Raw genomic sequence first — 57,671 nt, forward strand, 5'->3', positions numbered from 1 at the left:
GAATTTCTTTGTCAGACATAGTGATCAGCATCTATATTTTATATCCAGTCCATGGTGATAAAAACCATCATAAACTAGACATTTTTATTGGTGAGAATATAGACACTTTAAATGGGTTCTAACACAATCACTGCTCCAAAACACAGAATAATGTTAAACATTTGGACTGAACATTAAAATATCCGCAAGGCGAACTGCATGAATCTGCAGCGGCAGAACAGCATAGAGACCATAAGCGCGATAGATGGCGTCATTCGCTCCTGCCATTCTGTACGCGCATTTTGATATACATCTGTAAATAAAGAAACCCAGACAGAGATCCTTCGTGTTGCCCGCCGTTCGCTATCTGGCACCAATAGGCCGCCATGGAAAGCTTATGTCGTGCAGGGCACGCATGATGTACTGGTTGAAAAAGCCTGCACAGCGCAATCGGCTTTATTTTTAAATCCCCAATTGGCAAAAATTATTAGGAAACCTTTCCCTGCTATCCTGCACAATGGTTTTCCTCCTGCCTCGACCGGTACCGCGAAAATGGCAGAAGAGATACAGCCTGCTGCAAATTCAAAAGGATGAAAAAGAAAAAAAATGGTGCTGCAGCAGCTGAGAAATTGCAAATTGTTTGATGCGCCCGTCAGCCTGTTCTTTGGATGCATATCAATCTTTAAATATATTCAAAGATAGATTACTTGGCTGCCATGTTTACCGTCATTTTTGTTTGATAAATTGCCAACAGCACAATAGCCATAAAAATTAGCATCACCCAAGCCATATTCAGCAGCGGGCTCCACAGCATAAAATTCAAAACCAAGCCGCCCAAAAGCCCGCAGGCAAACTGCATGCTGCCCATCACGGCACTGGCGGTGCCTGCGCGGGCGCCCTGCTGCGACATTGCCAAGGCCATTGCATTTGGCCCAGTAAAGCCAATGCCTGACACGGTCAGAAACATGCCGGCCATCACCATGGCAAGCGGCGCATGCGCCATCAGGCCGCCTGCCAGCAAAATGCACACCCCCAGCAGCTGAATATAAGCGCCCATTTTCAAGCGCTGCATGACCGCTGTTTTGGCAATTAAATGCTTATTGAAAGTCGAAAACAGCATAATGCCAAAAGCATTCGTGCCAAAAGCATAAGCAAATTGCTGCTGCGTCAAGCCATAGCTGTCCATCAGCACTGCAGCCGATGAGCTGATATAGCAGAACAACAGCCCGCCCGAGAAACAGCCGATCATCATCGGCCAGCGGAAGCTGGCATCTTTAAAAATCGTGATATACAGCAGCACCACTTGATGAAAACTCAGCTTTAGGCGTTTGGATGCAGGCAATGATTCCTGAAAAAAGAAATGCACGCAAAACAGGCACACCACGCCCATCATGCTTAACGCAGCAAATACCGCATGCCAGCTGAAGAATTCCAAAATCAAAGAGCCGACTGCGGGCGCAATAATCGGCGCAATCCCCATCACAATCATCATGCTGGAAAAGGCCTGCGCAGAAGCATGCATATCCAAACGGTCGCGGATGGCCGCTCGGGCAATCACAACCCCGACACAGCCGCCTAAGGCCTGCAGCACCCGCGCTGCAATCAGGCTCCATTCATCCTGCACCATCAAGCACAGCAGGCTGGCCGCAGTATATAGGCACAGGCCAAAATACAGCGGCAATTTGCGCCCAATCCGGTCACTGACAGGCCCATAAATGAGCTGACCAATGGCTAGGCCAAGGAAATAAGCAGGCAATGTATTGGCGATCATTTGCGTGCTGACGCCAAAATCATGCGCCATTTGCGGCAGCGCCGGCAAATACATATCAATCGACAGCGGGCCAAGCGAAGTCAGCAGCGCCAGCAGCATGATCCATGCGCTGGAATACTGCGTTTTGCTGTGTTGGGTCTGCATAGCGATATTTCTTTTCTAAATGCTGAGAATGCAGACAAGTTTACACAGGTCATAGTATTATTTCTGCATATTCAAAGTGAAAATTCACGCAATTCAGAATTTCATACAGCTGCTCAGCGGCCACAGCGAAGGATAAAAATTGAACTCTTGGCTATCCCGGCTTAAACAAGCGACCTACAACACCACGTTCATGTACAACATCCGCATGATTATCGCGTTTACAGGCACAGCTTTTGTTCCCTATTTTATGGGAGAGCAGCTGTATACCATTCCGCTGACGTTAGGGGTTGTCGCTGCCGGCCTAAGCGATATTGATGACCGTTTCTCCGTGCGCATCATGAATTTGATCTATACCTATATTGGCTTCTTTGTCACTGCGGTATCCATCTATTTGCTGTTCCCTTATCCGATACTGTTTGCCATTGGCTTAATCGTCTCCTGCATTGCCCTGATTCTGCTGGGCTCTCTCGGCCGGCGCTATGCCACGATTTCCTATGGCTGCCTGGTGATTTCTGTATACTCCATGCTCGGCGTCAGCCTTTTTGACGGCTGGTACATGCAGGCCGGCCTCTTAGTGATTGGCGCAGCCTGGTACGGCCTTATTTCCACCATCAGCTTTTTGCTATTTCCGGTGCGCCAGGTGCAGGACAAATTGGCGCAGTGCTATTCGGCTTTAGCAGATTTTCTGTTCGCCAAATCCAATCTGTTTGATGTGGATATGACCCCCGACAGCTATCAGCAAAGCATGATTGAATTGTCTTTGGAAAATGGCAAATTGATCACCATCTTCAATGACATGAAAACCGCGCTGCTGACCCGTCTAAAAGGCGACCGCGGCCAGCGCGATACCCGCCGCAGCCTGCAGTATTATTTTGTGGCGCAGGATATCCATGAACGGGCGGATTCTGCGCATATTGATTATCAAAAACTGTCCAAAATTTTTGAACACAGCGATATTCTGTTCCGCTTCCAGCGTATTTTATCCATACAGGCCAAGGCCTGCAAAGACCTGAGCATCAGCATTCATCAGCGCAAGCCCTATCACCATAACAAGCGCTTCAAGCATGCTTTTCAAAACCTCAAGCTTTCTTTAGAAAAGCTGCGCGCTGAGCAGCAATATGATCAGGTGTGGGTCAACTCACTCTTCTCACTGTACCAAAATTTAAAAGCGGTCGATTCACAGCTGCGCAATGTAGAAACAGAGCGCCATATGAATTTTGATAAAGCCAAGCATATTGAAAACCAGCTGAAAGATGACGACCTGAAAGGCTGGGATGATATCGTCATCCGCATCAAACAGCATTTAACTCCAGAGTCGGTGCTGTTCCGCCATGCGGTGCGCGTCTCGATCGTGCTGTTTATCGGCTATATCTTTGTGCAGCTGACCAATATTCAATACGGCTACTGGATTCTGCTGACCGCGCTTTTTGTCAGCCAGCCGAACTTTAACGCCACCAAGCGCCGCCTGCATTTGCGGATCATCGGCACCTTGGTCGGGATTATTTTAGGCTATGCCATTTTGTACTTCATCCCTTCCGTGGAAGGCCAGCTGCTGCTGCTGATTCTGAGCGGGGTGCTGTTTTTCGAACTGCGAAGCAAGCAATATGCGCAAGCCACCGCCTTTATCACCATTTTGGCGCTGATCAACTTCAATTTAGATGGCATGGGCTTTGCCGCTGCCATGCCGCGCATGATTGACACCTTGATTGGCTGCGCGCTGGCTTGGTTTGGCGTCAGCTTTATTTTTCCCGACTGGAAATTCCGCCGTTTACCCCGCACCATCAAACGCTCATTGCAGGCGCAATGCGACTATTTGGCCGAAGTGGTTGAACAGTACAAGCATGGCCGCAACAATGGCTTGAATTACCGTGTGGTGCGCCGCGCCGCGCACAATACCGATGCCGATGTCGCTTCACTTATTTCCACCCTGGCCACCGAACCGGATTTTGACCCTGCGCAAAAAACGCAGGCTTTCGAATTCCTCTGCCTGAATCATACCTTTATCAGCTATATTGCAGCCTTGGGCGCGCACCGGGAAAAAATTCAGGATCAGGAAGTGCTGTATTTGCTGGATAAAGCGCTGGATGACATTCAAGGCGCGCTGCTGCGCGATGAAGTGCCGGATCTGACCGCAACCAATATGCTGCAAGCCATCCGCCAGCGCTTATCGCAAAATAGTGACGATGACCAAAAATCATTGATTATTTTGCAGCAGCTGTCGCTGATGTTCAGCATTCTGGATCAAATCAGCCATTTAAAGCAGAATTTAAGCCATGATCATGACCAGCAGGCGACGGAATTGGGTTCATTATAATTTGGCTGATTTTGGAACAATATACTCACTGAATTGGTGTAAATAATGCTAAACTTTTTGCAGTTTGAAATTTGTTAGTTGAATCATGACCGCGAAAAACCTATACGCTTACACCCTGCAGCCAGTGGCTTATGAAATTTCTGAAGAAGAGCAGCGCAATGCCCAGCTGGTGCTGTCCCGCAGCAACTATAAAATCGGCACCAAAGCCTGGCTGATTATGGGCGCCATTATTGCCCTTTCACTGCTGGGCATTCTGTTCATCAAAAACTATTCTACCGTGTTCTGCTGGGTGGCTATTGTCTGCGTGGTGATCTATTTTCTTGCGCGCAAATTCGGCATCGAATGGTATGTCAAGCGCAAGCTGAAAGAAACGCCTGTTCAGGAAATTAAAGGCATCCGCCTTGGCGTGCAGCCGCACGGCATTTCCATGCAGCAGCAAATGGGCATGCAGATGGGCAACATGACTGTCGGCTGGAAAGACATTTACGAATGGTACAGCACGCCAGAATTCATTTTGATTAACTTCAAAATCAAAGGCCAGCAAGGCGCATACATTCTGCCAAAACGCTTGGACAGCAAGAACTTCCCTTTTGCGACAATCCGCAAGCATTTGACTGAAACTGTCGGCGAGCCAAAATCAGTTTAATCGGCTGACGCTGTCTTATCCGATATTAAAAGCCTCCAGCCTTGGAGGCTTTTTTTACACCCCAGCGCCACTCTAATTAATAATGAGAATGAGAATAAATATTGCTTTTAGATACATACTCTCTACGCAATCTCAGGTTATAATGCGCACCATCTTGCCATCCATCTAAACATCAAAAGCCATGTTTAAAAAAACGCTCTTCCAAATTCACTGGTTTTTCGGAATCAGCGCAGGTTTAATCCTCTCCCTTATGGGCGTTACCGGCGCAATTTATTCCTATGAACAGCCGATTCAAAAATGGCTGAATCCTGAAAGCTATACAGTTCAAGCTGAAGCAAAAGAAAAATTAACCCCTGCCCAAATCTATCAGCACTTTCAGCAGACTGATCCAAGCATCAAAATCAACAGCATCACCATCGCCCACGCGCCAACCGAGTCGTCTTCCATCAATATCGTGAAAGAAGGCGCGCGCAAGGGCTACAACATGATGATCAACCCTTATACCGCTGCTGTGCTGCCGGAAGTGAAAGGGCGGGAATTTTTCCAGTTTGTGCAGCAGCTGCACCGCAACTTAACCGTCGGTGAGTTTGGCAAGCAGCTGACGGGCGCATCAACGCTCATCCTCATCTATTTTATTTTGAGCGGTTTATACTTACGCTGGCCGAAAAAGCATTCATTGAAACAATGGCTGATGATCAAACCGCAATTAAAAGGCCGTAACTTCCTGTGGGATTTGCACGCGGTGGTTGGCACTTGGGTGGTTATTTTTTACCTATTGCTCGCCTTTACCGGTCTGTATTGGTCATACGGCTGGTGGCGCGACGGCATGTATAGCGTTTTAGGCGTTGACCGGCCGCAGCCGGAAATGCAAGCCGAAGGCGGCAAAGGCCGTGCCGGCCATGAAGGCGCTCAGCGCAGCGCAGCGCCTCCTGCGGAAAATCAAGCACGCGGCGCAGAAAAAGCAGAAGGCAAAACTAAAAAAGGTTTAAGCCCGGAACAGATCAATACCGCCTTGACGCAAAGCTGGACAGGCTTTAATGCGCAAATTGGCCGCGAATATTCAAGCGCAACCTTCAATATTCCGAAAAAAGCCAATGGCGAGCTGGAGATTCAATTTGTCGATGCTGTGCCGCAGCATGAACGCGCGCGCAACAAAGCAAGCTATGACTACACTGCATCCGGCATTAAGAAGCTGGAACTGTACGAAGACAAAAAGCTGAATGAAAAAATCATGAGCAGCATGCTGCCAGTACACCGCGGCAGCTTCTTCGGCCCCGTGTATCAATTTGCAGTGATGCTGGCCGCCTTGATTATGCCGCTGTTCTTTGTCACTGGCTGGATGCTGTACCTGAAGCGCCGCAAGCAAAAACGCCTGACGCAGCAGGCGCGCAACAGCCTCAGCCCAATCGCGGCGGATCCAAACACACAGCCTTGGCTGATTGTATATGCCTCACAAACCGGCCTTTCTGAGCAGCTGGCTTGGCGCACGGCAACCAGCCTGCAGGAAGCGCGCCAGCCGGTCAGCGTAAAATCTGTGCAACAGCTGACTGCAAGCGATTTAAACACAGCCACACAGCTGCTGTTTGTCGCCAGCACTTATGGCACAGGCGAAGCGCCTGACTTGGCTTCAGTGTTTGAGAAAAAATTGATGGCGCAGCCGATCAGCCTCAGCCATCTAAAATTTGCGGTACTGGCCTTAGGCTCTCAGGAATATCCAGACACCTACTGCGCTTTTGGCCACCGCATTCAGGCCTGGCTTGAAAGCAATGGCGCCGCTGCATGGTTTGATGTGATTGAAGTCAATAATGGCAATCCGGCAGCCATTCAGCAATGGAACAGCTCATTGGCCCAAGTGTCCAAACTGGATCTGCAAGCCATGAATATCGACAAGACATTCGATGCATGGACATTAACACAGCGCAGCCTGCTGAATCCGAATAGCTTTGGCGCGCCTGCGTTTAATTTAGAATTTACCGCCGATCATGATGTGAACTGGCAAGCCGGTGACATTGCCGAAATTCAGCCGGGCAACAGTGCTGCGCGCATTGAGGCATTCCTGAGCAAATACAGCATCAATGCGCAGGCGCAGCTTAAATCTACCGATCAAACTATTACAGAGATGCTCTGGAACCGTGATTTAACAGCAGAGATTGAACCTTTTGCCAATCTGGATCATTTGCTGGAGCAGCTGCCGATCCTGCCTTCCCGCGAATATTCGATCGCCAGCATTCCAGAACAGCAAGTTTTGCGTTTAGTGGTTCGCCAGCAGTCCAATGCTCAAGGACAGCTCGGCTTAGGTTCAGGCTGGCTGACTCAGCATGCAGCGGTCAGCAGCAGCATTGCCCTGCGCATCCGCACCAATGAATCGTTCCATTTGATTGCGGATAACCGTCCGGTTATCCTCATCGGCAACGGCACAGGCATTGCCGGCTTAATGAGCCTGCTCAGTGCGCGCATCCGCTCAAGCTATACGGACAATTGGCTGATTTTCGGCGAACGCCAGCGTGAACACGACTTCTTTTTCCAAAGCACGGTTGAAGCCTGGCAAAGCACCGGCATGCTGAAACGCTTGGATTTGGCCTTCTCCCGCGACCAAGCAGAAAAAGTCTATGTGCATCATAAACTGCGTGAACAGGCTGCTGAACTCCAAGCCTGGATCAGCCAAGGCGCCGCTATTTATGTCTGCGGCAGCATTAACGGCATGGCCAGCGATGTGCATCAAGCCTTAGTTGATATTTTAGGTGAATCAGCCATAGAACAGCTGAAACAGGACGGCCGCTACCGCCGCGATGTTTATTAAGCCCCAAAACACACAATGCGGTCTTGCTGAATTGCTTGTCCTAGTGTTCAGCACGACAGCAAATAAAAAAAACCGAGCGCTGCCGCTCGGTTTTTTTATACGCCAATATTCAGTAGACTGCTCAATCGTTTTACTCCACACCAGAATGCAAATGAAAAAAGCACTGCTCTTGATAATCGGCCTCTTCCTGATTACGGACAGCATTTGGCTGCTGAGCTTCGGCAAAATCCATTTTGGCATTGCCCTGCCGTTGCTCATCGGCAGCATTTTTATACTGCTGGCGCTATTTTGGCGCCCGATACAGCACGCGATTCAAACTCACCGCTGGCTGAGATACAGCTGGCGGGCGGCTTGGGGGATATTTGGGCTGTGGCTGCTGAGCCTGGCGGCCTTCTTTGGCTACATGCAGTTGCAGACCGCACAGCTGCAAGATGCACCGCAGGTCAAAGCCATCATGGTATTGGGCGGCGGCATCAATAAAGATCAGCCGACACCGGCTGTGAAACAGCGCTTGGATACCGCAGCTGAAGCGGCGGCGCATTATCCTCATGTCCCGCTGATCATGACCGGCGGTGTCGGTTTTAATGACACGCTGTCAGAAGCGCAAGTCATGGCTCAATACTTAATCAATACGCATCAAATTGATGCGCAAAGAATTTATCAGGAAGCCAAAAGCACCAGTACAGAAGAAAATTTCCGAAACTGCAAGGCGCTGCTGCTGCAACTGCATATTCCGCTGGATCAGCCGATTGCCGTAGTGACCAATGATTTTCATCTGGCGCGCGCACTGGCGATTGGCAAACGGCAGGGTTACCAGCATTTATATGGGATCAGTGCGCCAACCCCGCTGTATATGCGCTACAACAATTGGCTGAGAGAATATTTTGCCTATGGCAGCGGCTGGCTCTTGAATGAATACTGAGCATGACAGCCACTTGAGGCCATGCACAGCGGCTTAATGCAGGCGTATGCTGCGCGGCAGCGGGATATTCATCTCTTTAAAAACTTCAGGCTTTTGCGCATACACTTGGTATAAATAATTTTTAATGTCGAGCAGCATCTTTTCCGGCGCCACCAGAATATTCTGCCCTTCCGGCGTTAAATCCAAAGAAATCGCTGTATCCTGCTCGCGCAGAAATGGAATGACTTTTTCAATGAAATCTTTCAGGCTGATGTCCTGAGTTTCGTAATTCGCCCAATTATCTTTAATTAACAGTTTAGCCAGGCTTTTATTTTTCCATACGGCAAATGCTTTTTGACCTGTTGGCGTTGCGCATAAGGCCCAGCCATCCTGATACAGCGCAATTAAACCGGATTGCGCAACCAGAGCTTCAATAAATTGCTTATAAATGTCTTGCGGACTGAAAGTTGTTGTTTGAGATTTAGCCGCCGCCTTGCGCTGATATGGATTTCTCATAGTTAAAATACAGCTGTTAAAATTATTATAGTCTGCAAATTTTATGAAAAAATAAGAAATTAGGCAAGCTTTTGAAACAGAAGATATGGTGGGCGCTGACGGGATCGAACCGCCGACATTCTGCTTGTAAGGCAGACGCTCTACCAACTGAGCTAAGCGCCCTGAGGAATAAAAACAACGCTGTTGTTTTTATGACGCAAGACAAACGGAGTGCGCAGTCTTGGTATTTGAAACATCTTAAATCTCAGGAATTTAAGACATCTTAAGATAAATGGCGCAGCGGACGGGACTCGAACCCGCGACCCCCGGCGTGACAGGCCGGTATTCTAACCAACTGAACTACCGCTGCATCACGTCGCTTCACTAAAGAAGCACACTTTATATCTTAAAAGATATGGTGGGCGCTGACGGGATCGAACCGCCGACATTCTGCTTGTAAGGCAGACGCTCTACCAACTGAGCTAAGCGCCCTTTAAGGGTTTGTTGCATGTATTCTTTGAAATGGCGCAGCGGACGGGACTCGAACCCGCGACCCCCGGCGTGACAGGCCGGTATTCTAACCAACTGAACTACCGCTGCATCACAAAGAATTGGTGGGCGCTGACGGGATCGAACCGCCGACATTCTGCTTGTAAGGCAGACGCTCTACCAACTGAGCTAAGCGCCCTCAAAAGACCGATCATATAAATGGCGCAGCGGACGGGACTCGAACCCGCGACCCCCGGCGTGACAGGCCGGTATTCTAACCAACTGAACTACCGCTGCATTTACACAATGTCGCTATTGTGGTTCAAACGAATATTAAGATTTAAAGTGGCGCAGCGGACGGGACTCGAACCCGCGACCCCCGGCGTGACAGGCCGGTATTCTAACCAACTGAACTACCGCTGCACTCAAAATCTTAACGCTGAAAAAGCTTGGTGGGCGCTGACGGGATCGAACCGCCGACATTCTGCTTGTAAGGCAGACGCTCTACCAACTGAGCTAAGCGCCCTTTCTAAACGTCTTCATCGTTTGATGAGGTGCATTATAGAGAATCTTTACCGAGTGTCAAACGCTTTTCTGCGAGTTTTCCACTTTTTGAGCCCGAGTGATTAAAAAATAGGTGATATGCTGTAAAAAACTGCATTTTTGTATAATTTTTAAATGCATAACTCATTTTTACAGCTGCTCGGCCAAAGTTTTTCATTCACGCAGCAGGTGATTTTTCATCTCTATCTTGACGGTTTGCCTATTTTAGCTCCAATTCAAAGCCAAATTGAAAAAATATTATCATCATCATGTAACCGTCATGTCTTTTTAGGCTGTTAGCTTGAATCAAAAAAACTTCAAACTTTTTATGCAGCCTGTTCATCGGCAGGCAATTCCACATGAAAACCATCGCATATACTGCTGTTTTTATTCAGTGATATGCACCAGTGCTCCCTCTGGAACCAGATCAAACAGTTCTGCAATATCACTGTTCCGCATACGGATGCAGCCATGCGACATCGGAATGCCCATCGGTTCAGCATCCGGCGTGCCGTGTATATAAATGTACCGTTTATAGGTATCACAGCCCTCGCCCAGATTAAAATCCGGCTCCAAACCGCGGAGCCACAATATGCGCGATAAAATCCAATCCCGCTCCGGATGCTGCGCCGCCAAATCAGCGCTGTAAATTTCACCAGTCGGCTGGCGCGCAATAAACACGGAATTGAGCGGCAAGCTGCCGCCAAACTTCTCTGCAACAGTATGCCATCCGCGCGGTGTCTTTCCGCTGTTCTCGGCTTCACCTATGCCATTTTTTCCCGTAGAAATCACATAAAACTTATTAAGCTTATTTAAGCTTAACGTTTGGCGCTTCAAATCAATCGTAATATCGGCTTGATCCGGTGCATGCTCTGTCATTCTTTTTTCTCCGTTTTTCTGCCGTCAAAATTTCACCCGCAGGCTGATTTCAGGATTCAGGGCCATGACTTGGTTCAGGACGCATCCATAGCCATACAGATACAATCAGCATCGTGAGGTCAGTAAAAACTTTCACCAAAATAGGCGCATTGGTAAACAGCATTATCATGCCGCTGATCAGCATCATCACGCTGGCAATCCATTTTGCCTTGCGCGGCACTGTGCCGTTTTCACGCCAAGCCCGCAGTGTGGAGCCGTATTTAGGATGATTCAGCAGCCATTCATCCATTTGCGGCCAGCCTCTGGAGGCCGCCCAAGCGGCTAATATCAGAAAAACCGTTGTTGGCATGCCCGGCAACAGCGCGCCTATAAAACCCAGTATGACAAAAATCACCACAAGGCTTCGCCAAAACAACGTCTTCATACCACAGCCCGAATTTCAGAATTAGGGTAGTATAAAGTGTTTTTGCACATTATCCGCGGTTATTCTGCACTTTGTTATTTTGAACTTTTTGGGCGGCGCATGCACCTGCATTATTTAGATCTTGAGTTTGACGAACGCTGGCTGGCGCTGTCGCATCCCTTTGTACGCCAGCTGGCGTTCTGCATTGGCAGCCCCAACATTCTGCAAAGCCTGCCCGCTGAGCTGCCCATTACCCATGCCTTTCACCTGCACGAAAACAGCGTCTGGCGTGAGCACTTAACACGCTATTGGCCGCGCCTGCAGCATTTGGATCAGCATCCTGATGAATTGATCCATTTTTTGCAAAAATTAAAAAGCACCCGCCTCGGTTTGCGCTTCGAAATGTTTCTCTGGTTTTGGCTGCTGGACCAGCAATATCATCCTTATGAACTGCTTGGGCACAGCATCCAGAAAATTGACGGCGCACGTACCTTAGGCGAACTGGACTTTCTGCTGCGCAATCATGAAAGCGGCGAAATTGAACACTGGGAAGCCGCGCTGAAATACTATTTGGCGGAACGGGATTTTTCCCTGCCCTTTTGGTATGGACTTAACCGCAGCGACACCCTAAGCCGGAAACTGCATCATTTCACACAGCAGCAGTTTCAATTTTCCGATGCGCTGGATTACGGCATTCAGCGGCGCTTCTGCGTGCTCAAAGGCCAATTGTATGTGCCTGAAAATACGGCCGAACAGCCGCTGCCGCTCTGGGTCAACCCAGCGCGCAGGATTGGAATATGGGGGCATCATATTGCGCCAGCTGCACAGCAGTTTTATCGGGTGCAGCGTCATGAATGGATTTGCGTCCATGCATCTGCCAGCAGCGCCGCCGCAAAATGGTGGACGGATGGGCTGTATAAATCGCTTCAGGCGGAACATTATTATATGTACCGCCAGCCCAGCCTGCTGACTTATCCATACAGATGATCAGGCGGAATCAAGTATCTTACATTTGATTACATAAGCACTATAAAAACTGCATATAGTTTAATCAGCTCATTTTTTAATCTAAATCTCACATCAGAATAATTTTATTATTCAGAACAATGGAGATGATGATGAAAAAAATTCTAGCAGCTTCACTGATTGTGGCTTTTGCTTTAACCGGCTGCAATACATTCAAAGGCTTTGGCAAAGACGTTTCTAAAGCAGGCGATGCGGTCACCAATACTGCTGAAAAAACAGAAAACAAAATGTAATTTCTCCCGCGCATTAAAAACCTTATCGGCCGATAGGGTTTTTTTACGTTTAAATTTTCCTTTATTTTGCTGATTCACCTATTATATTCTGACATTTTAGAAGACTTTTAGATTCAGCATGACTTCATCCGCGACCCTCGATCTCAGCCTGGAGCTGTTACGCCAGCCCTCAGTTACCCCTGTCGACCATACTTGCCAAACCATTATGGCAGACCGTTTGGAAAAAGCAGGCTTCTCTATTGAGCATATGCGTTTTGAAGATGTTGATAATCTATGGGCGCGCCGCGGCACTGAATCACCGGTGTTCTGTTTTGCCGGCCATACCGATGTCGTGCCGACCGGCAGTTTGGAGGCTTGGGGTTCAGATCCGTTTGCGCCGGAAATCCGTGACGGCAAACTCTATGGCCGCGGCAGCGCGGATATGAAAACCGCTTTGGCCGCCATGGTGATCGCATCTGAACGCTTTACCGATAAACATCCCAAGCATAAAGGCTCAATTGCGTTCCTGATTACCTCAGATGAAGAAGGCCCGTCCATTAACGGCACAGTCAAAGTTGTTGAAACATTAGAAGCCCGCAATGAAAAAATGACCTGGTGCCTGGTCGGCGAACCGTCCAGCACCAATACGCTGGGCGACATTGTGAAAAATGGCCGCCGCGGTTCGCTCAATGCCAAATTAACCGTAAAAGGCAAACAGGGCCATGTGGCCTATCCGCATCTGGCCGTCAATCCAATTCATACGGCATCAAAAGCCATTGCTGAACTGTGTGAGACTGTTTGGGACAATGGCAATGAATATTTCCCTGCAACCTCATTCCAGATTTCCAACATCAACTCAGGCACTGGGGCAACCAATGTCGTTCCAGGCGCCATGACATCATTGTTTAATTTCCGCTATTCAACGGAAGTGACGGCTGATGAACTCAAAGCGCGCACGCTGGAAATTTTAGACCGCCACCATGTTGATTATGATATTGAATGGACGCTGTCTGGCTTGCCCTTCCTGACACCGGTCGGTGAGCTGGTGAATGCGGCCAAAACGGCCATTTTAAATGTGACTGGGGTGGAAACTGAATTATCAACCAGCGGCGGTACTTCCGACGGCCGCTTTATTGCGCCAACAGGCGCGCAAGTGCTGGAATTAGGCGTATTGAATGCCACCATCCACCAAGTGAATGAACACGTCAATGTCGCCGATTTAGAGCCGTTATCTGAAATCTATGAGCAGATTTTAGAAGGCTTGCTGGCGTACTAAAAAGATCGCCGAATAAAAAAGGAACTCCTCGGAGTTCCTTTTTTTTTTCAGCATGATGTAATGCTGAAACGCATTGCAAGCTCAGAGGCCAAGAGAAGACTGAATATAAGTCAAATTCGGCACCTGATAGACCTGATCATTCATGCGTACATATTGGAAAATGGCCGGATCAGACAGCACCTGTTCTTCGTCTACAATTTCAGAAATACGCAGGCGGATAGACTTCGGCATTTCATTGCACATCAAAGCAAAACGCTGATGCACATCTTCACCTTCAAGCACCAGCGCTACGCCATTCTTTTGTGCAGGCTCATTAACAGCATAAACAGGCAGCTTCAATTCATGCCATTGCACACTGGACACTTGCGTGTCACTATCCAGCGCTGACAAAACGATGTTCTGCGGCAGCAGCATCGGCTCTTTGCCATGGCAATCAATAATATATGCATCAATAAATCCGGTTGAAACCGTAATTAAATGCTGCAACTCTTGCTGGCTAATCTCATTGGATACAGCTGACTGACTCATCGATTACCCCTGTTTCTCTGCAATTAAACTTTCAATATTGGCAAGCAGTTCCGCTTCCTGGAACGGTTTGCCCATATAGTGCGTTACGCCTAAGCTGAATGCGCGCTCGCGGTGTTTTTCGCCGGTACGCGATGTAATCATGATAATCGGCAAGTCCTGATGAATGTCATGGTGACGCACGAGGTTCGTCACCTCAAAGCCATCCATACGCGGCATTTCAATATCCAGCAGCATCAGATCCGGTCTTACGTTCTCCAGCTGCTCCATGGCATCGACACCGTCTTTTGCTGTAACCACATCAAACCCTTGGCGTTCCAGCAGGCGCGACGTAACTTTACGTACAGTCACAGAGTCATCGACAATCATCACTAAGCGGCGCGCATTGCCATGACGTGAAAGATCACGCTGGTCTTTATTGTTCGAAACACGCTGCGTGGTTTGAATTTGGCGGGCAATGTTCTGTCCATCCAAAATCAAGCAGACTTGGCCATCCCCCAGAATGGTTGCGCCGGCAATGGCGCCAACATTCGAGAATTGCTGGCCAATCGGTTTCACCACAATCTGCGCACGCGAACCGATCAGCTGATCGACCAGCAATGCAATGGTCTGGCCGCTGTTGCCTTTAATCAGCAGCACTGGCAATGAGTGCGCGACTTGGCCCAAACGCGGTGCAGGCTGATTCGAGACAAATTCAGACAAATAGCGCAGCTTATAGTGCGTATTGTCAATTTTGAAAGTATCGGCTCTGCTGCTGAAATAATCTTCCAGCGCTGAAGGCGCAATACGGACAATACGGTCAATTTGCGCCAAGGAAATCGCAAACTGCTGATCACCGGCTTTCACCATCAAGGCATCGCTGACCGCCACAGTGGTCGGCACACGGATGGTAAAGGTTGTGCCCTTGCCCAGTTCCGATTCCACCATAACATGGCCGCCCAGCGCCTTGATTTCACTTTGCACCACATCCAGACCGACACCGCGTCCAGAAATTTGCGTAACCGATTGCGCAGTACTGAAGCCCGGATGGAAAATCAGCTGCAGGATTTCCTGCTTTTCCATCACTTGATTGGCTTTGATCAAGCCTTGGCTCAAGGCCTTGGCTTTAATCTTCTCTTCGTCAATGCCTTTACCGTCATCACTGAAGGAAACCAAGACATCTGTGCCTTGACGGCTGATGTTCAAGACAATATTGCCGACAGCAGGCTTATTCTGCTCTAAACGGTCGCCGGCATCTTCCAGGCCATGGTCAATCGCATTTCGGAGCATATGCTCAAAAGGCGTCACCAAACGTTCCAGAATCGTACGGTCCAGCTCGCCTTCGGTATTCTGCACAATCAATTCTGCAGGACGGTTTAACGTAGATGAAGTTTGACGCACAATACGCTGCAAACGCGGCAGCATCCGTGAAAACGGCACCAAACGGGTACGCATCAAGCTTTCCTGAATTTCAGCCTGAATACGTGATTGCTGCAGCAGCAGGCCTTCCGTATCACGGATTTTTTCAGACAGCGTGCTCTTGAAATCGACCAAATCCGACGCAGATTCCGCAAGTGATTTGGAGAGCTGATTCAATGATGAATATTGGTCCATCTCCAGCGGGTCAAAATCAGCATAGCGTGAGTGGTCTGAGCCGTGTTTAGCAATAATCTGAGATTCAAGTTCACCGTCCATTCGGCGCAGCTGATCCGCTAAACGCTTAATAGCCAATTCCATTTCATTCAAGGTATTGCCCAGCTGGCCCAGATCCATCTCAATACGCGAACGGTTAATGGAGTTTTCACCCGCCAAGTCAATCATTTTCTCAACAAGATCTGCCGAAATACGGATCATCTCATTGCTGTTGTCTGACTTGAGCGTATCTGTCCATTCACCCTGCATCGAAGGCGGCTCGACGCCATCCCCCTGAATGAATTCAAAGCCGCGCACTGCCGGCGTTTGCGCAGAACGGCTGAAGTTGTCCGGCAGCTGCGCTGTGACGTTGGAAAATTCAATCGAATCCAGACTGAACTTAATGCTGTCAAAATTGCTGTAATCTTTTTCAAAGATTGCCTGCTTTAACCAGCTGACGGTGGTTTGCAGCAAATTATCGTAGGCATTTGAACTGAAATGATGAACCGCAAATTGTTCAAAGGTGGTTTCCAGCTGATAAGCAATCGCCGCAACAGGCTCATTCTCCACCATGCGCGCGCCGCCTTTAATACTGTGGGCTGCACGCTGCAATTGAAGCAAGATGCTACGGTCGCTGCGCTGTTCAAACCATTGCGTTAAAAGCGCTTCGGTATGGATTAAAACTTCTTCAGCTTCTTCCAAGAAGGTTTCTTCAACCACTGAACGCAGCGCGGCATCTTCATCAGAAAGCGCTGATGAAGCAGGCTCAGCAATCGGCTGTTCTGCTGCCGCCACCTCACCCAAAGCGTCTTCAGCAGCACCTTCAACCGCCTCAGGTTTTCGCTCTTCTGCAATTTTTGCTTCTTCTGCTGGTACAGATAGTTCTTCTTCAACCGCTTCAGCTTGCGCTGCTTCAGACACTGGCGCAGTTTCTGCAGCAGCGGCAATTGCACTGCCGCCAGCAATCGATTGAATATTTTGAACAATATCAATTACTGCATCCCCAGGATAATCGACACCCTGATCACGGATAGTTTGAATACGGTCAGAAACATCATCCTGAACTAAGCGGATAATTCGAATTAATACCGGGTTAACCGCAATTTGATTGCGGATAATGCGTTCATAGACGGATTCAAGCTCATGCGCAATCAAACCGATATGCGATGCAGAAATCATGTTTGCGCCGCCCTTCAGGGTGTGCAAATAACGCATCAAGTTGTTCAAGGCGCCAATATTGCTTTGATCTTGCGTCCAAGTACTCAAATCAGCATCAATGCCTGCCAGCAATTCCTCAGCTTCTTCCAGGAAAATCGCCAGCAAGTCTTCATCAAAGTCCGTATTGGCCTGCTCCGCATTCTGCGTGCGTGCAGAGGCAATACGCTGGCTGAGCTGCGCATAATCCACGCCAGCCGATGCTGCTAAAATAATGGCAGCTGGCTCTGATTGTGCCGGCACCGCCGCCGCTTCGATATCCTGCTGTACAAATGCAGTGAGTTCATGCAGCAGCTTTTGCGCTTCCGCACCCAGCACAACACGCTGGCCTGCAGCCAATGTATCGAATAAATGAATAAATTCTTGATGCGCTTGGGCAAACAGCTCAAAAGCATAGTTCAGATTCAGCAGTTCCGGTTTTTCCACCAGCACGTCATAGCCGCACTTTAATTCTTGGGTGAAATCATGAATGCCTGCAGATGCGCGGTTGTCCGTATGCTCTAAAAGCAGCTGCGACTGTGCGCTTAAAGTACGCAGATAATCGGGGAATTCCGCTTGCGCGCGGCTGTCAAATTCAAATTCGGCATCCAGCAGCTGATCAATATTCAACTCAATCAGCTTAGACACCAAGCCTTGCGGATTTAAATCTTCGCTGATTTCTTCAGCGGCAAAGCCGTAATCATTCCAAGCGGTATTGAATGTCTCATAAATTGCATCCAGCTGATGGCTGGCGCCCTGACGCATGGTCAGCAGATAATCCCGCACAAATTCAGCATACTGAATCAGCAAAGCGGTTTCTTTAGAAGTCGAAACAATGTCTTCTTGCAGCAGCGTCTTGAACAGATTCTCAACTTTTGAGCTGGCCTCAAAAATCTGATCAATTTGCGCCATGGATGAACTGCCGCGCAAAGTATGCAGCGCGCGGATCAGGCCATTGTAATCTTGATGTTTTTCATTTTCAGTTTTCAGAAACTGATCAATGGCATGCAGATGCTCTTCTGCTTCTTCAATAAAGATCGCCACTGTTTCTTCAATATAGCTGTCATCACTTGCAGCCGGAGCCTCAGTGCCTGCCGGATCAGCAATGGCCGCTTCTGCGCCTGCCGGTTCATCAGCCAATTCCAGACCGGTTACAGCCTGTTCTGAATTCAGCGTATCCGCCAGCGCCAGCAATTCCTGCAATGCAGGTTCAGGGCTTAAGCCTTGCTGCAGCTGCTGTCCAAGCATCACCAGCGGACGCAAATCAACATCCAGCTCTGCCACTGTTTTAAACCGCGGGTAAAGTTTATATTGATAAACATTTAAAACCGTTTGGGCAAATTTCTGGATCACTGGCGTCAGCGTAATGCTGCCTGAAAGGACACGGTTCAGCGTGTCTTCTACAACCCATGCCGTTTCACCGGCAGATTTAGCCCCCACCATGCGGCCAGACCCTTTTAAGGTATGGAAATGACGGCGAATCGTAGTCAGCGTTTCTTGATTGTTCGGTTCTTCTAGCCAACCCGTAAATAAAGAATTTAATTCAGCAAAGATCTCTTCTATTTCTTCAACAAAAATTTCTAAAATTTCTGCATCTTGATCTAGATAGCTATCTTCCGGAAGCGTAGTCGTTTCTACTAAATTTTTTAATATTTCTTTCATAGCTCAGGCTTCTTACGTTTTGCCACCAAGCAGGGTGCTCAAACTTAATTGTAACCATCACACGAGACCCGGCTTATTCTATGCAGAGTTCATCTTGATGAGGCATTATCTGTGTTTTGTGATGCGCCTTGCTCTGAAGCAAGGCGCATCCCCCTAAGCCTTTGACTTATTCTGGAAGTTTAAAGTCAGATACAGATTCACGTAATGATTCGGCCATGTTTGCCAATTCAGATACCGAACGTGCAGTATCAAAGGTTGCACTGGTGGTTTGCGAGGTAATTTCCTGTACAACGTTCATCGTTGTCGCAATATGGCCTGCAGATGCAGACTGCAGTTTCGCGGCATCAGAAATGTTCGCAATCAGTTTCGCCAAGTTGCCCGATACGTTCTGAATTTCATCCAGCGCGACACCGGCATCCTTAGACAAGTTCGCACCGCGTACAACTTCCGAGGTGGTTTGTTCCATGGAAATAACCGCTTCGTTGGTATCGGTCTGAATGGTTTTTACCAAGCCTTCGATCTGTTTGGTTGCAGACGCTGAACGTTCCGCAAGACGCTGTACCTCATCCGCTACCACGGCGAAACCGCGGCCTGCTTCACCCGCCATAGACGCCTGAATTGCAGCGTTCAAGGCCAAGATGTTCGTCTGGTCGGCAATATCGTTAATCAAGGCAACGATGTTACCAATCTCTTGAGAAGATTCACCCAAACGCTTAATACGTTTCGATGTTTCCTGGATCTGTTCACGAATCGTGTCCATACCCTCAATTGAGCGGTTTACAACTTGCGCGCCGTTTGCAGCGATTTGTACTGAACGTTCCGCTACCTCTGCTGACTCTTCTGCGTTGGCAGATACTTGGTCAATTGACACCGCCATTTCGTTAATTGCGGCAGATGCGCCTGCAATTTCCTGCGCCTGATGTTCAGATGCTTCGGCTAACTGGTTGGTAATGCCCTGCGTATTTGCCGTATATTGCGCAACTTCCTGCGATGTTTCTGTAATACGCGATACAAGGTCACGCAGCTGGTCAATCGCGAAGTTGATGGAGTCGGCAATCGCACCCGTGAAGTCTTCAGATACGGTTGCATATGAACGCAAGTCACCGTCCGCTAAGTCCGCAATCTCATCCAGCAGTCGCAAAATCGCATTTTGGTTACGGTCATATTCATCCTGCAGGCGGGTTACGCGCTGCTTATCTGATTGGCCGCGCAGTGCAAGCAAACGGAATACGCAGATCAAGAAGCCGACCAAGCACAGCAATAAGAACAGCGCTGGAATCGCAATCGCCAAGTTTGAACCGCTTGAAAGCTTGTTCAAATTGGTCAGCAGTTCATCTGACTGTGCAAAAATAGAAGCAGATGCTTGACGCACTTTAACGATTTGCGTTGAGTTTTTCAGAATGATGGCTGATGCTGATTTCAATACATCATCATATTCAGATTTGATGCCAGTCAGAGACTCGCGCAATGCCGGATCAGAAAGGCGCTCCACACCTAATTCCGCGCTGCCGTTCAGCTGCGCATTCAAGTATGAACCGAAAGTTTCAGTATCGGCACTGAAGTCATCCGCTGATTCACGTGAGCTTTCGTTGCCGGTTAAGACTGAACTGATTGAACGCAAGATACGTTCCGCAATGAACACCTGGTTCTTGGCAATCACAACCTGGTTCGACGGCATATCCTGACGCGCCATCTGGTCAACCATCAAGTTGTATTCAGCCTGAATACCTGGAATGGTTTCACCAATCGCAATGTTCGTATCATACAGTTTGTTAATGATTTTTTGCTGTGATGAAATCAAGGTAATGCTGTCAGAAACTTGCTTCCACTGCGCTTCTACAGATTTCAGCGCCTGAGTTGAAGCATGCGTATCTTTTACTACTTCTAAATTTTCAGCAAAAGATTTTTGAGATTCTGTCAGTTTTTTAATGGACTCAGGCGTACCGGAAGCGGTTGCTTCTGTGGCTTGACGTGAAATTGTTTGCGACAGCAGACGCAATTCACCCAAGCTTCGCGTCAATTCATTGTTGCGCGGCACACTATAGAATAGGTAAAGCAAAATGAAAATTGCGACAAATAGACAGAAGGCTGCGCCTAGAATGAGCGGCTTAGACTTTTCACTATCACCAAATACACGCGATAACTGTTCTGTTTGTGATTGAAACTTGGCTATTAAAGCATTTCCGCCTTTACGGCCAGCGCTTTCGCCTGTATTTTTCTTCTTAAGTTTAAAGCCCATGCAGCTTCTCCCCGTTTCAGCCTACCTGTTTAGGTGCGACAATTAATTTATAAATTTTATTGATGCGTTCATATATTTAGGATTTTGCATCAAGCTGCTGAATAAGAAGACATGCCACTGCTGATTGTGCTGGTGGAAATAGCCTTTGCAATATTCCTGTAGATTGCTGTCTAATTCAGTGCCTGCAGAAAAGTAACTTTTCTTATTAAAATGCTGGATCCCCAAAACCTGATCGACGACTAAACCGACATAATGGTCATTATGACTGATGCACAAAACTTTTTGAGTCGGTGAGTAACTGCTTCTTTGCCCCGTAATGTACTGCGCCAAATCAGACACAGACAATAAGCGTCCCCGGATATTCGCCAGCCCCTGCACCCAAGACTGCGTATTCGGCACTGGGGTGCATTTAGGCGGATAAATCACTTCAGATACTTCACCCAAAGGGGCAACAAAATATTGCCCCATCATCTCAAAAGCAATGCCTGACCATCGGTTTACTTCGTTTTCAGTCGAAACGTAGTTTTTATTGCCACGTTTTGCAATTCGAAGTAATTCGATAAATCCATTCGCTGCCATAGAGCTTTACCCTGCATTGAGGTGGTGCTTAATCACATCAATTAATTGCTGTTCATCAACAGGCTTAGTCAGATAATCAGATGCGCCTTGGCGTTTGCCCCATACGCGGTCTGTTGCCTGATCTTTAGTGCTGACAATAACGATAGGAATGTGCTTTGTCGTCGCGCCACGTGAAATTTGGCGGGTTGCCTGAAAACCGTTTACGCCTGGCATAACCACATCCATCAGCACTAAATCTGGCAATTCCGCTTCCGCCATAGTGACACCATCTGCACCGTTTGAAGCTTCAATCACTTCAAAGCCGTGCTTGCTCAGTATTTCTTTAAAACGGAAAGTTTCTGTCGGTGAATCGTCCACGATTAGAATACGCGCCATTCCATTCCCCTAAAATAAATCTTAATTATACAGTTACGTGATTACGGATAGCATTCAGCAATTCATCCTTGCTGAATGGTTTTGTCAAATATTCATCTGAACCCACGACACGTCCTTTTGCCTGGTCAAACAAGCCGTCTTTACTTGAAAGCATGACGACTGGAATATTTTGATAATTTTGCGAGTTTTTAATTAATGCGCAGGTTTGGTAACCGTCAAGGCGCGGCATCATGATGTCCACAAAAACAATATCAGGGTTTGCTTCAGCAATTTTTGACAATGCTTCAAAACCGTCTACTGCTGTGACAACTTCACACCCTTCACGCTGCAGCAACGTTTCTGCTGTACGGCGGATGGTCTTTGAATCATCAATCACCATGACTTTTAAATTTTGGAATTTTTCGTCCATTTTAATGACCCTACCATTTATATGTGCTTGCCAATTTTATCAGCAGCTATATTTTTACAAGTTATTAACATTTTTAACATATGTTTACTTGCATTTTCAATGAACAATTTCTGCTCGAATGCACAGTAAGCCCCAATAACAACAACCTATTCACACTTTCAGATGACTGGAAAATTTTTTTTATCTGAGAATAGTTTTTAATTCTAGCGATTAGGACTAATATAACATTTTATTACTTTAAAATAAGTAATTTAGTCAACTTTAAACTGGGGAGTCCAATGTTGAGTCAGTTTCTGACAAAAACTTACTTTCATTGAATATAAAAGCATGTCTAAAAAAATAATTTTAATCGCCTGCTTATTATCAAATGCTGTCTTTGCAGCAGCCCCGGCTCAGCAGTCTAAAGCAGCCTGGTACCGCTATTATGACAGCAGAGGCGTTGCGAACATCAGCACCAATGTCACCCCCAATCACATCCGCTACGGATATGAAGCGCTTGATCAGAATATGCAAGTAATTAAACGTAATCAGCCTTACAATGTCGAAGCAGACATGAAGCAAGCGCCGCAGCGCGCAGCTCAAGCCCAACTTCACGATTCCGACAGCAAGCTGAAACGCGCCTACGGCACCAGCAATACCGCAATGCTGAAAAAGAAAGATGCGCTGCAGCAAATCAACAAACAGCTGGTCTTTCAGCAAGAACAGTTAAAACAGCTGCAGAATGACCGTATTTTATTTATCCGTCAGGAACGTGAGCATTTCCGCAAAGGCGAAGCTGTGCCTGCGCAATTAAAAACGACACTCTCGAATAATCAAAAAAACATTGTGGCGAAAAAAGAATCCATTCAATCTTTACAAACAAGCTATCGAAATACGGCAGCAGAATACGACAGAATTATTGCGCGTTTAAAAGCTATGGAATAACGCTATAGAAGATTCAAGCGCTATGGTTGACAGCTGAATACAAAGGACGATTATGCAATCTCTTGCCCGATTTTACGGAAAAAACCCTGCCCAGCTTTTTAAAATCAGCCTGCTTTGCCTTAGCGCCACGCTTGCCGCATGCCAAAAAGAAAACACCGCACAGCCTGCGGAAAGCGTAAAAAAAATTGAACTCATTCAGCAAGATTTAACCTCAGTAAAGCATGGCGAATCCATCAGCAAAACAGACTTTACCGGCACGATCCGTGCAGTCAATCAAAGCAGCATTCAAGCGCAAGTGACGGCCACAGCAACATCCGTCAGCGCCCAAGTTGGCCAATCGGTCACGAAAGGCCAAGTGCTGGTACGCTTGAACAATCAGGACAATGCCGCCCGTTTAGCGCAATCGCAAGCTAATTTAGCTTCAGCGCAAGCGCAGGCCAATCAGGCCAAACTGATGATGCAGCGCAAGCAGCGCCTGCTGAATCAAGGCTTTATTTCTCAAGTTGAATTTGAACAAAGCCGAGTTGACTATCAAGCGCAGCTGGAAAATGTCAATGTGCAGCAATCCAGTGTAGATATTGCCCGTAAAGCCGATCAGGACGGTACGATTTACAGCCCGATCAGCGGCGTGATCACCAAACGCCAAGTCGAACCTGGGCAAACCGTTGCAGCCGGCGCCACCCTGTTTGAAATTGTCGATCCAAACCATTTGGAAATTCAAGCGCAGCTGCCAAGCGATATGCAGTCGGCCTTGAAAATCGGCCAAAACATTGAATACCGCATTCAGGGCAACCCCAATACGCTGACCGCCTCACTTTCACGGATCTCCCCTATTGCCGACCCGGCCAGCCGCCAAATTGAATTTTTTGCGCAGCCTTCTGAACGTATTAATTCTTTGAGCATCGGCGCTTTTGTTGAGGGATCTATTTTAGCTTCCAATGCCATTTCCGGTCAGATTATTCCGCTCGATACCATTCAAAACATAGACAGCAAACCGTATGTCTGGGTGGTGCGCAATCAAAAAATCCTCCGCGTGAACCTGAACATTTTAGAACAGCGCTACAGTGACAATAGCGCTGTAGTGCAAGGACTGCAGAACAGCGACCTGATCAGCCGCGTTAAATTTACTGAAGACGATATTCAGCGCCCTGTCAGCATCAATCGAGAATAAATAAAAAAAGCAGGATAGCGGTTATGTGGTTTACCCGAATTAGCGTCAAGTACCCCGTTTTCACCATCATGATGATGTTCTGCCTCATGGTGCTGGGCTTGGCGTCCTGGCAGCGCATGGGGGTTGAAGAATTTCCGGACGTCGACTTTCCATTCGTGGTCATCTACACCAGCTATCCTGGCGCATCACCTGAATCGGTTGAATCTGAAATTACCAAAAAAATGGAAGATCAGATCAATACCATTTCCGGTTTAAAACAGGTCATTTCTCAGTCCAGTGAAGGGCTGTCGACGATTATTGCTGAATTTAATCTGGATGTCCCCTCCTCGGTCGCTGCGCAGGATATCCGCGACAAGATTGCGCCCGTCAGCGCGCAATTCCGCGATGAAGTTGAAGATCCTATTGTCGAGCGCTATGATCCGACCGCCAGCCCCGTGATGTCAATTGTGTTCGAATCCCAAACCATGGATTTGCGCGATTTAAGCTCCTATTTAGAGCAGCGCATTGTGCCGCAGCTTCGCACGGTTTCCGGTGTCGGCACGGTCAACCTGCTGGGGGATGCGCAGCGCCAGATCCGCATTCAAGTCGATCCGCAAAAACTGCAGAGCTTCGGCATCGGCATTGATCAGGTGTTAAACACCTTAAAAGCTGAAAATATTGAGGTGCCCGGCGGAACGCTGAAGCAGCCGGCATCTGAACTGGTCGTTGAAATCAAATCGCGCGTCATTCATCCGCAAGCCTTTGGCGACTTGGTGATTGCCAATAAAAATGGTGCGCCGATTTTCTTAAAGCAAGTGGCACACATTGCAGACAGCCAAGCTGAAATGGAGTCCAGCGCTTACTTGAATGGCAAAACCGCTGTTGCCATGGACATTCTGCGCAGTTCAGACTCCAACGTGATTGAAGTCACCGACAATACCCGCAAGATGCTGGAGGAAATCAGCACCCAGCTGCCGCAAGGCACCACGGCAGAAATCGTGGTGGATTCCTCTAAAGGCATCCGCGGCAGCATTCAAGATGTTGCCCGCACCATCATTGAAGGCGCTGTGCTGGCCATTTTGATTGTCCTGCTGTTTTTAGGCTCTTTCCGTTCGACGGCCATTACTGGCATGACCTTGCCGATTGCGCTGCTGGGCACCTTGACCTTCATTTGGGCTTTCGGCTTTACCATCAATATGATGACCCTGCTGGCGCTGTCACTGAGTATTGGCCTGCTGATTGATGATGCCATCGTGGTGCGGGAAAATATCGTGCGCCATGCCGATATGGGCAAAGACCATGTGACCGCAGCTCTGGACGGCACCAAGGAAATTAGCCTTGCGGTCTTGGCGACGACCCTGACGATTGTGGCTGTCTTTTTGCCGGTGGCTTTTATGGGCGGCATTATCGGCCGTTTCTTCTATCAATTTGGCGTCACCGTCAGCGCCGCTGTGCTGATTTCCATGTTTGTCAGCTTTACCCTTGATCCGATGCTTTCCGCACATTGGGCCGAAAAGAAAAACCCGAATAAAAAGCCCGGTGCAGTCAAAAGGGTCCTGAACTGGATTTCAGACAAGCTGGATAATTTAAGCCATCACTACGAAAAACTGCTGAAGCTGGCGCTGCGCTTTCGCTTTATCACGCTTTTAATTGCGGTAGCATCCCTTTTTGGCGCATTGGGCCTATCCAAATTGATTGGCACTGAGTTTGTCCCTGTGCCGGATAAGGGTGAAATCCGCATCAAATTTGAAACCCCAGTCGATGCTACTTTGGAATACTCACAAGCCAAGCTGAGACAGGTCGATGCGATTATCCGTCAAAACCCGCAAGTCCGAGCCACATACGGCGCGATTAACAGCGTTTCTGACCGCGGCAAAAACCATGTCAGCATCCGCATTACCGTGACGCCGCGGACTGAGCGCAAAGAAACACTGACCGATTTGAACAATGAATTTCGCCGCCGCTTGCAGTCAGTTGCCGGCATCACCATCACCTCTGTCGCGTCTGCAGATGAAACCGTGTCCGGCGGGCAAAAACCGGTGATGATTTCCATCAAAGGACCAGACTTAAATGAACTGCAGAAAATCTCTGACCGTTTTATGGCGGAAGTATCCAAAGTCAACGGCATTGTCGATTTGGAAAGTTCGCTTAAAGAACCGAAACCGACTCTGGGCGTCCACATCAACCGTGTGCTGGCCAGCGATTTAGGACTGTCCGTAAATCAGATTGCCAATGTGGTGCGCCCGCTGATTGCCGGTGACAACATCACCACATGGAAAGATGAACAAGGGGAAACTTACGATGTCAATTTGCGCCTGAATGAAGACCGCCGCCGGCTGCCGAGCGATGTGCAGAACATGTATATCACTTCGCAAAAAACCGATGCCAGCAGTTTGCCGATTTTAGTGCCGCTGGCGTCTGTGGCCAGCTTTCAAGAAACGCTGGGCGCTTCGCAAATCAACCGCCGCGACCTGGCCCGGGAAGTTTTGGTTGAAGCCAATACGGCGGGCCGCCCTGCGGGCGATATTGGCGCGGACATTAAAAAGATTGAAGACCATTTTGATTTGCCGCCAGGCTACCGCTTTGCCACGCAAGGCGCCAATAAAGACATGGCGGAATCTGCAGGCTATGCGCTGACGGCGATCACCCTCTCCATCGTCTTTATTTATATTGTGCTCGGCTCGCAGTTCAACAGCTTTATTCATCCCGCAGCCATTATGGCCTCTTTGCCGCTGTCACTGATTGGTGTTTTTTTGGCGCTATTCCTGTTTAATTCCACCATGAACTTATTCTCCATTATCGGGATTATCATGCTGATGGGCTTGGTGACCAAAAATGCGATTCTATTGATTGATTTTATTAAAAAATCAATGGATAAAGGCAGCTCCCGATATGATGCGATCATCACTGCCGGCAAAACGCGGCTGCGCCCGATTCTTATGACCACCAGCGCGATGGTGATGGGCATGGTGCCGCTGGCCTTAGGCCTTGGTGAAGGCGGTGAGCAAAGCGCGCCCATGGCGCATGCCGTGATTGGCGGAGTGATTACCTCTACCCTGCTGACGCTGGTGGTGGTTCCGGTAATCTTCACCTATTTAGATGACTTTAAAAATTTCATGATGCGTCAGCTAAAAAAAGTCATCTCGTGAATTTTCATGCTGAACTTTTAGCGCTCTTTTCATGGCAAAATGCCGATGAGGCGACATTCAGAAATGCGCGCCTCATTTTTATTGTATAATCTCTGCTTTAACGCTTAATTTTTTAGGACAGTTTCCATGCGCGCGAGTCGCTTTTTATTTGCAACGTTGAGAGAAACCCCAAACGATGCTGAAGTTATTTCACATCAGCTGATGCTTCGTGCTGGGATGATTCGTAAATTGGCTTCAGGTTTATACACTTGGCTGCCGATGGGCGTTCGCGTATTAAATAAAGTGGAAGCGATTGTGCGTGAAGAAATGGACCGCGCCGGCTCACTGCAAGTCTTGATGCCGGTGACTCAGCCAGCGTCTCTTTGGGAAGAATCTGGCCGCTATGTACAGTATGGCCCTGAACTTTTACGTTTCAAAGACCGCCACAGCAATGACTTTGTGCTAGGGCCTACACACGAAGAAGTGATCACTGACCTTGCGCGCAATGAATTAAAAAGCTACAAGCAATTGCCTGCAAACTTCTACCAAGTGCAAACCAAATTCCGCGATGAAATCCGTCCGCGTTTTGGCGTGATGCGTTCACGCGAATTCATCATGAAAGATGCCTATTCTTTCCATGTGGATCAAGCATCACTGCAAGAAACCTATGACAATATGTATGAAGCATATTGCAAAATTTTCACCCGTCTTGGTCTGAACTTCCGTCCAGTGCAAGCGGATACAGGCTCAATCGGCGGTTCGGGTTCGCATGAATTCCACGTTTTAGCCTCTAGCGGTGAAGACGATATTGCTTTCTCAACTGAGTCAGATTATGCAGCCAATGTCGAAATGGCTGAAGCTGTTCTTGTGGGTGAACGTACTGCTCCTGCTAAAGCTTTGGAAATTATCGATACACCAAATCAAAAAACCATTGCTGATGTTTCAGAATTTTTAAAATCAGATCCTGCTCAATCTGTTAAAGCTTTGCTGGTGCAAGGCGTAGCTGAAGAAGGCAAAGCCGCTCCAGTGGTTGCTTTATTCCTTCGCGGTGATCACGAGCTGAATGAAATTAAAGCTGAAAAGCATCCTTTAATTGCAGCTCCGCTGGCTTTTGCGACTGAAGCGCAATTGGCTAAACTTGGCTTAACCGCTGGTTTCTGCGGTCCGCAAGGCTTAGTTGAAAAAGGCATCACAGTAATTGTTGACCGTGCTGCTTCTGTGCTGTCTGACTTTGTGGCAGGCGCAAACCAAGTCGATAAACATGCGGTTGGCGTAAACTGGGAACGTGATGCACAATTCACTGAAGTTTATGACCTGCGCAATGTCGTTGAAGGTGATCCATCTCCAGACGGTAAAGGCACACTGCAAATCAAACGCGGTATTGAAGTTGGCCACATTTTCCAATTGGGTCAAAAATACTCTGAAGCTTTGGGCTGCAAAGTCCTCGGCAAAGACGGCAAACCGCTGGTTGTAACCATGGGCTGCTACGGTATTGGTGTGACGCGTGTGGTCGCTTCTGCAATTGAACAGAACTTTGATGATAAAGGCATCATCTGGCCGGAAGCGATTGCTCCGTTTGAAGTTGCAATTGTGCCAATGAATGCGCATAAATCTCCGCGCACTTTAGAAGCCGCCGAAGCGCTATATGCTGAATTGCAAGCTGCAGGTTATGACGTGATTTTAGATGACCGTGATGAGCGCCCTGGGGTTAAATTCTCTGACTTAGAAATTACCGGTATTCCGCACCGCATTGTGATTGGTGAAAAAGGCCTGGACGCAGGTACTTTTGAATATAAAGGCCGCCGCGATGCTGAATCTGTGAATATTTCTAAAGAAGAATTGCTGGCTAAAATTGCAAAATAAGTTTGAATTAAGATCAAAAAATCCCGCTTAGTGCGGGATTTTTTATACTGATCCATTTAGCAGAATTTGAGACCGCCGAAGCAATTTGGAGTGACATATTGATTATTTAAAATTTGAGAACTTAAAGAAATTGTCGCAGGCAGAGCCGTCGTATATGTATTTAAGTCAATATTCAACACTTTAGTGACTGGTGTATTTAACAACGTACCTAATGATTCTGATGTGCTTGTTTGTATTCTATTTTTTTCATCCAACAAAAAATCTGATACTAAGTTGGCTACTTGCGGTAAAACAGCAGAAATATCAACCTCTTCTTTTGCCTGCAAATATCCGAGTTGGATCGGATTATTAAATGACATCCACCATCCTTTCAGTGCCGTATCCTCTGCTTCGGTTCCCGCCCACTTTACAGTATCACTTTGCAGTGATAAATAACCACCAGTACCAGTCAAAGGAATATTATGCACCATACTTAACGATTGCAAGAAAGCAATCTCCATATTTAAGTTTTGAATTTTTGAACCCTCGCCCATTTTAAAAATAGCTTTTTTTGCCAACCCTAAAATTGGATCAAAAGTCACTAAAAGCTGATCATTCGCAAATTGCGCTTTTTGCTCTGGAGTCATATTCGAGCTTCCAGCCAATGGGATAGATTCAATATTTGCAGTGATTCCGGTCACTTTTGCAACAGTCATGCGGGAACCTGAAATTGTCGTTTCCGGCATATTAAATTTTACGTTAATGCTAGGTACTGTAATCCCTTTATTATCAGAACTTGTCGAGTCACTCTTGAATTGGCGCGGAAATTCCATCCCTAAAATTGATGCAGTTAAATTACCTTTAATTTCTTCAGTCGTACTATCACCAAAGGTACTTTTCTTGGTATTCACATCACCTTGAGTCGCTGCCATTTTCATATATCCGGAGAATGACTGAATACCGTCGCTTGGATTGCTAGTATTCTCTGTACCTGCTGTGAGTAAACCTAAAATTTGAGCAGCGCCTAAACGAAAACCAACCACTTCCCGTGTTGAAGCTTGACCTTCATTTTTTATTGCAAACTCGACAAATGGATTGGTAATTTTAGCACTGCTTGATGCACGGCCATCGGCACCGTAACTATCTGGCAATCCGCTCAAAGCTAAATTTGAAATATCAATATCACATTTTTTTGCACCATTGTCTCCGCCACAACCCAACTGCAGCGTTTTAATATTGGTATTCAACTCCATTTCAGCATCTAAGCCAAGCTTAAAGAACTCGACCTTCTGATTCTTAGTATTGGTATAGACATAATTATCTTTGGAAAAATTCAATAGTGCCTGACCGTCAATTTTTGACATTTCTTCATCATTTAAAGGTTTAAAGCTAGCGCTATGGCCTGTGATCCACAGGCTGCTTATCATGGCAACAATAACTCTCTTTTTCATCTTCCTTGTCCCTATTTTTATTCTTGAATGCATTTTAAGATTTATCGAGGGGTAATCCCTAATGAACTGCGCATCACACCGCCTGGTATCGCTATATCGGCAATTTTCTGCATTGTCCCCACTGGTGCAATTGCCAATTCAGCGGTAAATGGTTTACCTAAACTAGCTGTAGTGCCTAAACGATTAAATTTAATTTGATTATCTAGAACCACGGTATCTTTTTGCATATGAATCCGCGATTCTAAAGCAATATCACCTTGAATCTTATTTAAATTAATACTGGATTGAGTAGATTCACCAGTTTTACTAACATCATCATTAATTAAACTAATATAGCTGCCGCGTTCATTACCTGTTAAAGGGTTAAATTGAAAATTTGCTTTTAAGGATAGGAAGTTAGTATCTGGTGTTCCATTTTCACTTTCTAAACCTGGAATTATAAAGATTTCACCTTTACCATCTAATTTGAAAGCGATTGTTGTTAAGACATCATCTTTCTTAGAGAAATTATCAATTGGAACAACTTTTTTAGCGCACTGTGTCTGGCCGGCAGTACAGTTATATAAAGAGCCTGGCAACTGTCCAATTGCCACTTCCGCCTGTGCAGCCATCAGCAAGCTGTCCGCCTTTACATAGATCTCATTCTCTTCAAAACCGATAACTCCTTTTGATTTAATATATGAATCAATATTTCTTAAACCGGCATAGTAATTGACTTCTTCACCATGGCTGCCTTCCGCGCCATCAATGATAATGATGGACGTTGTGTTTGGGGTGCCTGTTTTCGTGTCGATACCGTAGCCATCGGTTGACATTGCCAAATCATAGCCAAGGCCCATTTTCGCGGTTCCGCTTTTATTTATATAATCTTTTGAATAAAGCGCCACATTCGCATTTAAATTATAAATCGGTATGCCCAAACCCCATGTTGAAGCTTGCTTAGCGCCGGCATTGATGTCTGCAATTGAGTTATCTGAAATAAAGCGCGCTTTACGTGCCAATGCCTGAAAATCCATCCCGCGGATTGCAGCTAAAACCATATTTTGCGCATTGGCAGTTGGTGATGGATTATAAATTTGCTCCGCTGTTGCTGCGCCCAATACATTTTTTATTTGTTCATTAACCACAAAACTTAGAGAGTTAGAACGTATGTTATTAAGATAAATATCACCTAAATCCAGATATGCATTTTGCAGGTTTACTGGCGCAGCAGGGTCATTGCTAGTTCGCACATTTAACCGTGTTAAGTTCGAAAACTCGATTGCATAACTGCCTGTACCGGTATGTCCAAGTTCGAATATTGTTGGATTTGAACCTGCATGCAAAAAATCTGCCGACAGGCCAAAATGCAAACCGCCTGCATTTTTAAAATCATAGCCAGTGACTGCTGTCGCCATGGTCTCGGCCGCATTTCCGCTGCCGCGATTGACTTGCGTAAATTGCGCAACGCCGGTTTGATTCGAGTTCAGGAATATTTTTGCGTTGGTTAATTCTCCAGATGCACCCATTCGGATCAAATTACCTTGATTTGATCCCTCGGATCCATAACGGAAATCAATATTCACTCCTGGATTGGTTGCTATACCGTTACGGCTGCCATGAACATCAGTTTTATCCTCAACCCTTCCTAAAGTGACAACGTGATCTGTTTTTCCATCTCTAGACTTGGTCGTCAAAACCATTCCTTCAGATGAATCCACATACATATAGCCATCTGCCGCAAAATTAAAGTTAAAATCTTTAGCTGTTACTGCTTGGCCATTTTGACCATAGCCAATGCTTGCGTTTTGCAGACTAAAGCTGAAATGCGCAATATCATCACGGTTAAATAACCCATTGGTGGTTGCTAGATAAACTTTTAAAGGTGAAATCGTCGAAAGACTCAAAGAACCTAAATTCTGATTCACCTCACCAGCAGCGCAATGGGGTTCACACATCAGCATGATCTTTGCAGCAGTTGCTGTAAATGGTGAAACGCTAGCGCTTAATTGAATACCCGCACCTTTCGCCCCTGTTTCCGTCGTGGTAGCCCCTACATCTAAATCGACTTGAGATTTAATACTGGCATTGCCTTGCGCCGCCTGAATATTTACATCATGCAAGCCTAATTTTATGGGATTGGTTCCTACCCCGGAGTAATCAATCCAGTTAGCTTGATCAATATTTACCCGCGACACTTCATGAGTAATCGTGATTCCATCTTGCCCGGTCACTTGTTCTAAATTTTGATCATTCAGCGCTTCTAATGCATAGCTTTGATTTGCAATACAGATGCATACAGCCAACAAATTTAATTTTGTAATTTTACGCATATCAACATCCTTTTTGAAATTATAAAGATCAACAGCGGCTGCCTGAAGCGCCAGTACAGTTATAACTGAAAATCTTTAAATCTCCATTCATATGCAAATTGCCATGCATATTCAATCCCATAAATCCTGTTTCAGTCCCTTTATCAAAAGCTGGAACGTCTGTTAAAAATGTCGTTTTTTTACCATTAGCATCTACAGAATATGCTTTATATTGACTGTAAACACTGCTCTGCAGATAACCTTTAACATTTGAATCATCAGTTTCAACAGAAAGGTTATCAAAGCCCAGATTTCTAATTTTTAGAGGCTTATCATCAAAAAAAGAAAGGTTCATTGCAGTCTGCGGATTACCATCCTTATTTTGAATTGTGGTACCAGCCAATGAAAATTTATCAATTTGCACTGTCCCCTGAATTTGCTTAAAAACCAGCCATTTTTGATTATCACCATCTTTATGATTATTGGGAGAAAAAGCGAAACGGCACTGTATATCCTGCACACAGTTATACCCATAGTAAGCATTGATTACCTTACCATCCGCATTCCGCTCAGAAATATCAGTTAAACTCATATCATTGGCATAACGATGGTTTAATGACATCGTCAAGCTTAAATCCGCCCCTCCCTGGCCGCTTGTTTGCTGCATTTCTTGCTGGTTCAAACTAGAGAGTTCTGCATGGCTGATACTCGCAGTGAACAATAATGCACTTATTGATAATTTACTCATTATCATCTGCTCCTTATAGTCCTGTTGTTTTTATTTTCAAATGCTGAATCAGCACGCCATCAATGACAGCAGAACCCATATTAACTACAGAACCTGAAACATTTTTAAATACCACACCAGTTGCACTTGCATCACGATTTGCTTTGAGCATATTTGTCGCTGGATCCAGCGTTACGCTGCCGACAGAAATACTGCTATGCGTTGCATTTGTTCCTTGATAATTTACCGATGCGCCACCTGCAGTTACCATAGATGTATTAGAACCGCAATATGCAACATTACAAGTTGAACCTTTGAAAGAAGCTGTTGTTAAGTTTGTCCCAGTATTAAAGGTCGGATTTGGATCTGTATCTTTATACCAAGTATAAATTTTAGAATAAATTTCAGGTACATTAGGAATATGCGTTACTTCCAGAATAATATTATTGCCCTCAGAACCGATAATAAAAGGCTGATACATATTTCCCAGGACTAAATTCATATTTGCACTGTAAAGATATAAACCCTCAACAGCATTAAATAGCGGCGCATTACTGCCATCCAATGCCGGTGTAGCTGCTGTTCCATCATCTGTATCTGTTTTAGGAGCAGTACTGATACGAATACCTCTTGCATCTAAATCAGTATCAGTATCTTTAAGCGTTGCAGGATTATCATTGGTATTCAGACGAATAATGGATGCCATACCTAGAGTCTGATTTTGCTGTGCCAAACTGGATGATTGTGTTTGAAATAATCGGACTTGTGATCCATCAATACTTAAGCCATTCGCCACAAGCTGAGTGCGTAAACGGTATTCTTTGTCCAAACCGCTCGTTGGCGCGCCAGTAACAATATCTACTTCACTACTTGAATCCAGCGAACGTGAAAAAATATCCATCCAAAAACCGAGTTTAATTTTATCTTCCACGCTATTTCCGCCAACCTGCGCTAGGGGCGCTTCAAGTGCGATATAGGCAACTTTATCTTTATTAGAGCCAGTAAATTGCTGTATATCGGCTGCTGTACCTGAGCGCAATAACCATGGATTGGCTGCTGAACCCCAGTTAATTCCTTGATTACTGTATCGCTGATTCATATTGCCATTGCTTTTAGATAAGGCCAAACCATAGATAAATATATCAGCCTTGGTTCTAGATGCTTTTAACGCAGCCACATGATCTGTGGTATTCAATGCATTCGCTGCATCTGCAAGTGCTGATGCTTTCAACTCAGCTTCTTTTTCTGCATAAGATGCCTGTGCTTTCAACTTTGCGGCACGTATTGCTCGCAAATCCATTTCAGCATCTGTTTTGCTTTCCAGCAACCCATCAGTATAAGCTGTTATCTCTGCTGCTTTACTGGTTCGAATTTCAGCACGTACTGCCTCATGTGCCCATGCTTGAGTTTCCTCTTTATTCATACAAACTAAACTGCTTGTATGGAAGCACCAGTTATAGCTGTTGTATTTATCTTGATACAAAGTATTATAGCGACTTACATAATAAGTTTGGGCTGCATATTCTTCGACTTTTTGGCTATCAAAGCTTTCTTTATAAGTTGCGCTGTAGCCACTTTTTATATCTTTTCTGAGAGCTGCGTCATTATAGACCTTGCTGTATTCAGCATTTTTTACATCTGTATAATATTTCTGATAATAGCTGGGTACAACTGTGCTATATTTTTGAAAATAAATATTGTCATATACCGCTTGCCGGCTTTGTTCAAATAGCTTCTCATAGTTGCCGCCGCGCGGAATAATACGGATAAAGCCTGTATCTTTTTTTGAAGCTTCAAGCAGCTTCACTGGATCTGTTAAAGCACCATAGCTGGAAGCGGCCGAAACATCATTCGGCCCCTGAAACACCATCTTGAAGTTTTCAGGCAGCAACGCAACGCCTTCACCGGTCGTTGCTGAAAGCACAGAATCAGATAAATCCTGAAGTGCGTATACGGATTGCGTCAAAAGCATAGCTACAGCTACGGCCACGCAATTCTGGCGGAATGTGAAAATTTTATTAACACCAGTCATCTCGACCTTCCTTATTCAGATGCGCTGCATCTTTCTTATATTTATTCCTTTTCCCGGCACTTTAATTCGTTTTATGCCATCGTATCCATGATGGGCTATGCCAAGCTGCTCTAACTTTTTATTATGCGGAATTATTGCGCAATTGCAAAATAATCCGGCCGAAACACTCCGCTTTCCGATGAATGAATTACAAAAAAAATAAGCAGGATAAATATCCTGCTTATTCAAAAACTTAAAACCTATTAAGCTTTCGGCAATGTTACACCTGTTTGACCTTGGTATTTGCCGCCGCGGTCTTTATAAGAGGTTTCACACACTTCATCAGATTCGAAGAACAGCATTTGCGCAACACCCTCACCAGCATAAATACGCGCTGGCAAATTAGTGGTATTTGAAAATTCCAAAGTGACATGGCCTTCCCATTCCGGCTCCAGCGGCGTCACATTCACAATGATGCCGCAGCGCGCATAGGTCGATTTGCCTAGGCATACCGTCAGCACATTGCGCGGAATGCGGAAATATTCGACAGTGCGCGCCAAAGCGAATGAGTTTGGCGGGATAATGCACACATCGGATTCAATATCAATAAAGCTTTTATCATCAAAGTTTTTTGGATCAACAATTGCAGAATGCACATTGGTGAAGACCTTGAATTCACGCGCGCAGCGTACATCATAGCCGTAGCTTGATACGCCATAAGAAATCAGCTTTTCGCCATTTTCATCAAAACGGACTTGGTTCTCTGCATACGGTTCAATCATGCCGTGTTTTTCGCTCATTTCGCGAATCCAACGATCAGACTTAATAGCCATGTATTTCTATCCAAAAAGCGTTAATTCAATTATTGCGTGGTACTTTAACTGAAATCGGCAGCAATGAAAATAAGCCACAGGCAATGCCTGCGGATTTGGCACTTTTCCGGTGTTTTTGATTTCTGCATATCCCTCCAGACAGAATATTCTGCATCAGGGCACGCTGACGGTCTCAGAGGGTGATTGCTTTTAAAATCGCGGTATAGCTGAGCGGAATGGAAAAGCACATTAAAACAAGAGAAGCAGTTTTCTGCAAATTGCACTGATTCAGCCAGCTGATTTTATTGGCTGATAAAATAGAGCCGATCAACGTCCATAAAAATGCGATTGGAATGATCAGCAATAAAAATACCATCATATGCGCCACGTAATATTGGCTGTCCACCCATGCAATGGCCGGGAAAATAGCTGATGCAAACAGCAACGCTTTAGGATTCAGCAGCGTTGCCGCAAACAGCTGGCCCGGGCCAATGGTCGCTTGGTTGTATTCTTCGGCAGCGCCGGCAGTTTTCCACAAACGGACGGCTAAAAACAAAATATACCCAGCGCTGAACAGTTTCAAAATAGGCGGAAGCAAAGGCATATGCACTGAAATTTTGCCAATCAGGAACCCCCAAAGCGTAATTGAGATTAAATAGCCAAAAGCTTCTGCGGGAATAAGGCGGAAAGATTTGCGTACACCTACCTGTATGCCAGATGATGCCAGCAAGGTATTGGTCGGGCCGGGCGTCAGAAGAATAGTGACGACTAAACCAATGAAAAACCATGAAATCATACGAAAAACTCACCTTTGAGTGAGCGCAGATTAAATCAGTTCAATTCTAGACGCAAAAAAATAATTGTAAGCCAATATATGAAAATTAATTATTGTTAAATAATGATATAAATTTCATATATTTGTGAATAATCCATCAAAATTTCCGCCAAGTCATTCCTGCTTATTATTTCAACATTCTGTCAAAAATATTCTGAATTTACCGTCTAAAATACCAATTTAGACTGCTATAATGCGTAAAAGCAGGCAATCCGCCTGAGCTATCAAGAATTATTTTAAATTCTGAGATTCTAAAAAAACCCGGAAAATCCGGGTTTTTGCAAACTGCTTATTCGGCAGCAAAAATTCGCTTAGAAAATTCGGCTTTGATCTTTTTCGGCTTTCGGCAGCTTTTCAGCAATCTGTTCAGCTATCGCCATATAGCCCTCGGCAGCGCTGTCTTCTGCCAATACCGACGGTTTTCCGGCATCCGCATTTTCACGGATTTGCACATTCAGCGGCAAACGGCCCAGCAAGGGAATATCATACTGCTCAGCCAGTTTATCACCGCCGCCCGTACCGAAAATCTGCTCTTCATAGCCGCAGTTTGAGCAAATATGCGTCGACATGTTTTCAATCACGCCCATGACTGGAATCTGCACGCGGTTAAACAGTTCAATGCCTTTTGTTGCATCCATCAATGCAACGTTTTGCGGGGTTGTTACAATCACCGCGCCCGTAACTGGAATGCGCTGCGCCAAAGTCAATTGAATATCCCCTGTGCCCGGCGGCATATCAATCATTAGCACATCCAAGTCTGGCCATAGTGTCTGATTGAACAGCTGCATCAGCGCGCCTGTCGCCTTTGGACCGCGCCACGCCACTGGCGTATTGTGATCACCGGTTAAATGGCCAATCGACAGCACCGCCAAGCCATAGGCATCTAAAGGAACAAAATGCTCTGACTCAATCATGGGCGTTCTGCCGGCATTGCCCAGCATGGTTGGAATGCTTGGGCCGTAGATATCCGCGTCTAAAACCCCGACCTTTAAGCCCAGCTTTTGCAGCGCCAAGGCCAGATTGACCGTCGTGGTTGATTTGCCGACGCCGCCTTTGCCTGAGGACACCAAAATGACATTTTGAATGCGCGGATGTTTCGGCACATCACGCTGCTGCGGCGCGGCTTTTTGAATCGGCGGGTTATTGAGGTCTATTTCTTCGGCTTTAGGCGCAGGCGCTGCTGAAGCATCGACCACCGGCGGCAAGCTGTTTTTTGGCGCCGCCTGTTCAGTTTTGGATGCGCTCGAGCAGCTTTCGCCTTCTGCATGATGATGGCCGCAGCCGCCTGCCGCATGGCCGGTTTTTTGCTGGATCACATGCATATTCAATTCAGTAATGCCGCATTTTTCCAAAGCATCGGCCAAATCATCATGAATTTTCTGCAGATCATCCGCTTCGGATGGCAGGGTGTTAATCGTGATTTGCAGCACCTGCCCCTGCACATTGACTTGCGTAATGCGGTCTTTCAGGGCATGGTCCGAATTTGGCAAAACATAGCTTTGCAGCACGCGCTGAATTTCATCTTCCTTGACTTCCTGCGAGGGTGAAAAAACCGATTTAAGCGAAGAAAGCCAAGACATAAAATTACTCCAAAAAAGCGCGAATACAGCAAATTATTGATAGTTTAACGGCAAACACCGCTGAGGTTAAGCCATCTGCCGCGGAAGTTGGCAGTTAATTTTAAAAAACCAAGTATTTTACTTGGGTTTGAGCTTTGATCAGCTACATTTTCATACAATAATTGCATGATTATTTTGCTATAAATTTCTGTATTAAGCACTTGAAGCTTTGAGCGGACAGCCATCAGCAGAACTGAACATGCTGATTTGGCAGAAGTATTGTCCTTTGTGAATCACTGCACGCAACTGCAGCTGAAATAAATTCAAGGCCTGCACAGCAGCTGAATAAAAATTGCCGCTTTTGACTGATTCAATTGCTGCAATGCTTTTTCAGCAGCGCTGTGTTTCAACTGTTATATGTTTAATTTGGGGAATAAAAATGAAAAAAACAGCCATCTTGATTTTGGCCGCAGCGGCAAGTTTCAGCTATGCTCATGCTGCCGATGTAGAACGTTTTGTGACGGCAGAACGCCAGACCATTACGCTGGGCGATACGGTAGAAGATATGCAGGCGCGCATGAAAGCATCGCCGATGAGTGTGAATTCCCATGCATTGCCTGAAGGAGGCCAAAAAGCGCAATTGGCCATTGATTACACCTATGAGATTGAAAATATGCGCTATGTGATCACCGTGATCAATGACCGGATCAATAAAATACAGACTGAAAGCTTGAATAAATAACCAGTTTTCCTGTTCTATTTCAGGTTTATTTTTATTGCGGCTCTGCTGCGCAAGATTCTCTGCGCGAGCGGTGTGCCGCGCATAATCGTAAAGCCAGTCTGCTGCAGATAAAAAAATCCATTGCCGAAGCAATGGATTTTTCTTTTAGGCTATTTTCAGCCAGCACATCTGCATGGCTTGCTGATGATTTTAAGCCTGATCATCTTTTTTGAATTTGCCTAAAGCATCTGAAGCTTTCTTTTTCAGCTCACTAAATTTTTCTGTGGCCTGCACTTTCAATTCATCCAGCTTCACGGAAGCGTCCTGCTTCAATTCTGCAGCTTTCAATTTTGCCTCATCAAATTTATGGCTGGCTTCATCTTTAAAATGATCCAGTTTTTCCTGCGCAGACGCTTTGGCATGTTCAGCTTTAGCTTTCAGATCATTCACTTTTTCTTCAGCCGCCGCTTGGTTTTCAGCCTGCTGTTCCGCTGAATCATGCTTCAGTTCGTCCAGTTTCTTTTCACCTTCCAGCTTGGCTTCTTTGACCGAATGCTTCAAGTCATCGACTGCTTTTTCACCTTGCAGCTGCGCCGCTTTGGCGGAATGCTTCAGGTCATCCCCCAATTCGGCTGCTTTATTTTTCAATTCATCCAGCTGAGTATTGCTCATCGCACGGCCCTCATTGATCTTATGCATTGTCTGACAATAGGTATAACATCAAATTGGAGAAAAAATATTCAGCGCATCATTTCGACACACATTATGACAAACTGAAATAAAGGCTTTTATAAACGCCTAAAGTAAAAACCGCCTTTATTTTTTCACCGTGCTGATAAAGCTGATCATGGCAAACAGCCAAATAAATAGGATAAAACTGCGCTCCCGCGTAAAATGTGCCACATCAGAGCCATGCACAATATTATGCCGTGTCGCAGTCACTGTTGAACTGCTGTCCATTTTCAGCGCCTGCAGCTCTAAAAAATACGGATTAATATCGCTGGCAATTTTTACCTTATGCCATAAGCTTTTCACTTCATGGCCTTTGAGGCCCGGCACAATTTTATAGACATCGACATATTTGCTTTGATTCAGCTGCAGATAACCGCGCTCTGCCAGCGCCTCGGTCAAAATCCCTTCGATTTGACTATACAGCACCGTCACACAGCCGGCATATGCCTGCTGCTGATACATTTGCAGGCATTGCTCAATCACAGCCCGGTGTTTAGGCAAATTCACGCCAATCTGCAAGGCATCGACAGCATTCAGCAATTCTTTTTGAAAATATTCCTGTTCAATTAAATCCAGCAGTGCAAATTGCTTAATCTCAGTTTCATTTTCATTGGCCATTTTCCAGAAATACAGCAGATTCAAAGCATCGTTGGCCGTGGCTGCATCGCTTTCAAATTCAATCTGATCGGCCAGCATATCAAAATAAGATTCCGTCTGCGCCAAACCACGAAGCGCCGCCACCAGCTGGCCATGCGCTGCAGAACCCATGCTTTGCAAATACTGTTCAGCAGTTTTCAGGATCTGGCTGCCCAGCTGCTTTTGACTGCCGGCATTTTGCTTAATGCGCGTCACGGGCTGTGCAAAATCATAATCATCATCGATCATGGGGTTATCCTTCTAAAAACGGGCCGATTGAAAAGAAATATTATCGCTGTTCTTGGCTGCAGGAAACAACTGCATTCACTTCACATTTCAAGATCTATTCACGGAGAATACGCTCGGTATCACCTTGGGCTTTACAAATTGCACTTTACAGATTGCTCTTTACGCTCCTATTAAGGCTGCGCCAGATCAACACTGAAAGTTCATTTTCAGCATCACTTCAAGCCCGATAACCGTACTGAAAATTTGGCTATCTTGCAGACAGGACGGCCGCCAGCTGACATGACAGATATTTAATTGATGCGGCAGAGTCCAGCTCATGCCGCTTATATACAGCGTTTGCACAGATTTCTATCTTCTGTCCTTGCGTCCAAATGGGCCCAAGGCGGCTGTCCAAGGCGCCAGCTGATTTCACTCTTTTGCAAAGATTTCACCGATTCCCTTGTGCAAGTCGAAGCTATCTAAGGTAAAATCGTTGACCTTATATAAAATACGAATGAGAGAGTCATATCCGTGCGTAATATTTTAGTCACTAACGCCCTTCCATACGCCAATGGCCCGATCCATATGGGTCACTTACTCGGTTATATCCAAGCAGATATTTGGGTTCGTGCCATGCGTGCAATGGGTCATGACGTGACTTATGTCTGCGCGGACGATGCTCACGGTACAGCCATTATGCTGCGTGCCGAAGCCAATGGCATTTCACCGGAAGCACAAATCGCCAATGTGCAAAAAGAACACATCCGTGATTTTGACGGTTTTGGTGTGCATTTTGACCATTATGACTCAACCAACAGTGCCGAAAACAAAGCGCGCTCGGAAGAGATTTATCTTAAAAACCGCGAAGCGGGCAACATTGCTGTGCGTCCTGTCACACAGTTATTCGACCCTGAAAAAGGCATGTTCCTATCAGACCGTTTCATTAAAGGCACCTGCCCGAAATGCAAAGCGGAAGATCAGTACGGTGACTCATGTGAAGTCTGCGGTACAACGTATAACGCGACTGAATTATTAAATCCGCGTTCTACTTTGAGCGGTGCAACGCCTGTTGAAAAATCTTCAGATCACTACTTTTTCAAATTGCCAAACTTTGGTGAATACCTGCAAAAATGGACGCGTGATGAAGGCCGCCTACCAACATCAATTGCCAACAAGCTGGATGAATGGTTTGAAAATGGCTTGAACGATTGGGACATCTCACGTGATGCACCTTACTTCGGTTTTGAAATTCCAGATGCGCCGAACAAATACTTCTATGTTTGGGTAGATGCGCCGATCGGCTACATGTCGAGCTTTGAAAATTACGTCAAAACCAAACGTCCAGATTTAAACTTTGCAGACTACTGGAAAAAAGACTCTGACAAAGAAGTGTATCACTTCATTGGTAAGGACATTGTTTACTTCCACGCGCTGTTCTGGCCTGCAATGCTGGAAGGTGCGAACTACCGTACGCCGACTGGTTTATTCGTGAATGGTTTCTTGACTGTAAATGGTCAAAAAATGTCGAAATCACGCGGCACGTTCATTAAAGCGGAAACCTATTTAGAGCATTTAAACCCTGAATATTTACGTTACTACTTTGCGTCTAAACTTTCGGATAAAGTTGAAGATTCTGACTTGAACCTTGATGACTTCGTGCAAAAAGTGAATTCAGACCTTGTGGGTAAAGTGGTGAATATTGCCAGCCGCTGTGCAAAATTCATTAACACCAAGTTTGACAATAAGTTAAGTGCAACTTGCGTTGAGCCTGAATTGGTTCAAAGCTTTATTGATGCTGGTGCTTCAATTGCGGCTCAATATGAAGCGCGTGAATTTTCTGCGGCGATTCGTGAAATCATGGCGCTGGCTGACCGTGCCAACCAATATATTGATGAGAAAAAACCTTGGGCGCTTGCGAAGCAAGAAGATCAAGAACAGCAAGTACATGATGTATGTTCTGTCGGCATCAACTTATTCCGTCAATTGGCAGTTTACCTAAGCCCTGTACTGCCTACTTTGGCAGCGCAAGTTCAAGACTTCTTGAAACTTGCATCTTTCGATTTTGCTTCTGCGCAAACTATCTTGGTAGATCATGAAATTGCATTGTTCCAACCGTTAATGCAGCGTGTAGACCCGAAAGCTGTTGCAGCTATGGTCGATGCGTCTAAAGACTCTTTAGCTGCGGCGGCTGAACCTGCAAAAGTTGAAAAGAAAAAAGAGAAAAAGGCAGAAAAGAAACCTGAGCCTAAAGTCGGTGAAGCAGAAATCATCAATATTGATGACTTTATGAAAGTTGACCTGCGTGTGGCGGAAGTTTTAGATGCGGCTCACGTTGAAGGTTCTGACAAGCTTTTACAACTTACCTTAAATGTCGGTGAAGCTGAGCCACGTAACGTGTTTAGCGGTATTCGTGAGTTCTACCAACCGGAAGACTTAAAAGGCAAATTAGTGGTGATGGTAGCGAACCTTGCGCCACGTAAGATGCGTTTTGGTATTTCGAACGGCATGGTGCTTGCAGCGGGTAATGGCGACGGCGTTTGGGTAATTTCACCTGAATCTGGCGCTAAACCGGGTGATAAAGTGTCTTAATATCTAAACCGAAAATACGAAAAAGCCTCTACTGTTGTAGGGGCTTTTTTTATTTTACCTCTCCGTTGCGAAGCAGTGCTTCTCATCTCCTAAAAGGAGAGAGAAATTCTTTTTGAACCCCAAAGCGGTATTCAATCAGATGACTTGCGACATGGATGTCGCCCGTTCGTTAGGGGCATATGGATGTGCCCCCTAACGAACAAAGGGGTTTTGTTACTTTTGCCCCGACAAAAGTAAAGACTATTTAATTTGAATTAATATCAATACGAGCTAATCGAGTTGGTACATCTAAATATTCATAAATAGCATCAACTTTCTTTATCAAGTTCTTATCGTTAGTGAAGAATAAATGACAAAAAGAGGCTATCTGTGCATGCGTAAAATCACTCATCGAACGTTGTACGCCGTTAACTTGATCCAATTTAGTATCTGAATAAAATCCAATAAAATTCATCATATTGTAGATCACATTTATTTTTTCATACGTATAAAATTTTCGTCCTTTATTTTTCTCTAAAAGATTAATACTCCAAAAATCATCAATAGTAAAATTTTGATACCCTTCTTTGTCCTTATATAAATTCCAAATTTTTTGGACTACATGAGGCGTATTTATATTATTTAGTTGTTTAGCAGAAATTCCCATTTCATTTCTAAAAATTTCACTCATTTTATCCTGTTCAGCATTCTGCATGATTATTGAAAGCATTCCTTGTATTGCTTGTTCATAGATTTCTTTCTGATTATATATTTCCTCATACATAGCTTCGGCTTTATATCTAAACTGAGGATAATTTTGTAATTCATCTTTAGCTTTCCTCATTTTTTCAAGATTCTTTTCATAGGAAAGTAAAGCTTCTATTTTAATTTCATCAATATTTTTATTTTTCTGATAACTTAATAAAAATTGATTGTAGATATGTTGATCCCAAAATCCCCACTCTTTTTTATTTTCAACATAATTATTAAACCACTGCCTTACAGATGCTTGAGAAATCACACATGAATCTAAAAATTCTAAGTTTCTGTTATAAGCGATCCTTATATGATAGGCATGTAACCACTCTAGAATGTTTAAATATTTCTCAAGTGTATTTTCTTTATGTTCTTCTTTTGAATTAAGAAAAGCTTTATAAATTTCACCTAAAGTCATATCAGAGTATACAACCTGAAAACTTTCTTTTAAGTAAGAATATACCTCATGAGTCGATTCAAAATTTTTAGCAAGTAAATCCAAAACATTTTGATCTAAATAAGCTAAGGGTTTTCCTGAATATTTTGGTTCGCTCATACGATGCTCTTTTTCGTTAATTATTCAATTTACAACCAATAAAAATAATTAAACAATATATTTCTTTAAATTTTATAAAAATATTAAAACCATTTTTTATAGGTATCTACCTAAGCTTCTTTCAACACCTCTCCCTAGCCCTCTCCTAAAAGGAGGGAGAAATTCTTTGTGAACTCTAAGACGGTATTCAATCAGATGGTTTGCGACATGGATGTCGCCCGTTCGTTAGGGACACATGGACGTGCTCTCTAACGAACAAAGGGGCTTTGTTACTTTTTCCCCGACAAAAGTAAAGCAAATAACAAAATGATGGTCATCACCGCAACCTTCTCCCGCAGGGAGAAGAAACTTCCAAAAAAATCTTTAAAATGCATGCATCAATCACCCACAAAAAAGCCCCTATCACTAGAGGCTTTTAATCTTGGCACAACTCAAGCCAGTACAAATTCCCAAATCACATAGCCAATCCCAAACCCGAGCAAGGAATATGCCGTAATAATAAAATACACAAAACTTGCTTTGTTTTTCTTTTTCCAGAAACCCATTTCACCACCTAAACTGGACAATTTTCACCATGTTAACGCGTATTCAGCCAAAAGTGAAATAGAGCTAAGTTTTTAATTTATAAAATATTTTAAACCTAAAATCAGTTTTTTAAATTCTATAAAGTCAATATACAGATTCAAACTATTTATCTAATACAGATGCATCAATTTGCCTGCAAAACTCTAAATGCAAACAGCTTATTCTTCATTTTAAGCACTTAACATGTTAAAAAAGAAACAACATAACTGCATGAAATACAACAATGAAAAATACCGCCCTTGCCATCTCCATTTCTTTTTTCGCAATCGTTCCAATGCTTTCAAATGCTCAAGCAGCCAAAACCCTGCCGATGATTGAACAGCAGCCTCAGGTGGCCGGTTTTTATCAGCATCAAGCAGGAAAAACACAAATCACCGCTCTGCTGGATGGCACCAACTATATGTCTCCTGCACTTTTCAAAGGCATTTCCCAAGACAAAGTCCATGAAATATTAAAGAAATATCATGCAGATAAGGCCCAAGGCGTACAAACGTCTATAAATGCATTTTTAGTGAATAACGGCAAGTCTTTAACCTTGGTCGATAGCGGCGCTGCCAGCTGTTTTGGCGCGCATTTGGGTTCCGTACTCAGCAACTTAAAAGCATCCGGCTATAAACCAGAACAAGTCGATACCATTTTGCTGACCCACCTGCATCCCGACCATGTGTGCGGGATTAGCAAAAACGGCGCCGCGAACTTTCCCAATGCAACGGTATATGTCTCCAGTGATGAAGCCAACTATTGGCTGAACCCAAAACAAGCCGGCAAAATTGCGCAGGATCAGCGCGCGAACTATCTAGGCACAGTCAAACATATCAAAGCGGCGCTGGCGCCCTATCAAGCCAAGAAACAATTTAAAACCTTTAAATCAGGCGACAAAATTGGCGACTTTGAAGTGATCAGCACGGCCGGGCATACACCGGGGCATTTCAGCTACAAGCTGAAAACCTCTGGCGAAGATGTGATCTTTATCGGCGATATTGTGCATTCGCACACGGTGCAGTTTGATCAGCCGGAAACGGCCATTGAATATGATATTGACCCGAAAGCTGCGGTTCAGACGCGCTTAAAGCAGTTTGCCGATTATGCGCAGCATGGACAGACCATTGCAGCGCCGCATTTGCCATTTCCGGGCATTGGCCATATTTATTCGGCAGATGGAAAGCACTATCAATGGATGCCTGTGCATTTTAAAGACTGACAGCTCGCCCTACTCCTCTCTCGATGGGAGAGGAAAACTGAAGGCTAGCGGCAAAATCATTTCATTCTAAAATCACTTCATCCCAAAGATCAGTTTCAATCCCAGCGCCGTCATCACTGCGCCGGCGGCACGGTCAAACACCGCTTTAAATTTCAAATAGACACGGCGCGGTTTCTCGGCTGACAGCGCAACCGCCACCAGTGAGCACCAGCCCGCATCAATAAAGAAACATAAGATGGGCAATACAAAATAAAAATAAGTTGGAATTTCTTTCGGCAACAGTGCGGTAAAAATACTGGCCAGCACAATCGCAATTTTAGGATTGGATAACTGCGTAATCAGGCCTGTAGTAAATGCGTGGCGCAACGACATTTGCGCAACGGCATCATCTTCGGAATGAATCGGCTCTTTGGCATGTTTAATAATTTTAAACGCCATCCAAAGCAGATATAAGCCGCCGCAAATTTTTAAAGCCAGATAAGCGGAAGGCACTGCCAATAAAAAGGCCTGCAAACCCAATACCGCCAATAAACCGAAAATCGCCGCGCCCGTTCCGGTACCTAAGGCGGTAAACAGCCCATGCTGACGTGAAATTGCAATTGAATTTTTAGCCACATAAATTGATGTCGGCCCAGGACTCATTGCGCCCAGCATTAAAGCAAAAGCGATCGAGCCCAAAATCCAAAATGATTCCAAGAGTAACCTCTAAATTGAGAGAATTTTAACAGCTGCGATTTTACGCTAAACAGATTTATTGCGATATTCCGTTTTTAAATTATTTTTCACGTTTTTTCTTTTGACTTTCTCACGCCCTAACCATCATTTATACGTTTCAATGCTAAGTCAAAGGACTGTTTCCCCCAAAAATGCATGGTAATAAGCTGAAAACTCCGCCATTAGAGCAATTGCTCAAAAGAATATATACCCCAATCACTTAAATAATATTCATTTTTAATAAAAGGACAAATGTGTATTAAAAATAACCATCAAGCCCTTATTTTTAATAACTAAATATCATGCATTTCTGGCTTTTCAATTCATACATTTTTCATATATAAAAACACATACTATTTTTATGGTTTTATTTAATAAACCAGATTTTTCAACTTCTGAAGAATGAGGGTAAAGATGCAAAATAACAAACGCGTAGCGCTAGATGCTCAACAATCGCATCTTTGGATCATTGGCGGAGGCATTGCCGGCATGGCGGCCGCCGCATTTGCGATCCGTGATGCAAAAGTTCCGGCAAAAAATATCCATATCTTAGAAGAGCTCGATGTTTCGGGCGGCGCAATGGACGGCGGGCACACCCCTCATGCAGCGAAAGCTTGGGTGACACGCGGCGGGCGCATGCTGACCGATGAAACCTATCTATGCCTTTGGGACTTATTCTCCAGCATCCCCTCTTTAGAAAATCCGGATATTTCAGTGCGTGAAGAATGCCGTGAATTTAATGACAAAGTGAAAACCCATGCCAAGGCGCGTTTGATTGATGCTGAGCATGTGATTGCGGACGCCGAAAAACTTGGCCTGAACACCCTGCACCGCGCGCAAATGCTGCGCTTATTGGCGCTGAAAGAAGAAAAAATCGGCAGCCGCCGTATTGATGAGTTTTTTGATGAGGCATTTTTTGCAACCAATTTCTGGCGCATGTGGCGCACCACTTTTGCTTTTCAAAAATGGCACAGCGCCGCTGAGTTAAGGCGCTATTTCCTGCGTTTCATTCAGGAGCTGCCGCGGATTCATACCTTGGCAGGCGTAAAACGCACCAAGTACAATCAATATGATTCAATGATCCTGCCTTTGCAGCGCTGGCTGACAGCGCAAGGCGCCGATATTCGTTTTGGGCATTATGTTACAGATGTGGACTTCATTACGAATGCTGAAACTCAAGAGCGCCAAGCCTCGCACCTGTATGTGCAGCTTCCTGAAGGTTCTGAGCAAATCAATCTGAAACCTCATGATTTGGCCATTTTCACCTTAGGCTCCATTACCGCAGATACGCGTTATGGCGGCAATCATGACGTGCCCGCCCTCATCCGTGACCGGCAAGACCATGGCTGGACACTGTGGGAAACGTTGGCGCAAAAAGCCCCGGACTTTGGTCGTCCAATGAGCTTTTATGGCAATGTCGATGAACATAAGTGGGAATCTTTCACGCTGACCATGCAAGATGATGCGCTGCTGAAACGCATGATTGACTATACCGGCAATGAGCCGGGCACAGGCGCACTGATGACATGGTATGAATCGGGCTGGCATCTCTCCATTGTGGTTCCAGCACAGCCGCATTTTGCTGACTTGCCGGCAGGCAGGCATACTTTATGGGGCTATGGTTTCCAAATCGACCAGATCGGCGATTATATTAAAAAGCCAATGTCTGCAGCCACAGGCCAAGAAATTTTAACGGAACTGGTGAAGCAGTTAGGTTTTGATGACCTTTTGGATCATGTTTTAGCCACGACTGAAGTCACCACAGCCATGATGCCTTATGCCTCGGCCCTGTTTGCCTGCCGTAAGCCCGGTGACCGCCCGCAGGTGATTCCGAAAGGTTCGCAAAACTTTGCCTTCCTTGGACAATTTGTGGAAATTGAAGACGATGTGGTCTTTACCGTCGAATATTCCGTACGCGGCGCCATGCTGGCCATTTATGAATTCTTCGGGGTCGAGCGCGAAATCCCAGATATCTACAATGGCCTGCTGGACCCGAAAGTAGGCTTGAAAGCCTTGGAAACAGTGTTTCATTAAGGTTTTAATATTTTAATATCTGGCGGTAAAAGCATGCTTTGGTGCTTTTACCGCTTTTTTTTTGCAGCATGGACAGGCTGCAAATAACAAAACTGACTTGAAGCTTTGCCTGCACAAATGCAGTATAAGAGCTGTCTCAAACTTAAAAAAAAAGCAACCTATGAAACTTGCAGAAGCGCTCCTGCTGCGCAGTGATCTACAAACCAAGCTTGCATCATTGCAGCAGCGCATCAACAGCAATATCTTAGTGCAGGAAGGCGATGCGCCGAGTGAAGATCCAAATCAGCTGATTCAGGAAGCCACAGCAGTCAATACCGAACTGCACGATTTGATTCAGCGCATCCATGCAACCAATGCACAGGCGCAGGCCGCCAGCGGTAAAAAGCTTTTAGCGCTGATTATTGAGCGGGACGCGCTCACCAGCCAGCACCGCATTTTACAGCAGGCCATTGACAGTTCACGGCGTGAAAACGGCCGCTACAGCTCCAGTGAAATCCGCTGGGTAAAAACCGTGGCGGTGGCGGATCTGCAAAAACAGGCGGATGACATCAGCAAGCAATTGCGTCAGAATAATTTAGAAATTCAAGCTTCAAATTGGCAGATCGATTTAATTTAAGCATTTGGATAGCTCTGTTATACACCTAGATTGTTATATACCTCGATGGCTATGGCACCTATCCATTCCAGTTCGGGCATATTGGGCGAGTGCAAGGCCTTTTCCGCGTTTGTAAGGCTTTAATTCAACAAACGCTTGCAGGAAGTAAGGCGTCTGCTTCAAATTTTTACACCTCTGACGCAGCACCATGCATCTCTTACTTCTTACAGATCACGCCGCACTACCATGCACTGACAATATGCCCACCCTATTGCACATTCAGTATTCAGCCCGCCGCTAAATGATGCGGCTTAAGCGGTACAGCTTCATTTCAGCCGCTTAGTCATGCTGAATTTGATCGGCCAACACCGCTTCATTCTTAGGCATTTTATAGTCCTGATCAGATGCAGGCATGCCGCCGATAATCATTGTGCGCACTTCTGTTTTCGGCTTGTTTAAATCTTCCTTTGCATCACAGCCTGCCACGCTCAGCAGCAGGCACGCCATTATGGCTGCGGATAAAATTTTCATCCTATCCCCTCCATGTTTATCCTTATGCCTTTCAGCATAGCACTGCTGTATAAATTTTCACCTTAAATTTCGCATTTGGATATCCATTTCACGCGCAGCAGATCCTCATAAACCTTAATGCATATTTTTCAAAATCTTAAGATCAATTTAAAATTGCTTGATGGATAAATTTACAAAAAACCACAATGCAGAATATTTACAACGGACATTTTTGTCCGTTAAATACTGCCTATCCCGTTTAAAACCAGAACACTATGTCACTTCGCCAAGAACGCGCCGCGCAAAACCGTGAGGAACTGCTGGCCGCTGCAATCCGTATTTTCCGCAGCCATGGCATTAATGCGCCGCTGCAGCTGATTATTGATGAAGCGCAAGTTGGCCGGGCAACCTTTTACCGCAATTTTTCAGACCGCCGCGAGCTGGTGCTGGCGCTGATGGAACAGGCCTTAGACCGCTTGGAAAACCGTGCGCGCAATCATTCGCAATATCAAGACGGCTTTATCCGCCTGATTCAAGACCATATTCACAACATTCCCTATCTGACTGCCCTGATGGAATATTGGCGGGTGATAGATCGGGATGACCCAGCCATGGTGCAGATCTACCAGCGCCGCGATCAGATTCTGCAGCCGCTGATTGATACCGCCATTGCCAATGGCACCTGCCGCAGCGATTTCAGCCCGCGCGACTACACCATGGTGACCTCGATTTTGCGGGCCGCGCTGCAAGGCTATACCGATGCCGATCAGGAAAAACTGGCGGCGCGCGCCGTGGATTTATTACTGAACGGCATCCGCCCATAGCAAGGATAGACCATGGCTCAACCTCCCCGCCTGCTGGAGCCTGCACCGGACTGGACTGCAGATGAAAAACCGACGCTGCCCGGTTCTCCAGCGGCCATCTCGCATCCGGCCTACAAGCGTTTCCTTTATTTTTTTATTGGCCTGTTTGTCGCGATTTCCGGCAGCCTGAGCAACGGCTTTATCACCGCCAATTTGCCTTTAATTCAGGGGGAATACGGCTTAACACCCTCCGAAGCCGCGTGGATTCCTGCCGCCTATGTCATGGCCAATGTCAGCGCCAATTTAATTTTATTCAAAGCGCGCCAGCAGTATGGCCTCAGGCTGTTTTCAGAAATCGGCCTTATGCTGTTTATTGCAGTGATGGTGCTGCATCTGTATGTGCACACCTTTGAAATGGCGGTATTTGTCCGCATCGTCAGCGGTCTGGTGGCCGCGCCGCTCAGCTCCTTGGGCATGTATTACATCATGCAGGCCTTCAGCCGGGTCAATTTCGGACGCGGCTTATATTTGGCGCTGGGTTTCCAGCAATTGGGCATTCCGCTGGCATGGATCATGTCGCCTTATCTGGTCGATGTAAATGACTGGGGGCTGCTGTATACCTTTGAACTGGGGCTGGCGCTGTGCTGCCTCGCTATGGTGGTGTCCTTAAAACTGCCGCGCAGCCTGCGGATTGCTGTGTTTGAATTTCAGGACATTTTCACCTTTGCACTGCTGGCGACCGGATTTGCCTTACTCTGCATTGTGCTGACCCAAGGCCCGATTCTGTGGTGGCTGAATGCCGACTGGCTGGCCTATCTGCTGATTGGCGCGCTGATCCTGATTACGGTCGGCCTGACCTATGAACATTACCGGGTCAATCCGCTGATCATTACCCGCTGGCTGGGCGCATCTTCAACCATACGTTTTATTTTAGGCGCTTTTGCCATCCGCTTTGTCATGTCAGAACAAAGCTATGCGGCAGTGAATTTTCTGAAAACCATGGGCATGGGGCCCGATCAGTTTGTGCATTTTTATCTGGTGATTTTGTTCGGTATTCTCAGCGGCACCCTTTTCAGCGCGCTGACTTTTTCCCGCGAAAAAGCCGTGTGGCATCTGCTGGGCGCTGTGGCGCTGATTTTTATCGCCTGCGGTCTGGATCATCATCTGACCAGTGATGTGCGCCCGGAAAATTTCTACCCGAGCCAGTTTTTAGTCGGCTTTGCCAGCGGCATGTTTATTGGCCCGCTATTGCTGACGGGGGTTGTCAATGCCCTGCAGCGCGGCCCCAATCACATGGTGACCTTTATTGTGCTGTTCTCCGCCAGCCAGACTTTTGGCGGCTTGATGGGGTCTGCATTTTTTTCCAGCTATCAGCAAATGCGCACTCAGCATTATCAAGCGGAGATTATTGCCGACCTGCCCGCCACCAACCCGCAAGTTGCACAGCGCCTGCAAATTTATGCGCAAAGCAGCCAGCGCTATACGCTTGATCCTGCACAGGAACAGAATCAGGCGCTGCGCAGCTTAAATCAGGCTGTCGCCAAAGAGGCGCAAGTCCGCGCCTATAACGATGTGATTTTTATGAATCAGCTGTTCGCCGTAGTGCTGCTGTTCTGGGGCTTATTTGTGATCGGCATGAATCAATACCGCAGCTACAGACAGCGCCTGCTGCCCAATTCCAGCTAGCATCTATAAAGCATTTTGAAATCAGCAATTTTTTATCCTTAGCGAAGCCAATATTCACTCATTATATGTAGAGACGTCCATGTCAGAACAAGAAAAGCCGGCAGAAACAAATACCGTATCTTCCAATACGGCGGCCGCGCAGCCCGCAGCTGCGCCCAGTCCAGCGCCATCGAGCAAGTTGATCCCCACCGATAAGCGGGTGCTGGCACTGATGTTCTTTGTGCTGCTGATCGGCATCAGCCTGATTCTTTGGGCATGGAAAATCGGGCCTTTTCATTCTGCGGTGGAATCGACTGAAAACAGCTATGTCAAAGGCAAGACCACCATTTTGTCTTCGCAGATCAACGGCTATGTCAAAGATGTGCTGGTGACGGATTTTGAAACCGTCAAGCAAGGCCAGCCGCTGATGCACATTGACACCACCACCTATGACCAAAAAGTGACGCAGGCGCAGTCCGGCATCGATCAGGCGGAAAATAACCTAGCCAATCAGACTCAGGCCATTCAGCAGCGCAAAGCCGATATTGCCGCAGCGGAAGCCAAAGCCGATCAAGCGCGGGCAGCCTATGAACTGTCGGCAACCCAGCTGCAGCGTTATACGCAATTGGGCGACAGCGGCGCCGCCTCTAAAACTGAACAGGATAAAGCGCGGGCGGATGTCAAAAACAACTTGGCTTTGCTGCATCAGGCAGAAGCCAATATTCAAGTCGCGATTGAAGCTTTAAAAACCGCGCAAGTTGCGCAAGCAGGCTTGACTGCGCAAGTCACCAGCGCCAAAGCGCAGCATGATCAGGCGGTCACCACCAAAGACTACAGCATCATCACCGCGCCGATGGACGGCCAGCTGGGCGAAGTCACACCGCGTGTGGGCCAGTATGTGGCCGCGGGAACGCAGCTGATGTATCTGATTCCGCAGCAGCGCTGGGTCACCGCCAATTTTAAAGAAACCCAAATTGCCGATATGCAGATCGGGCAAAAAGTCTGGTTTACGGTTGATGCCATGAATCACCAGCAGTTCAGCGGCAAAGTGGAGCGGATTTCGCCTGCGGCAGGTTCTGAATTCAGCGTGCTGAAACCGGACAATACTACAGGCAACTTTACCAAAGTCGTGCAGCGCATTGCCGTGCGCATCGCCATTGATCCCAATCAAAAAGGCATGGAACGCCTGCGTCCCGGCATGTCGGTGGTGGCTTCGGTGGATACCGCATCAACACCCCAATGATAAAGCCGCTGCACGAAGAATCCGCTACAATATAGCCGATTCTTCCGCCTGAATTGCGCCTATGCCTGACTTTAATTCATTCGATGCTTTCGCCTTTAATGCGCTTGCGCATGACATTCCCTATCAAAGCCTACAGATGCACGGCGTGACGCTCTGCATCAAGCGTTTAGACTTGGTGCATCCGCGTATTTCCGGCAATAAATTTTTTAAGCTGAAATACAATCTGCTGGACGCGCAGCAAAAAGGCTTCAAGCAGGTGCTGACCTTTGGCGGCGCCTATTCCAATCATATTGCCGCCACTGCCTATGCGGCGCAGCGCTTTGGCTTTCAAAGCATTGGTATCATTCGCGGTGAAGAACTGGCGTACAAACCGCGCAATGCCACCCTGCAAACCGCACAAGATTTTGGCATGCAGCTGCACTTTGTCAGCCGTGAGAACTACCGTAAAAAACAGTCCGAAGATTTTATTCAGCAGCTGCAGCAGGAATTTCCAAAAACTTGCATTATTCCGGAAGGCGGCACCAATGCCCTCGCCATTCAAGGCTGCACGGAAATTTTAACTGCGGATGATGTGAAGACTTTTGATCTGATCTGCTGTGCAGCGGGTACTGGCGGCACCATTTCCGGATTGATTAAAGCCAGCTCAGATCAGCAGCAGGTGCTGGGCTTTTCTGCGCTGGAAGGTGATTTTCTTACGCAGGATGTGCAGCAATGGACAGCACGGCGCAACTGGCGCATCACCGATGAATTCTGCTTTGGCGGCTATGCCAAAACATCGCCTGAGCTGATGCAGTTTATCCAGCGTTTTGAACAAGAGCACAGCATTCCCTTAGAGCAGGTCTATACTGGCAAAATGCTGTTTGGGCTGGAACAAATGATTCTGCGCAGAGAGATCAAACCCGATCAGCGGGTTTTAGTGATCCACAGCGGCGGCTTGCAGGGAAAATCCCCATCTTAATGCTGGCGAAGACCGCAAACAGCTTTCCCTGAAAATTCAGCCAAAAGGAGGTATAATCCGCGGTCTTTTCATTCTCCCGCAGGCTTGCTCATGTCCAAAAATCTGTACGATGTCGTGGTAATCGGCGCTGGCGCATCGGGCTTAATGCTGGCCTACAAAGCGGCGCAGCGCGGGCGCAAAGTGCTGGTGGTGGAAAAAGCCAATAAAGTCGGCAAAAAAATTCTGATGTCCGGCGGCGGAAAATGCAATTTTACCAATCTGTATGTCGAGCCTGAAAACTATATTTCGCACAACCCGCATTTTGTGATTTCAGCCCTGTCGCGCTATACCAATTGGGATTTTATTGGCATGGTCTGCGAATACGGCATTGACTATGAAGAGCGCAAGCATGGGCAGCTGTTTACCCTCAACGGCGCCAAAGAAATTCTGTCGATGCTCTTGGCCGAATGCGATAAAACTGGATTGGTGGAGATTAAAACCAGCTGCGAAGTGAAAGCAATCAATGCGCTGGACGGTCAAGGTTTTCAAGTGGCGAGCAATATCGGCTATTTTGAAGCGGAATCTGTGGTGATTGCTTCGGGTGGCCTGTCCATTCCAACTTTAGGCGGTTCAGCCATCGGCTATGACATTGCCAAACAGTTTGGCCACCATATTTATCCGACCCGTGCAGGACTGGTGCCTTTCACTTTTTCTGACGGTTTTAAAGAAGTTACCACCCGCCTCAGCGGCAATGCCGTCGAAGCGACTTTATCCAATGAATTAAATAGCTTTACCGAAGCGCTGCTGTTTACCCACCGCGGCCTGAGCGGGCCAAGTTCACTGCAGCTGTCCAACTATTGGGATGTCGGCCAAAGCTTTAAAATCGACTTCCTGCCCAGTGTCGATTTAAACGAATTTTTAAAATCTAAAAAGCAAAGCCAGCCGAAAGTCCTGCTGCGCACCCTGCTGACTGAACATCTGCCTAAAAGCGTGGTCACTGAACTGCAAAACCTGATTTGGGCTGAACAGGCCGATACCGCCATCGGCAACATCAGTGATGAAAAGCTGGAAAATATTGCGCAGCGCCTGTCGGCATTTGAAGTCAAGCCCTCAGGCACAGAAGGCTACCGCACAGCCGAAGTGACGCTAGGCGGTGTAGACACGGCCGAAGTGTCTTCTAAAACCATGGAAAGCAAAAAGCAGAAAGGCCTGTTCTTTGTCGGAGAAATTTTAGATGTGACCGGCCATTTGGGCGGATTCAATTTCCAATGGGCATGGGCGTCTGCGCATGCCGCATCGGAATATGTCTAAACCTATTTGGAATTGCGGCAACAGAAGAACACTTAAAATCGCGATCCAAGCAGAGTCAGGCTGAATTAAAAAAAGGCGGTTGATTTCATCATCAACCGCCTTTTTCTGCAGGCTCAATTCAGTCCAAATCACGGCACGCTGATCATTTCAGCACCGATTGTCTAAACGGAGCATGCTTGCAGCAATCCGTGTTATTCCAAATAATCTGTCTTGAATAATGACACGCCTTTAGACGTCGCTAAACGGTTCATGGCTTGTTCCATTTTTGCCAGCGCCTGTGTTTGATGCGTTATACGCACAGATGATTGATTGTTTAATGTTGCAATAATTTTATTCAGCATGGTGATTCCCCTCATATGCCATTCCCTGACGTTGCTGGAACTGATGATAGACCAGTTATATTTCCGTACGATTAAAACTAAATCCCTCTATTTCATTTATATTTTTATGAAATTAAATCAGTTTTATATATCTCAGAAAATACCAAATAAAGTTTAAATCTCAAACACTTTTTTTCTGATCTGGCGCGCCATTTTGCCGCGGCTGCTTATTTTTCTCGGCTTCGGCACGCTTTTTGGCAGCGAAAATATATTTATAGGCGCTGGCTAAAAAGCCGATGGTGATTCCTGCGATAACGACTGGGGCAAGCACTTTATTCGGCGCTTTCTTTGACA

The 57,671-nt window shown here is 46.1% G+C and carries 47 protein-coding genes and 8 tRNA genes (1 of these 55 running past the window's edge); 22 read left to right on the top strand and 33 right to left on the bottom strand.

Translation table 11 applies throughout. From position 1 onward, the window contains the following. Window positions 1–381 precede the first annotated feature (381 nt). Window positions 382–573 carry a hypothetical protein gene (locus ACE3T3_RS10380; RefSeq protein ID WP_374666632.1) on the top strand — a complete coding sequence of 64 codons (192 nt, stop codon included), beginning with the start codon at window positions 382–384 and terminating at the stop codon, window positions 571–573. A 109-nt stretch (window positions 574–682) separates the two neighbouring features. On the opposite strand, the gene ACE3T3_RS10385 is transcribed toward ACE3T3_RS10380, so the two are convergent. Further along, a complete protein-coding gene (locus ACE3T3_RS10385) occupies window positions 683–1,894 on the bottom strand; it encodes a multidrug effflux MFS transporter (protein ID WP_374666634.1) in 1,212 nt (403 codons plus the stop codon). Between the two features lie 139 nt (window positions 1,895–2,033). Between ACE3T3_RS10385 and yccS the strand changes: the two genes are divergently transcribed. The 4 genes from yccS (at window position 2,034) to ACE3T3_RS10405 (ending at window position 8,576) form a co-directional block, all read left to right on the top strand. Then, complete coding sequence (gene yccS, locus ACE3T3_RS10390) at window positions 2,034–4,208, top strand: YccS family putative transporter (RefSeq protein WP_374666636.1); 2,175 nt, start codon at window positions 2,034–2,036, stop codon at window positions 4,206–4,208. 85 nt (window positions 4,209–4,293) lie between these two features. Then, window positions 4,294–4,854, top strand: coding sequence for a YcxB family protein (locus ACE3T3_RS10395; protein ID WP_374666638.1), 561 nt, complete (start codon window positions 4,294–4,296; stop codon window positions 4,852–4,854). Between the two features lie 181 nt (window positions 4,855–5,035). Then, complete coding sequence (locus ACE3T3_RS10400) at window positions 5,036–7,654, top strand: PepSY domain-containing protein (protein WP_374666640.1); 2,619 nt, start codon at window positions 5,036–5,038, stop codon at window positions 7,652–7,654. A gap of 151 nt (window positions 7,655–7,805) precedes the next feature. Then, window positions 7,806–8,576 carry a YdcF family protein gene (locus tag ACE3T3_RS10405; protein ID WP_374666642.1) on the top strand — a complete coding sequence of 257 codons (771 nt, stop codon included), beginning with the start codon at window positions 7,806–7,808 and terminating at the stop codon, window positions 8,574–8,576. 33 nt (window positions 8,577–8,609) lie between these two features. Here ACE3T3_RS10405 and ACE3T3_RS10410 read toward each other — a convergent pair whose 3' ends face one another. The 11 genes from ACE3T3_RS10410 to ACE3T3_RS10460 all read right to left on the bottom strand — a co-directional run bounded on the left by ACE3T3_RS10410 (window position 8,610) and on the right by ACE3T3_RS10460 (window position 11,385). Then, window positions 8,610–9,071 carry a DUF2750 domain-containing protein gene (locus ACE3T3_RS10410; RefSeq protein ID WP_374666644.1) on the bottom strand — a complete coding sequence of 154 codons (462 nt, stop codon included), beginning with the start codon at window positions 9,069–9,071 and terminating at the stop codon, window positions 8,610–8,612. 86 nt (window positions 9,072–9,157) lie between these two features. Then, a tRNA-Val gene (locus ACE3T3_RS10415) sits at window positions 9,158–9,233 on the bottom strand. A 110-nt stretch (window positions 9,234–9,343) separates the two neighbouring features. Then, a tRNA-Asp gene (locus tag ACE3T3_RS10420) sits at window positions 9,344–9,420 on the bottom strand. A gap of 46 nt (window positions 9,421–9,466) precedes the next feature. Next, window positions 9,467–9,542 (bottom strand) — tRNA-Val (locus ACE3T3_RS10425). A 31-nt stretch (window positions 9,543–9,573) separates the two neighbouring features. After that, a tRNA-Asp gene (locus ACE3T3_RS10430) sits at window positions 9,574–9,650 on the bottom strand. 12 nt (window positions 9,651–9,662) lie between these two features. Next, window positions 9,663–9,738: transfer RNA gene (locus ACE3T3_RS10435), tRNA-Val, on the bottom strand. A gap of 21 nt (window positions 9,739–9,759) precedes the next feature. After that, window positions 9,760–9,836, bottom strand: a tRNA-Asp gene (locus tag ACE3T3_RS10440). Window positions 9,837–9,885: 49 nt separating this feature from the next. Beyond that, window positions 9,886–9,962 (bottom strand) — tRNA-Asp (locus ACE3T3_RS10445). A gap of 27 nt (window positions 9,963–9,989) precedes the next feature. Beyond that, window positions 9,990–10,065 (bottom strand) — tRNA-Val (locus ACE3T3_RS10450). 404 nt (window positions 10,066–10,469) lie between these two features. Beyond that, window positions 10,470–10,961: a cell wall-recycling L,D-carboxypeptidase ElsL gene (gene elsL / locus ACE3T3_RS10455; protein ID WP_374666646.1), complete on the bottom strand. Its 492-nt coding sequence runs from the start codon at window positions 10,959–10,961 to the stop codon at window positions 10,470–10,472. 49 nt (window positions 10,962–11,010) lie between these two features. Continuing rightward, window positions 11,011–11,385: a YbaN family protein gene (locus ACE3T3_RS10460; RefSeq protein ID WP_374666648.1), complete on the bottom strand. Its 375-nt coding sequence runs from the start codon at window positions 11,383–11,385 to the stop codon at window positions 11,011–11,013. A gap of 99 nt (window positions 11,386–11,484) precedes the next feature. On the opposite strand from ACE3T3_RS10460, the gene ACE3T3_RS10465 reads away from it, so the two are divergent. The 3 genes from ACE3T3_RS10465 (at window position 11,485) to dapE (ending at window position 13,878) form a co-directional block, all read left to right on the top strand. Next, window positions 11,485–12,351 carry a DUF1853 family protein gene (locus ACE3T3_RS10465; RefSeq protein WP_374666650.1) on the top strand — a complete coding sequence of 289 codons (867 nt, stop codon included), beginning with the start codon at window positions 11,485–11,487 and terminating at the stop codon, window positions 12,349–12,351. Window positions 12,352–12,479: 128 nt separating this feature from the next. Then, the gene (locus tag ACE3T3_RS10470; protein WP_099048129.1) at window positions 12,480–12,623 is read left to right on the top strand and encodes an entericidin A/B family lipoprotein; all 144 of its coding nucleotides are present in this window, start codon (window positions 12,480–12,482) and stop codon (window positions 12,621–12,623) included. A gap of 118 nt (window positions 12,624–12,741) precedes the next feature. Continuing rightward, the gene (gene dapE, locus ACE3T3_RS10475; RefSeq protein WP_374666652.1) at window positions 12,742–13,878 is read left to right on the top strand and encodes a succinyl-diaminopimelate desuccinylase; all 1,137 of its coding nucleotides are present in this window, start codon (window positions 12,742–12,744) and stop codon (window positions 13,876–13,878) included. A gap of 81 nt (window positions 13,879–13,959) precedes the next feature. Here dapE and ACE3T3_RS10480 read toward each other — a convergent pair whose 3' ends face one another. The 6 genes from ACE3T3_RS10480 to pilG form a co-directional block, all read right to left on the bottom strand. Next, window positions 13,960–14,406, bottom strand: coding sequence for a hypothetical protein (locus ACE3T3_RS10480; protein WP_374666654.1), 447 nt, complete (start codon window positions 14,404–14,406; stop codon window positions 13,960–13,962). Window positions 14,407–14,409: 3 nt separating this feature from the next. Beyond that, window positions 14,410–18,870: an Hpt domain-containing protein gene (locus ACE3T3_RS10485; protein ID WP_374666656.1), complete on the bottom strand. Its 4,461-nt coding sequence runs from the start codon at window positions 18,868–18,870 to the stop codon at window positions 14,410–14,412. 166 nt (window positions 18,871–19,036) lie between these two features. After that, on the bottom strand, window positions 19,037–21,109 hold the full coding sequence (locus tag ACE3T3_RS10490) for a methyl-accepting chemotaxis protein (protein WP_374666658.1): 2,073 nt from the start codon (window positions 21,107–21,109) through the stop codon (window positions 19,037–19,039). A 42-nt stretch (window positions 21,110–21,151) separates the two neighbouring features. Further along, window positions 21,152–21,688 (bottom strand): chemotaxis protein CheW, encoded by a 537-nt coding sequence (locus ACE3T3_RS10495; protein WP_374666660.1) that lies wholly within the window; start codon window positions 21,686–21,688, stop codon window positions 21,152–21,154. Between the two features lie 6 nt (window positions 21,689–21,694). Beyond that, window positions 21,695–22,063, bottom strand: coding sequence for a PleD family two-component system response regulator (locus ACE3T3_RS10500; RefSeq protein ID WP_374666662.1), 369 nt, complete (start codon window positions 22,061–22,063; stop codon window positions 21,695–21,697). 25 nt (window positions 22,064–22,088) lie between these two features. Beyond that, window positions 22,089–22,472 carry a twitching motility response regulator PilG gene (gene pilG / locus ACE3T3_RS10505; protein ID WP_086212611.1) on the bottom strand — a complete coding sequence of 128 codons (384 nt, stop codon included), beginning with the start codon at window positions 22,470–22,472 and terminating at the stop codon, window positions 22,089–22,091. Between the two features lie 327 nt (window positions 22,473–22,799). Between pilG and ACE3T3_RS10510 the strand changes: the two genes are divergently transcribed. From ACE3T3_RS10510 to ACE3T3_RS10525, 4 genes are all read left to right on the top strand, one after another. Beyond that, window positions 22,800–23,396 (top strand): hypothetical protein, encoded by a 597-nt coding sequence (locus ACE3T3_RS10510; protein ID WP_374666664.1) that lies wholly within the window; start codon window positions 22,800–22,802, stop codon window positions 23,394–23,396. 52 nt (window positions 23,397–23,448) lie between these two features. After that, window positions 23,449–24,567, top strand: coding sequence for an efflux RND transporter periplasmic adaptor subunit (locus ACE3T3_RS10515; protein WP_374666666.1), 1,119 nt, complete (start codon window positions 23,449–23,451; stop codon window positions 24,565–24,567). A gap of 23 nt (window positions 24,568–24,590) precedes the next feature. Next, entirely contained in the window at window positions 24,591–27,695 is a 3,105-nt protein-coding gene (locus ACE3T3_RS10520; RefSeq protein ID WP_374666668.1) for an efflux RND transporter permease subunit, read from the top strand. Between the two features lie 126 nt (window positions 27,696–27,821). Then, window positions 27,822–29,537 carry a proline--tRNA ligase gene (locus ACE3T3_RS10525; RefSeq protein WP_374666670.1) on the top strand — a complete coding sequence of 572 codons (1,716 nt, stop codon included), beginning with the start codon at window positions 27,822–27,824 and terminating at the stop codon, window positions 29,535–29,537. Between the two features lie 56 nt (window positions 29,538–29,593). Here ACE3T3_RS10525 and ACE3T3_RS10530 read toward each other — a convergent pair whose 3' ends face one another. The 7 genes from ACE3T3_RS10530 to apbC all read right to left on the bottom strand — a co-directional run bounded on the left by ACE3T3_RS10530 (window position 29,594) and on the right by apbC (window position 39,223). Beyond that, window positions 29,594–30,967, bottom strand: coding sequence for a hypothetical protein (locus ACE3T3_RS10530; RefSeq protein ID WP_374666672.1), 1,374 nt, complete (start codon window positions 30,965–30,967; stop codon window positions 29,594–29,596). Between the two features lie 41 nt (window positions 30,968–31,008). Further along, window positions 31,009–33,279, bottom strand: a complete 2,271-nt coding sequence (locus ACE3T3_RS10535) for a DUF6160 family protein (RefSeq protein ID WP_374666674.1) — start codon at window positions 33,277–33,279, stop codon at window positions 31,009–31,011. Window positions 33,280–33,307: 28 nt separating this feature from the next. Beyond that, complete coding sequence (locus tag ACE3T3_RS10540) at window positions 33,308–34,009, bottom strand: hypothetical protein (RefSeq protein ID WP_374666752.1); 702 nt, start codon at window positions 34,007–34,009, stop codon at window positions 33,308–33,310. A 10-nt stretch (window positions 34,010–34,019) separates the two neighbouring features. Then, window positions 34,020–36,017: a hypothetical protein gene (locus ACE3T3_RS10545; protein ID WP_374666676.1), complete on the bottom strand. Its 1,998-nt coding sequence runs from the start codon at window positions 36,015–36,017 to the stop codon at window positions 34,020–34,022. A 242-nt stretch (window positions 36,018–36,259) separates the two neighbouring features. Then, on the bottom strand, window positions 36,260–36,829 hold the full coding sequence (gene dcd, locus ACE3T3_RS10550; RefSeq protein ID WP_065993652.1) for a dCTP deaminase: 570 nt from the start codon (window positions 36,827–36,829) through the stop codon (window positions 36,260–36,262). Between the two features lie 172 nt (window positions 36,830–37,001). Further along, window positions 37,002–37,604, bottom strand: coding sequence for a LysE family translocator (locus ACE3T3_RS10555; protein ID WP_374666678.1), 603 nt, complete (start codon window positions 37,602–37,604; stop codon window positions 37,002–37,004). A gap of 350 nt (window positions 37,605–37,954) precedes the next feature. After that, a complete protein-coding gene (gene apbC / locus ACE3T3_RS10560; protein WP_374666680.1) occupies window positions 37,955–39,223 on the bottom strand; it encodes an iron-sulfur cluster carrier protein ApbC in 1,269 nt (422 codons plus the stop codon). 418 nt (window positions 39,224–39,641) lie between these two features. Between apbC and ACE3T3_RS10565 the strand changes: the two genes are divergently transcribed. Beyond that, window positions 39,642–39,944, top strand: coding sequence for a hypothetical protein (locus tag ACE3T3_RS10565; RefSeq protein WP_374666682.1), 303 nt, complete (start codon window positions 39,642–39,644; stop codon window positions 39,942–39,944). Window positions 39,945–40,133: 189 nt separating this feature from the next. On the opposite strand, the gene ACE3T3_RS10570 is transcribed toward ACE3T3_RS10565, so the two are convergent. Further along, complete coding sequence (locus ACE3T3_RS10570; protein WP_374666754.1) at window positions 40,134–40,595, bottom strand: hypothetical protein; 462 nt, start codon at window positions 40,593–40,595, stop codon at window positions 40,134–40,136. Between the two features lie 144 nt (window positions 40,596–40,739). Beyond that, window positions 40,740–41,540 carry a hypothetical protein gene (locus ACE3T3_RS10575; RefSeq protein ID WP_374666684.1) on the bottom strand — a complete coding sequence of 267 codons (801 nt, stop codon included), beginning with the start codon at window positions 41,538–41,540 and terminating at the stop codon, window positions 40,740–40,742. A 510-nt stretch (window positions 41,541–42,050) separates the two neighbouring features. On the opposite strand from ACE3T3_RS10575, the gene metG reads away from it, so the two are divergent. Continuing rightward, the gene (gene metG, locus ACE3T3_RS10580) at window positions 42,051–44,108 is read left to right on the top strand and encodes a methionine--tRNA ligase (protein WP_374666686.1); all 2,058 of its coding nucleotides are present in this window, start codon (window positions 42,051–42,053) and stop codon (window positions 44,106–44,108) included. 244 nt (window positions 44,109–44,352) lie between these two features. Here the strand turns inward: metG and ACE3T3_RS10585 are convergent, their stop codons facing one another. Both ACE3T3_RS10585 and ACE3T3_RS10590 read right to left on the bottom strand, forming a co-directional pair. Further along, window positions 44,353–45,399 (bottom strand): hypothetical protein, encoded by a 1,047-nt coding sequence (locus tag ACE3T3_RS10585; RefSeq protein WP_374666688.1) that lies wholly within the window; start codon window positions 45,397–45,399, stop codon window positions 44,353–44,355. Window positions 45,400–45,830: 431 nt separating this feature from the next. Then, the gene (locus ACE3T3_RS10590; RefSeq protein ID WP_374666756.1) at window positions 45,831–45,944 is read right to left on the bottom strand and encodes a hypothetical protein; all 114 of its coding nucleotides are present in this window, start codon (window positions 45,942–45,944) and stop codon (window positions 45,831–45,833) included. A gap of 263 nt (window positions 45,945–46,207) precedes the next feature. On the opposite strand from ACE3T3_RS10590, the gene ACE3T3_RS10595 reads away from it, so the two are divergent. After that, on the top strand, window positions 46,208–47,185 hold the full coding sequence (locus ACE3T3_RS10595; protein WP_374666690.1) for an MBL fold metallo-hydrolase: 978 nt from the start codon (window positions 46,208–46,210) through the stop codon (window positions 47,183–47,185). Window positions 47,186–47,257: 72 nt separating this feature from the next. Here ACE3T3_RS10595 and ACE3T3_RS10600 read toward each other — a convergent pair whose 3' ends face one another. After that, on the bottom strand, window positions 47,258–47,881 hold the full coding sequence (locus ACE3T3_RS10600; RefSeq protein ID WP_374666692.1) for a LysE family translocator: 624 nt from the start codon (window positions 47,879–47,881) through the stop codon (window positions 47,258–47,260). Between the two features lie 432 nt (window positions 47,882–48,313). Here ACE3T3_RS10600 and ACE3T3_RS10605 point away from each other — a divergent pair, with 432 nt between their 5' ends. Both ACE3T3_RS10605 and ACE3T3_RS10610 read left to right on the top strand, forming a co-directional pair. Beyond that, on the top strand, window positions 48,314–49,933 hold the full coding sequence (locus ACE3T3_RS10605) for an oleate hydratase (RefSeq protein WP_374666694.1): 1,620 nt from the start codon (window positions 48,314–48,316) through the stop codon (window positions 49,931–49,933). Window positions 49,934–50,093: 160 nt separating this feature from the next. Beyond that, window positions 50,094–50,549 carry a DIP1984 family protein gene (locus ACE3T3_RS10610; protein ID WP_374666696.1) on the top strand — a complete coding sequence of 152 codons (456 nt, stop codon included), beginning with the start codon at window positions 50,094–50,096 and terminating at the stop codon, window positions 50,547–50,549. A gap of 318 nt (window positions 50,550–50,867) precedes the next feature. On the opposite strand, the gene ACE3T3_RS10615 is transcribed toward ACE3T3_RS10610, so the two are convergent. Continuing rightward, window positions 50,868–51,059: an NF038215 family lipoprotein gene (locus tag ACE3T3_RS10615; protein WP_374666698.1), complete on the bottom strand. Its 192-nt coding sequence runs from the start codon at window positions 51,057–51,059 to the stop codon at window positions 50,868–50,870. A gap of 254 nt (window positions 51,060–51,313) precedes the next feature. Here ACE3T3_RS10615 and ACE3T3_RS10620 point away from each other — a divergent pair, with 254 nt between their 5' ends. From ACE3T3_RS10620 to ACE3T3_RS10640, 5 genes are all read left to right on the top strand, one after another. After that, window positions 51,314–51,862 (top strand): TetR/AcrR family transcriptional regulator, encoded by a 549-nt coding sequence (locus ACE3T3_RS10620; protein ID WP_374666700.1) that lies wholly within the window; start codon window positions 51,314–51,316, stop codon window positions 51,860–51,862. A 12-nt stretch (window positions 51,863–51,874) separates the two neighbouring features. Beyond that, a complete protein-coding gene (locus ACE3T3_RS10625; RefSeq protein WP_374666702.1) occupies window positions 51,875–53,527 on the top strand; it encodes an MFS transporter in 1,653 nt (550 codons plus the stop codon). A 79-nt stretch (window positions 53,528–53,606) separates the two neighbouring features. Continuing rightward, window positions 53,607–54,749 carry an HlyD family secretion protein gene (locus ACE3T3_RS10630; protein WP_374666704.1) on the top strand — a complete coding sequence of 381 codons (1,143 nt, stop codon included), beginning with the start codon at window positions 53,607–53,609 and terminating at the stop codon, window positions 54,747–54,749. A 61-nt stretch (window positions 54,750–54,810) separates the two neighbouring features. Next, window positions 54,811–55,707: a 1-aminocyclopropane-1-carboxylate deaminase/D-cysteine desulfhydrase gene (locus ACE3T3_RS10635; RefSeq protein ID WP_374666706.1), complete on the top strand. Its 897-nt coding sequence runs from the start codon at window positions 54,811–54,813 to the stop codon at window positions 55,705–55,707. 90 nt (window positions 55,708–55,797) lie between these two features. Continuing rightward, the gene (locus tag ACE3T3_RS10640; RefSeq protein ID WP_374666708.1) at window positions 55,798–56,997 is read left to right on the top strand and encodes an NAD(P)/FAD-dependent oxidoreductase; all 1,200 of its coding nucleotides are present in this window, start codon (window positions 55,798–55,800) and stop codon (window positions 56,995–56,997) included. Between the two features lie 191 nt (window positions 56,998–57,188). On the opposite strand, the gene ACE3T3_RS10645 is transcribed toward ACE3T3_RS10640, so the two are convergent. Together ACE3T3_RS10645 and ACE3T3_RS10650 are read right to left on the bottom strand one after the other, a co-directional pair. Next, the gene (locus tag ACE3T3_RS10645; RefSeq protein ID WP_374666710.1) at window positions 57,189–57,338 is read right to left on the bottom strand and encodes a hypothetical protein; all 150 of its coding nucleotides are present in this window, start codon (window positions 57,336–57,338) and stop codon (window positions 57,189–57,191) included. A 160-nt stretch (window positions 57,339–57,498) separates the two neighbouring features. Continuing rightward, on the bottom strand, window positions 57,499–57,671 hold the 3' portion of the coding sequence (locus ACE3T3_RS10650) for a hypothetical protein (RefSeq protein WP_374666712.1). The gene runs 1 nt beyond the window's last position; the window shows 173 of its 174 coding nt (coding positions 2–174); its start codon straddles the right edge of the window (only 2 of its three bases are visible, at window positions 57,670–57,671); it ends in the stop codon at window positions 57,499–57,501.

Source organism: Acinetobacter sp., from assembly GCF_041919735.1.
In the GTDB taxonomy this organism is placed as follows: Bacteria; Pseudomonadota; Gammaproteobacteria; order Pseudomonadales; family Moraxellaceae; genus Acinetobacter.

Bases quoted from the DNA above. Each gene is read 5' to 3' on its own strand.
- ACE3T3_RS10385 (WP_374666634.1), bottom strand. From the start codon at position 1,894: ATGCAGACCCAACACAGCAAAACGCAGTATTCCAGCGCATGGATCATG.
- ACE3T3_RS10395 (WP_374666638.1), top strand. From the start codon at position 4,294: ATGACCGCGAAAAACCTATACGCTTACACCCTGCAGCCAGTGGCTTAT.
- ACE3T3_RS10400 (WP_374666640.1), top strand. From the start codon at position 5,036: ATGTTTAAAAAAACGCTCTTCCAAATTCACTGGTTTTTCGGAATCAGC.
- ACE3T3_RS10405 (WP_374666642.1), top strand. From the start codon at position 7,806: ATGAAAAAAGCACTGCTCTTGATAATCGGCCTCTTCCTGATTACGGAC.
- ACE3T3_RS10410 (WP_374666644.1), bottom strand. From the start codon at position 9,071: ATGAGAAATCCATATCAGCGCAAGGCGGCGGCTAAATCTCAAACAACA.
- elsL (WP_374666646.1), bottom strand. From the start codon at position 10,961: ATGACAGAGCATGCACCGGATCAAGCCGATATTACGATTGATTTGAAG.
- ACE3T3_RS10460 (WP_374666648.1), bottom strand. From the start codon at position 11,385: ATGAAGACGTTGTTTTGGCGAAGCCTTGTGGTGATTTTTGTCATACTG.
- ACE3T3_RS10465 (WP_374666650.1), top strand. From the start codon at position 11,485: ATGCACCTGCATTATTTAGATCTTGAGTTTGACGAACGCTGGCTGGCG.
- ACE3T3_RS10470 (WP_099048129.1), top strand. From the start codon at position 12,480: ATGATGAAAAAAATTCTAGCAGCTTCACTGATTGTGGCTTTTGCTTTA.
- dapE (WP_374666652.1), top strand. From the start codon at position 12,742: ATGACTTCATCCGCGACCCTCGATCTCAGCCTGGAGCTGTTACGCCAG.
- ACE3T3_RS10480 (WP_374666654.1), bottom strand. From the start codon at position 14,406: ATGAGTCAGTCAGCTGTATCCAATGAGATTAGCCAGCAAGAGTTGCAG.
- ACE3T3_RS10485 (WP_374666656.1), bottom strand. From the start codon at position 18,870: ATGAAAGAAATATTAAAAAATTTAGTAGAAACGACTACGCTTCCGGAA.
- ACE3T3_RS10490 (WP_374666658.1), bottom strand. From the start codon at position 21,109: ATGGGCTTTAAACTTAAGAAGAAAAATACAGGCGAAAGCGCTGGCCGT.
- ACE3T3_RS10495 (WP_374666660.1), bottom strand. From the start codon at position 21,688: ATGGCAGCGAATGGATTTATCGAATTACTTCGAATTGCAAAACGTGGC.
- ACE3T3_RS10500 (WP_374666662.1), bottom strand. From the start codon at position 22,063: ATGGCGCGTATTCTAATCGTGGACGATTCACCGACAGAAACTTTCCGT.
- pilG (WP_086212611.1), bottom strand. From the start codon at position 22,472: ATGGACGAAAAATTCCAAAATTTAAAAGTCATGGTGATTGATGATTCA.
- ACE3T3_RS10510 (WP_374666664.1), top strand. From the start codon at position 22,800: ATGTCTAAAAAAATAATTTTAATCGCCTGCTTATTATCAAATGCTGTC.
- ACE3T3_RS10515 (WP_374666666.1), top strand. From the start codon at position 23,449: ATGCAATCTCTTGCCCGATTTTACGGAAAAAACCCTGCCCAGCTTTTT.
- ACE3T3_RS10520 (WP_374666668.1), top strand. From the start codon at position 24,591: ATGTGGTTTACCCGAATTAGCGTCAAGTACCCCGTTTTCACCATCATG.
- ACE3T3_RS10525 (WP_374666670.1), top strand. From the start codon at position 27,822: ATGCGCGCGAGTCGCTTTTTATTTGCAACGTTGAGAGAAACCCCAAAC.
- ACE3T3_RS10530 (WP_374666672.1), bottom strand. From the start codon at position 30,967: ATGAAAAAGAGAGTTATTGTTGCCATGATAAGCAGCCTGTGGATCACA.
- ACE3T3_RS10535 (WP_374666674.1), bottom strand. From the start codon at position 33,279: ATGCGTAAAATTACAAAATTAAATTTGTTGGCTGTATGCATCTGTATT.
- ACE3T3_RS10545 (WP_374666676.1), bottom strand. From the start codon at position 36,017: ATGACTGGTGTTAATAAAATTTTCACATTCCGCCAGAATTGCGTGGCC.
- dcd (WP_065993652.1), bottom strand. From the start codon at position 36,829: ATGGCTATTAAGTCTGATCGTTGGATTCGCGAAATGAGCGAAAAACAC.
- ACE3T3_RS10555 (WP_374666678.1), bottom strand. From the start codon at position 37,604: ATGATTTCATGGTTTTTCATTGGTTTAGTCGTCACTATTCTTCTGACG.
- apbC (WP_374666680.1), bottom strand. From the start codon at position 39,223: ATGTCTTGGCTTTCTTCGCTTAAATCGGTTTTTTCACCCTCGCAGGAA.
- ACE3T3_RS10565 (WP_374666682.1), top strand. From the start codon at position 39,642: ATGAAAAAAACAGCCATCTTGATTTTGGCCGCAGCGGCAAGTTTCAGC.
- ACE3T3_RS10570 (WP_374666754.1), bottom strand. From the start codon at position 40,595: ATGAGCAATACTCAGCTGGATGAATTGAAAAATAAAGCAGCCGAATTG.
- ACE3T3_RS10575 (WP_374666684.1), bottom strand. From the start codon at position 41,540: ATGATCGATGATGATTATGATTTTGCACAGCCCGTGACGCGCATTAAG.
- ACE3T3_RS10585 (WP_374666688.1), bottom strand. From the start codon at position 45,399: ATGAGCGAACCAAAATATTCAGGAAAACCCTTAGCTTATTTAGATCAA.
- ACE3T3_RS10590 (WP_374666756.1), bottom strand. From the start codon at position 45,944: ATGGGTTTCTGGAAAAAGAAAAACAAAGCAAGTTTTGTGTATTTTATT.
- ACE3T3_RS10595 (WP_374666690.1), top strand. From the start codon at position 46,208: ATGAAAAATACCGCCCTTGCCATCTCCATTTCTTTTTTCGCAATCGTT.
- ACE3T3_RS10605 (WP_374666694.1), top strand. From the start codon at position 48,314: ATGCAAAATAACAAACGCGTAGCGCTAGATGCTCAACAATCGCATCTT.
- ACE3T3_RS10610 (WP_374666696.1), top strand. From the start codon at position 50,094: ATGAAACTTGCAGAAGCGCTCCTGCTGCGCAGTGATCTACAAACCAAG.
- ACE3T3_RS10615 (WP_374666698.1), bottom strand. From the start codon at position 51,059: ATGAAAATTTTATCCGCAGCCATAATGGCGTGCCTGCTGCTGAGCGTG.
- ACE3T3_RS10620 (WP_374666700.1), top strand. From the start codon at position 51,314: ATGTCACTTCGCCAAGAACGCGCCGCGCAAAACCGTGAGGAACTGCTG.
- ACE3T3_RS10625 (WP_374666702.1), top strand. From the start codon at position 51,875: ATGGCTCAACCTCCCCGCCTGCTGGAGCCTGCACCGGACTGGACTGCA.
- ACE3T3_RS10630 (WP_374666704.1), top strand. From the start codon at position 53,607: ATGTCAGAACAAGAAAAGCCGGCAGAAACAAATACCGTATCTTCCAAT.
- ACE3T3_RS10635 (WP_374666706.1), top strand. From the start codon at position 54,811: ATGCCTGACTTTAATTCATTCGATGCTTTCGCCTTTAATGCGCTTGCG.
- ACE3T3_RS10640 (WP_374666708.1), top strand. From the start codon at position 55,798: ATGTCCAAAAATCTGTACGATGTCGTGGTAATCGGCGCTGGCGCATCG.
- ACE3T3_RS10645 (WP_374666710.1), bottom strand. From the start codon at position 57,338: ATGCTGAATAAAATTATTGCAACATTAAACAATCAATCATCTGTGCGT.